This window comes from Stenotrophomonas sp. YJH_SMC_64 (assembly GCF_059371375.1).
Genome location: NZ_JCAFUN010000009.1, coordinates 166225 through 221479, shown reverse-complemented (window position 1 = coordinate 221479; position 55255 = coordinate 166225). Strand labels below are relative to the sequence as shown.

The following is a 55255-nucleotide window of genomic DNA, read 5'->3' as shown; positions in this document are numbered from 1 at the left end:
CAGCAGCAGGCTGGGTGTGTCGATCTTCAACCGGGGCAGCGCGATATCGCCCCCGGGATGGCGGACCTCCATTTCACCCTGGCGCAGGATGTGCAGGAAGGCACGACCAGGCTGCGGCTCGAAGACGTGGCGTCCGCACAGCGGACCACTGTGGAACAGCGCGGCCTGCACCCGGAAGCGTTCCAACAGGGAGGAGAGGCGGTCGGGTGCGGAAGCGTCGGCGGACACGTTCATGGATGAATGGACAACATGTGTGGTTTATTGCGCCTGATTCGTCCGGGGAGTCTACCTAGGATGAGCGGGTCGTCCAATTCCGGGCGCTTTCCCAAGGAGATCCACCATGTCCCGTGTCCCCCTGATCGATGCCGCCAAAACCACCGCCGACCGTCAGGCCCTGCTGGGCCAGGTCCACGCCGCCTTCGGCGCCACCCCGGCCATGTTCCGCGCCGTGGCCAATTCGCCGGCCGCGCTGCAGAGCATGTGGGGTTCGTTCGGCGCGCTGGGCGGCGGTCGCCTGTCGCCGCTGCTGGGCGAGCAGATCGCCGTGGCCATTGCCAACCGCAATGCCTGCGAGTACTGCCTGGCCGCGCACACCGCGCTGGGCCGCAAGGCCGGCGCCAGCGGCGAGCAGATGGCCGCTGCGCAGATCGGCCAGTCCAACGACCCGGCTACCGCCGCTGCACTGGACTTCGTGCTGAAGGTGGTCGAGCAGCGTGCGCAGATTGCCGATGGCGATGTGCAGGCGCTGCGTGCGGCCGGCTTCGATGATGAGCAGATCGTTGAGATCCTCGCCCACGTCGCGCTCAACCTGTTCACCAACTACGTCAACGTAGCATTTGACGTCCCGGTGGACTTCCCGAAGGTCGCGCTGCGCTGAGACCTGGCCTGGCCCGGGTGGCAGCGGTCGCCCGGGCCGGTCTGAATGGAGCCGACCGGGTAGAATCGACTGTCAGTCGACTATCGCGCGCAGCGCGGGGTTTTCGGGGGTCTGAACGAAGATCAGTCGACTGACAGTCGACTCTACAACGCAGCATTCGACGCCCCGGTGGACTTCCCGAAGGTCGCGCTGCGCTGAGATCTGGCCTGGCCCGGGTGGCAGCGGGCCGCGCGGGCAGGTCTGAATGGAGCCGACCGGGTAGAGTCGACTGTCAGTCGACTATCGCGCGCAGCGCGGGGTTTTCGGGGAGGCTGAACGAAGAGCAGTCGACTGACAGTCGACTCTACAACGCAGCGTTTGACGTCCCGGTGGACTTCCCGAAGGTCGCGCTGCGCTGAGACCTGGCCCGGCCCGGGTGGCAGTGGTCGCCCGGGCCGGTCTGAATGGAGCCGACGGGGTAGAGTCGACTGTCAGTCGACTATCGCGCGCAGCGCGGGGTTTTCGGAGGTCTGAACGAAGAGCAGTCGACTGACAGTCGACTCTACAACGCAGCGTTACGTGCCGGTGGACTTCCCGAAGGTCGCGCTGCGCTGAGATTCGGTTCGGCCCGGGTGGCAGCGGGCCGCCCGGGCCGGTCTGAATGGAGCCGACCGGGTAGAGTCGACTGTCAGTCGACTATCGCGCGCAGCGCGGGGTTTTCGGGGGGCTGAACGAAGAGCAGTCGACTGACAGTCGACTCTACCCAGTCGATGCTACTTGTCGTTTGCCTGCAGCCGCTCGGGATGGGTATACACATTGAACCCGCTCTCCCGTGCGAACCCGACCAGGCACAGGCCGGCGCTGCGGGCCAGGTCGATCGCCAGCGCGGTCGGCGCCGAAACCGCCGCCAGCACGCTGGCGCCGGCGCGCACCGCCTTGCTGACCATTTCGTAGCTGGCCCGGCTGGAAATCACCAGCAGACCACCCTCGATCGTGTGTTCATTGTGATGCAGGGCGCCGATCAGCTTGTCCAGTGCGTTGTGGCGACCCACGTCCTCGCGTACCCAACCGATGCGCCCACTGGCGTCGGCCCAGGCCGCGGCGTGGACCGAACCGCTTGCCGCATTCATCGGCTGGTGCTGCGCCAAGGTCGCCACCGCCCGCTGCAGGGCGGTGGCGGAATAGCTGCGGCGTTCGCGGATCTGCGGCAGCGGTCGCAGCACTTCTTCCAGCTGGCGCGTGCCGCACAGGCCGCAGCCACCACGGCCGGGCAGCAGGCGCCCATTGGCGGGGTCCAGGCCGGCACCGGGTGCCTCCTCGGCCACGGTCATCTGCAGTTCGATGCCTTCCAGCTGTGGGCGGATGTCGATCGACAGCAGCTGCGAGGGCGTAGCAATCAGTCCCTCGCTGAGCGAGAACCCAAGCGCAAAGTCCTCCAGGTCGCAGGGCGTGGCCATCATCACCGCGAAGGCGGCTTCGTTGTAACGCAGCGCCACCGGCACTTCCTCGGCCACCACGTCGACCAGGGGCTGTCGCCCCTCGCTGCGCCAGCGCTGCAACGGGCGCTGGGCCGTGCCGGCAGGCGGGGTGTGCGGTGGGGTCGAATCAGGCATGCAGCGCGTCCGGACAAGGGAGATACGCAGGTGGTGGACCACCCACGCCATCGAGAATAGCGCAGTGGCCATGCGCTGACGCAGGTGTAACCGTTGTCATGGCAGGCTGCGCTGAAAACAGCGCGCACCCACTGGCGAAGCCGTGCAGGCCGTGTTTGACTGTGGGGCTGGCTGTGCGTCCGAAAGCGCCGCCGGACCGCGTTGTGCCCATTGTTGCTGCGTTCCTCCCGTCAGGTTCCCGAACATGTCCGAGCAGAAGCCGCCGCGTTACAAGCCCTACAACCAGCCCGCCGGTGGCTGGGGTGCCGCCGGAGCCACCGCCAAGGTGCTGCTGCAGCAGAGTGTGATCGGCAAGGGGTCGAAGGCGTTGCTGGCGATGAACCAGCCCGGTGGCTTCAAGTGCCCCAGCTGCGCGTTCCCCGATGCCGACGAACGCAAGAAGCTGGAGTTCTGCGAGAACGGCGCGAAGGCACTGGCCTGGGAAGCCACCCAGTTCCGTGCCGGTCGTGAGCTGTTCGCCCGGCATACCGTTACCGAGCTGATGGCGCAGACCGACTACTGGCTGGAGATGCAGGGCCGGTTGACCGAGCCGATGCGCTACGACGCGGCCACCGATCACTACGTGCCGTGCAGCTGGGACGACGCCTTTGCACTGATCGGCCGCCACCTGCAGGCGCTGGACAGCCCGCACCAGGCCGAGTTCTATACCTCCGGACGCACGCCCAACGAAGCGGCGTTCCTGTATTCGATCTTCGTGCGCGAGTTCGGCACCAATAATTTTCCGGACTGCTCGAACATGTGCCACGAGCCGACCAGCCGCGGCCTGCCGCCGGCCATCGGGGTAGGCAAGGGCACCATCGTGCTGCAGGATTTCGAGCACGCCGAGGCGATCTTCGTGATCGGCCAGAACACCGGCACCAATTCACCGCGGATGATGAGCAACCTGGTCGAGGCGCGCAAACGCGGCATTCCGATCGTGGCGGTCAACCCGATGCCCGAGCGCGCGCTGATCCGCTTCGCCGAGCCGCAGGACATGGTGCAGATGGCCACGTTCGGTTCGACCGAGATCACCAGCGAGTTCGTGCACATCCGCATCGGCGGCGACCTGGCCCTGATCAAGGGCATGATGAAGGTGATGTTCGAGCGCGAGGCGCAGGGTGAGCGTGTGCTCGACCATGCATTCCTCGCCGAACACACGGTGGGCCTGGAGGCGCTGCGCGAAGACGTGATGGCGCAGGACTGGGACGAGATCGTGCAGGTGTCCGGCATTTCGCAGGCGCAGATCCGTCGCTGTGCGGAGATCTACATCCGCTCCAATGCCACCGTGATCTGCTACGGCATGGGGCTGACCCAGCACCAGTACGGCTCGCGCCTGCTGCAGCAGGTCGCCAACCTGCTGTTGCTGCGTGGCAACTTCGGCAAGCCCGGTGCTGGCATCGGGCCGATCCGGGGCCATTCCAATGTGCAGGGCGACCGCACCGTCGGCATCGACGAGAAGCCCAAGCCGGCCTATCTGGACCGCGTGCAGCAGGTGTTCGGTTTCGACCCGCCGCGCGAGCATGGGCACCATGTGGTCGAATCCATCGAGGCGATGCTGGACGGCAGCGCCAAAGTGTTCGTCGGCCTGGGTGGCAACTTCATCCATGCGGTGCCCGATACGCCGCGCGCGTACGAGGCAATGCGTGGCCTGGACCTGACCGTGGGGATCGCCACCAAGCTCAACCGTGGGCACCTGGTTCATGGCCGCGATGCGCTGATCCTGCCGGTGGTGGCGCGCTCGGAGCGCATCGTTACACCGGCCGGTGAGCAGTTCGTCACCATCGAGGACGCGATGTCCAATGTGACCGCCTCGCGCGGCGTGCTCGAACCGGTCAGCGCCGATGTGTTGCCCGAGGTCGAAATCGTCTGCCGCATGGCGCTGGCCACACTGCCCGACAGCAGGGTTGACTGGGCCGGCTGCATGCACGACTACGCACCCATCCGCGAGCTGATTGCTGCGGTGTATCCGGAGATCTACACCGGCTTCAACGAGCGCATCCGGCAGCCACACGGTTTCCATCTGGACATTCCGCCGCGCCGCCGGGTGTGGCCCACGCCGAATGGCAAGGCCAACATCCTGGTGATGCCCGGCCTGGACGTGGACGACCCCGTACATGACCCGGACATGCTGCGGTTGGCCACGGTGCGCTCGCACGATCAGTACAACACCACCATCTACAGCTACAACGACCGCTACCGCGGCGTGTACAACGATCGCATGGTGCTGTTCATGAACATCGAGGACCGGCTGGCGCGCGGGCTGGACAAGGAGGCGCGGGTCAGCCTGGAGACGATCAGCGGTGATGGCGTGCAGCGGCGCATCGAGGGCCTGACCGTACTGGACTACCCGATGCCGCGCGGCGCGCTGGCCGGCTACTACCCCGAACTGAACCCGTTGTTGCCGCTGGACTACTACGACCGCCTCAGCGGCACGCCGGCGGCCAAGTCGATCCCGGTGCGGATGCGGGCGATGGCGGCGGTCGCCTAGCAGTGGATGAATCCAGTCCTATGGGCCTTCGGCATGTGGGTTGGGTTCATCCAGAGCAAAGGAACAACGGAAATAGTTGGCCGTATCCCGCCAAGCGCCAACGATCGGTTCCTGGATCTGCGCCAGCAGTTCACGGGCCTTGACGGGATCATTGGCCTGGCAGGCGAAGTACGCGAATGATTGCAGGTTCCATGGCGAGGGATAACGTGACAGCACGTCTTCGAAGCCGCGTTTCATGGTCGGCCAGTTCACTTTCGACGCGGTGAACAAACGGTCCTCGTACTCTCGCTGCGAGGCGACCCAGTAGATACGGGCGTACAGCATGTATTGGTCCTGCGGTGGGGCCGCAGCCATGACCCTGCGTGCATAGGCTTCCAGGCCAGCCGGATCGCCGCCCCACTTCGGAGCGAAATAGCGCACGGCAGCAAAGTAGAGCGGGAAGTAGCCCGGATAGCGCGCGATGCCTTCGTCATGCAATGCGAAGAAGCGGTCTGCATCCCAACTCTGTTCGATCGCCCGGTGTTCCATCGACTCGTACCAGTACGGGTCCGTGCTGGCGATGTCCTTGTATTTCAGCAGGTAGTCAACGGCCTGCTGCTGCAGCGCCTTGAACGGTGCCCAGTCCTCTTCCTTCACCGTATTTGCATAGCCGGGGCCGCGGATGCTCCAGCCTTGGCGGCTGAGCATCTCAGCCATGGCCAGGCGCGCCGACGGCGACCTGGGGTAGCGCGAGATCCACGCCTGCACGAGCTTCTCGCGACCCTGCCAGTAGGCCGGGTCACGGTTGCTCATGCTGAAGGCATAGCCGATGCCTACGTAGTACGCCGAAAGCTTCCAGACACCACTGCTGAAGTAGCGATCCGTATCCCGGTAACGACTGGCGAGTTGCTCCAGTCTGGCGAAATCCTGCTTCTCCAGCAGTTGCTGTGCCTGCCGGGAGACTTCAGCGCGTTCGCTTGCTTCATCTTCGCTTGGTTCTTCGGCGTGGGTGATGGTCGCGGACGACAACAGCAGCACCACAAGCAGTGTTCGCATGAATCCATTCATGAGGGAAACTCCGTGTCGGGGACAGGGGCAGGGGCGTGGCAATGCAGGGTGGCACGATTGCCATCTCGCCATAGCAAGGGGCGTCGCGCAAGTCGACCGCGTGGTTGTCAAGCTGTCAGGGTCGTTGCCAGCCCACTGAGGGCGCCTGCATCGGCTATCATCGGCGGGTGAACCTGCCTGGCCTGCTGCTGCGTTGGATGCTGCTTGTCGCCCTGATGCTGAATGCACCGGCGCTGGCGCTTGCCTCGTCTTCGTACGGCGGATCGGCCAATCAGGATCACTGCGCTGCACCGCACGCGGCCGCGATGGCGGCAGCCGGCTGCTGCGATGATACGGCCCCGGCGGCCTGCCAGAGCGGTGAGTGTGAATGCCCGCCGGCCTGTCTTGGCATGCTGGCCACGTTGAGCGGAACGCCAGCCTCGCCGTGGCGCGAGGCGCCTGTAGCCGCCCGTTCCCAGCAACGCGCATCGCCGCCGATGCCGGACCCGTTGCGTCCCCCCATCGTGTGATTTCCTGCAGGCGCTCAAGCGCCTGCCATGGCTGCTCGACTTTTTCTCGACTCTGCCCGCGCCTTCGATGCGCGGGCGGCGGGCTACGTTGCCCGCCTCTGCAAAGGAATCACTCAATGAACCGTACTCTCTCCCTCGGCCTGCTGCTGGGCACCGTGCTGGCCACGACCGCCTGCGCTCGTGCCGCCGAAGAATCCTCCGCGGCACCGGTCGCCAGCGAAGCACCGGCACCGGCCCAGGCCAGCCCGGCCAAGATCGATCCAGCCTTGCCGGTCGCCATCGTGCACAAGACCGCCAGCTGCGGTTGCTGCGGCATCTGGGTCGACCACCTGAAGGCCGCCGGCTTCCAGGTCGATGTGCGCGACGCCGACGACATGAACCCGATCAAGGTCCGCCTGGGTGTGCCGGTCGGCAAGGCGTCCTGCCATACCGCCGAGATCGGCGGTTACGTGGTCGAGGGTCACATCCCGGCCGAGGACATCAAGCGCCTGCTGGCCGAACGCCCGGCCGCGCGCGGGCTGGTGCTGCCCGGGATGCCGGCCGGTTCGCCGGGCATGGAAATGCCGGACGGCTACGTGCAGCCGTACACCGTCGAGCTGGTGCGCAACGATGGCATCACCGAACCGTTTGCCCAGCACCGGCAAGGTGGCTGACAGCCAGTGGTGGTGCCGGTCGGTCTGACCGGCACCTTTCCTCGCGGCCGACTTGCTCTTTGCAGAGTCGAGCCGTGCTCGACTGCTCTGCGGCTCCGTCGAGCAAGCTCGACGCTTCGGAATCAGCGGGTCCCGGCCGTTTCCCTGGCCAACTGCGCGTCGAACTTCTTCTCGGCCGCATCCGCGTAGGCGTTGCAGGTCAGTGCCTCGGCGCTGGCCTTGCTGCCGGCGGCATAGTTCCAGTTGCTGGCGCCCGGATGCGGGGTGAGCAGCAGATCGCAGGGCAGCGCCCGTACCGTTGCGAAGCTGCGCTTGTAGTCCTCGATCAAGCGCGGATAACGGGGATTGCCCTTCAGCTGGTAACCCGGTGCACTCAGGCTGTCGGCGTAGGCGATGCGCACCGGCTTCCCATCGCGGGTGTCGGTCCAAGTCCAGGCGGTGCTGCCCGGGGTGTGCCCCGGCATGAAGTGCGCGGTGAATGCGATGCCGCCCACCGTGACCACTTCGCCATCCATGATGATGCGGTCGGCGCTGGCCGGCGGATAGGTGATGCCGTCGCCAAAGTGCAGGTCGTTGCTGCCGCCGCGCGCCAGCAGCACCGCCGTTTCTGCATTGGCCGCCACATGCGCGCCGGTGCGACGCTTGAGCTCGGCGACCGGGCCGGCGTGGTCGGCATGCGCATGGCTGAGCAGGATCAATCGCAGGTCCTGCGGGGCCACGCCGCGCAGCTTCATGTTGTCCAGCAGGTGACCGGCCATCTGTGGCATGCCGCCATCCAGCAGTACTGCGCCCTCGGCGGTCTGCACCAGCAGCGCGGTCAGGTCCTCGGTGCCGATCTGCCAGGTGTGGTCGGCAACCTGCAGCGGCGCCATCGGCTGCAGCCAGGACGCATCCACGGTATAGGCCCGCAGTTGTGGCAGCGGTGCCTCGGCGGCGCTGGCGTGGACGGCCGGAAGAGCGACGGCCAGGGCGAAGGCGAGCAGGGTAAAACGCATGATCCACGTCCGCTTGAAGGAGGCCCAGAAACTAGCATGGGCCTCCTTCATCGCGTCTCGCATAGATTTCATGGCTCCCATAAGGACGCCATGGATCAGTACCGGTACTGCCATCCCAGCGTCAGCACCCGGCCGCGGCCGGAGAAATAGCTCGGGTTCGACGGCGTGGTCTGCGAGTAGTAGCTGATGTACTGCCTGTCCGCCAGGTTCTGCACGCCCAGCGTGAAGGCATGCTTGTCCAGCGTATAGCGCGCGACCAGATCCACGGTGGTGTAACCCTTGAACTCGGCCACCCGCGCGCCACGCAGGTCGAAGTCGCGGTCGAAGGCGTGACTGGCCTGCAGGCGGGTGCTCAGCTGCGGCGTCCAGCTCTGTTCCCAGAACGCAGTCAGCCGGTTCGGCGCGATGTTCACACCAGCCAGGTCGCTGTCGAGGCGACCGTCGACGTCGGCGTCGTAGCGGCCGTTGGCGCGTGCGTAGCCAAGGCCGAGGCGGCTGTCGCCCAGCCGCAGGCGCAGGTTGCTTTCAAAGCCTTCCACGCGGGTGGCCTGGCGCTGTACCGCATAGGCATCGATGCCCGGATCGTAGATCAGTACCGAGCCGAGCCTGGATTCGGAGGTGTAGTAGGCAATGTCACCGCTGAAGCGGCCATCGTCGTACTCCAGGCCGATCTCGCGGTTGTCCGACACCACCGGTGACAGGTCGATGAGGCTGTCCACGCGCTGGCCGTCGCGGTTGATCGCGCGCAGCACGCGGCCGACGTCGGCCACGGTGTAGCCTTCCGAGTACGAGGCGTAGGCGTTGAGGCGATCGTTGATGTACCAGACCGCGCCGAAGTTGGGCAGGGTCTCGCTCATGGTCGGCTTGCCGCCGGCCACCTTGCGTGCGCCGTAGCGGGGCAGGGTGGTGTAGTCACCCACTTCCAGCTCGCCCTTTTCGTAACGCAGGCCGCCGGACAGCATCAGGTGATCGGTCGGCCACCAGTGCAGCTGCAGCAGCGGTGACAGGCTCTGGTAGGTGGTCTGCGGCACCCAGTTCATGCCACTGGCCAGCAGCACCTGGTGGGTGCGGTCGCGCAGGCCGTCCAGGCCCAGGGTCACGTCCAGCGAGGTGTCGGCGATGCGGCTCCAGCTCTGGGTCAGCTTGAAGCCGCGCTTGTCCGATTCGTTCTGGGTCTGGTCCCAGGCGGCATTGGCGCCGGTGTTGCCCCAAGGATCCCATTGGCTGGCACCGTAGCGGCCTTCGAAATCGACCGCGAAGGCCTGCGCCTGGAAACGGCCGCCGAGCAGGTCGGCGGCGCTGTAGTCCACCGTCAGCGAACGCGAGCGGTTCATCGGCGGATCGAGCGGCGTATCGCCGGGAACCGAAATGGTCGGGCGACCGGTCCGGTAGTCACCGTTGATGGCCAGGTAGTTGTCCAGCCCGCGCAGTTCATAGCGGTTGGCCATGACCTGCAGGCGGTGGCCGTCGGCAATGTTCCAGCCCAGCTTGGCGAATACGTTCGATGAGGTCGAGTCCATCAGCTCGCCCTGCGCGTTGGTGCCGATCGATCGGCCCTCGCCGTCGTGGTACAGGCCCTGCTTCTCATGGGCCAGGCCGGCGACCAGGTCGAACTGCTCGCCGCGCACGCCCACCAGGGCCGAGCCGCGCTGGCCATTGTCGTCGTGGCGGCTGGGCAGGGCAGCGCTGTAGCTGACATTGGTGTCGAGCAGGAACGCACCCGGCTCACTGGGCGCACTGCGGGTGATGATGTTGACGATGCCGCCGGTACCGCCGATGCCCTGCAGCGCGTTGGCACCGTGGATGACCTCGATGCGTTCGATCATCGCCGGGTCGATGGTGTGCGAATCACGCGAGCCATCGCGCAGCGGCGTGGACTGCGGCACGCCGTCGACCATGTACAGGATGCCGCGGCCGCGCATGGTTTCGCCGTAGTTGGACATCTTCTCGCGCGCCGGGGCAAACGCCGGGATCTGCGACGACAGCACCCGCGACACATCCGAGCCCAATGCCAGCTGCTGGGCGATGTCCTCGCGGGTCAGCACCGTGATGGTATTGGGCATGGCGGTCTCGCCCTGCGGCATGCGCGCGGTCGAGGCCGAGACCGTGACGCGGGCCAGCGACGTCGTCGAGGCGGATGACGGCGCCGATGATGCGGCCCGGGCCGGGATGCGCGGCTTCGCCGGCGCTGGCGCGGCACTCACCACGAACACCCCTGGCGAACGTTCCTGCATCGCCAGGCCTTGGCCTGCCAGCAGCCGCTGCAGGGCCTCACGCGGGGTGTAGCGGCCATCAACAGCCGGGGCGCTGCGGCCGCTCACGCTGTCGGCGGCGAACAACAGCTGGATGCCACTCTGCCGCGCCAACGCAGTGAGCGAGGCCTGCAACGGGCCGGCCGGCAGGTGCAGCTCGACGGGCGCGGATGCAGCGGTCTGCGCCGTGGCGGGCAGGGCCGCACAGAGGCAGGCAGCGAGCAGGGTAGGGGCCAGCCGGCGCAGGGCGGCAGGCGGAACAGGGCGGGTCATGCGGGGGTCCTTCGGAAGGGTTCAAGCACTTGCCGGATGGGACGACGCGCAACCCACCCTCGGTGTGACATTCAATCGCGGGCGCGCAGATGCAGGCTGCCATCGGAAGCGGTGTGCACCTGTACCGGCAGGATCTCGGGCAGCAGCGCGAGTACGGTTTGGGCGCGGTCGGCATCGAAGACGCCTGACACCTGCAGCGGTCCCAGTACCGGGTCGTCCAGCACGATGGGACGGTCGTGATAGCGCTGCAGGATGCGCAGCACCTCGGCCAACGGCATGCGGTCGAACTGCAGCCGTCCACGGGTCCAGTCGGCTCGATCCGGGTCCACCGCTTCCGGCGGAGACAACGATCCTGGCTGGGCCAGCACACGCTGCCCCGGCTTCAGGCGCTGCTCTGCGCCCCCGCCATCCACACGCACGCCCACCTCGCCGCGCCACAGGGTTACCTCGCTGAGGCTACCCTGCCGGTCAACGTCGAACACCGTGCCATAGTTGCGCACATGCACCGCCCCGGCCTCGACCTCGAACGGGCGCCAGGTCGAGTGCTGCACCTGGAAACGGGCCTGGCCCTGCACCAGCACCACCTGCCGCGAGCGGATGTGCCTGCGAACCTGCAGATGGGTACCGGCGTCGAGCAGCAGATGGCTGCCATCGGGCAGGCGGATGCCGCGGCGTTCGCCCACCGCGCTCCGATAGTCGTGCACCTGCCATGCCGGGTCGGCAATGAACACGCCCGTGGCCGTGATCAGCAGCAGCAGCAGGACGATCTTCGACGCACGCCCACCGCGACGACGCTGCAGCGCATCCGCGCTGGGCATGGGGAAGCGTTCCTTCAGGGCATCGCGATGCTGGTCCAGCACCTGGTCGGTGGTTGCGGGTTGGACCGGCGGTTGCGGTGTGGACGGCGGCGGTTGTGGGCTCATCGCAGGCCAGCCGACCGTCGGCAATCGGCCATGGCCAGGCGCAGGTGGCGCTCCACCGCCTTCTGGCCGATACCCATGCGGCGGGCAACCTCAGCCTGTGGCAGTTCGTGGATCTTGTGCAGGATGAAGACCTGCTGGCGGCGGCAGGGCATGCGTTCGATGGTGGCGCCCAGTCGTTGCAGTGCCTGCTGTCCCTGCGCCTGCTGCTCAGGCCCGGGGCGCGGGCAGGCGTCATCGGGCAGCTCGGCACGCGCCTCCACCCAGTGCCGGCGCAGATCCTCGGCGCGGCAGCGATCCACCGCCGTATCGTGCGCGATCCGCCGCAGCAGCGCGATGGGCTGCCGTGCATCGTAGGCGGCCGGGCGTTCCAGCAGACGCACGCAGACATCGTGCACCACCTCACGGGCCAACCCCGGCGAGCGGAAACGGCGGCGCAGATACTCCACCAGTTCCTCGTAATGGCGCACCAGCGAGGAGACCAGCGGCAGCGCGGGAGGGGGTAGGGAGGGCAGCTGGGACATCCGGACCGGAAGCAAGGGCAAGGGGCGCGCGCGGGGGAGGGCATCCCTGCGCGATGACGCAATACTAATGGGAACCGTTCGCGTTTGCCATGTGGGGCGCGGGTCGGGGATTGTTCGTCGGAACTGGAAGGTGAAACCACGATCATCGTCTGGAGCGCAGAATCGGCCGCGGCTAGCCTGCAAGCAGGCTCAAGGAGATGGACCATGCACGTGCTTCTGGTGATGGTGGGTGTGGTGTTGTTGTTGGGGGTATTCCTGCTCTTCGGGCGGCTGTGGAGCGTAGGCCAGTCACAGCTGCCCACGGCCCTGCTCGCGTTCATCGCCACCTGGCTGCTGGTGACGCTTGCCAACATGTGGGTGGGCGTGAGCAAGGTCGGCTACGCCGTGCGGGAGGAACTGCCGATCCTGCTGCTGGTGTTCGCGGTGCCGGCCCTGCTGGCTGGACTGCTGTACTGGCGCCTGGCGCGCTGAAGGACGGCCATGAGCACACGACTGAGACTGCCTGCCCTGCGCCAGCGCGATGGGCACCACGCCCGCGTGACCTACGAAGAGCTGTTCTTTGATCTGGTCTACGTCTTTGCGGTTACCCAGCTCAGCCACCATCTGCTGCATCACCTGGACCTGGTCGGGGTGATGCAGACGCTGGTGCTGTGGTTCGCGGTCTGGTTGGGCTGGCAGTACGCCTGCTGGGTCAGCAACTGGTTCGATCCCGAGGCGCCACGCATCCGCAGCCTGCTGTTCGTCACCATGTTGCTGGCGCTGCTGATGTCCTCGTCCATTCCCGAGGCCTTCGCTGAACGCGCCTGGGTCTTCGCGGGGGCGTACGCCACCATGCAGGTCGGGCGCACGGCGTTCGTGCTGCTGGAGGTCGGTCGCAGCCATCCGTTGGCGCCCAATTTCCGACGCATGCTGGCGTGGGTGAGCGTGTCGGCCTGCTTCTGGCTGGCGGGCGCCGCCGCCGAGGGCAATCTGCGCCTGGCGTTGTGGGCGGTGGCGGTGGCCTGCGAATACATCTCGCCGATGTTCGGTTTCGCGTTTCCGGGCCTGGGCCGGTCGCACACCCGCGAGTGGACCATCGAAGGCGGGCACCTGGCCGAGCGTTGCCAGCTGTTCGTCATCGTCGCACTCGGCGAGACGCTGCTGGCTACCGGTGGCGTGCTCAGCGAGGTCGAGCAGTGGAGTGCTGCGGTGGTGTCTGCGGTGCTCGCCACCTTCGCCGGCACCATCGCCATGTGGTGGCTGTATTTCGGCATCTCCAGCCGCGACGCCACCGCGGCGATCACCCATTCCGAGGACCCCGGGCGGATGGGCGCCAATTTCCACTACGTGCATGCGCTGCTGATCGCCGGCATCATCGCCACCGCGGTGGGCAACGACCTGGTGATGGATCACCCGGAAGCGGCGGTGACCCCGGTCTACGCCACGGTGCTGGTAGCGGGGCCGTTGATCTATCTGCTGGGCAGCGCCTTGTACAAGCGCATTGTGTACGGGCGCGCCCCGTATTCGCATCTGATCGGTGCCGTGGCGCTGGTCGTGTTGGGCGTGGTCTTGCCGCACACCCATCTGCTGGCCGCTGGCTGGTTGACCAGTGCGGTGCTGCTGGCCGTGGGGTTGATGGATACGCGGTTGAAGCGTCGCCTGAAGCGGGCGTGATCCGCACGCGTCGCTGCCGTGCTTGCGCGGGCGGGCAATGGGAGTAGCGTGGGCAGTGGGTGCTCTGGGAACCGGGAGTGGCGCAGCATGCAGAACGTTCCGCAGTGGCTGGTCTGGGCCGGCCTGTCAGCCTGTTTCGCCGCGCTGACCGCGCTGTTCGCCAAGGTGGGCGTCAAGGGCGTCGACTCGGATCTGGCCATGGCCATCCGCACCCTGGTGGTGGCGGCGGTGATCCTGCCGCTGGTGGTGGTCACCGGCAAGTGGTCCAATCCGTTGCTGCTGCCCGGGCGCACGCAGCTGTTCCTGGTGCTGTCGGCGCTGGCCACGGGTGCGTCGTGGCTGTTCTACTTCCGCGCGCTGCAGAGTGGTGAGCTGGCCAAGGTGGCAGTGGTCGACAAATTCAGCGTGGGGCTGGTGATCGTGCTCGCCTATCTGTTGCTGGGTGAACGTCCGACCCTGCGGGAATGGAGCGGCATCGGCCTGGTGCTGGCCGGGGTGATCGTACTGGCGACGAAGAAGTAGCAGCGTTCAAACCCATCGACGAGGGAGAGCAGGATGCAGGGCGAAGCGCGCGGTACCTTTGAAGTGAACCTGCTGCCGATCAGTGGCAACGACGGCCCGATCGGGGTGATGTCGATCGACAAGGTCTTCCATGGTGACCTGCAGGGCAGCAGTGTCGGCCAGATGCTGGCCTTCCGCAGCCCGGTGCAGGGCTCGGCCGGCTACGTGGCGATGGAGCGGGTGACGGCCACGCTGGCCGGGCGCCACGGTGGGTTCACCCTGCAGCACAACGGCTTGATGACCCGTGGCACGCCGCAGCTGAGCGTGGTGGTGGTACCCGATTCCGGCAGCGACGGGCTGCTCGGCCTGGCCGGCACGCTGGAGATCACCATCAGCGAGGGCCGCCATGACTACCGGTTGCTCTACAGCCTTCCGGAAGAACCCTAGCGGAGTTCCGCTGCCATCGTCGCGAGCCGGGCGACGGTGTTGAGGTTGCGCGCCGTGCCCTGTGCCGCGCCGGGAATGCGCAGGCGCGAGTCGGCCATGCCGGCGCCGTAGTGGATGAAGATCTCGCGCGTGCCGAGTGCGAGCTGTTCGTCGCGCCGGCCGGTCACGCCGTCCAGCGGGTCGGCGGGCAGGCTGCCGTCGAGGAACAGGGCGACCACACGGTTGCCGGCCGCCTGCGCAAACGGATTGCGTGCCACCACGCCGGCAATCTCGTTGGCCGAGCGCACCAGCACGCCCACCGGCTTGCCGGCATAGGCCTGGAGCCGCTGGCCGAGGGCCTGGCGCACGCCTGTTTCGTCGAGCGAGCTGCGCAACACCACGTTGCCGCTGGCGATGTACGTGCGGACATCGGCGAAGCCTGCGTCCTCACACATCGCCACCAGTTCGCGCATCGGCAGCTTGCCGGTGCCGCCGACGTTGACCGCGCGCAGCAACGCGACGTACGCGTTCATGCCGTGCCCGTCTGCAGGCGGTCATACATCCGCACCAGATCGACCAGGGTGCGCGCGCCCATCTTGCGCATCACCTGCGCGCGGCGCACCTTCACCGTGATCTCGCTGACGCCGAGGTCGCCGGCGATCTGCTTGTTGAGGCGGCCGCGTACCACGCCGTCAACCACCTCGCGCTCGCCGGCGTTGAGGGTGTCCCAGCGCAGTTGCAGCGCGCCGAGTGCCTCGCCGTCGCGGCGGCGCTGGCGGTCGATCTCGATGCCCTTGTGGATGGCATCGAGCAGCTCCTGGTCACGGAAGGGCTTGGTCAGGAACTCGATGGCACCGTCCTTGATCGCGTTGACGCCCATGGCGATGTCGCCGTGGCCGGTGATGAACACCACCGGCAGCTGCAGGCCGTGGCTGCCCATCGTGCGATGGAATTCGAGGCCGCTCTGGCCGGGCATGCGCACGTCCAGCACCAGGCACGCCGGCGCGTCCTCCAGGTCGTGTTCGAGGAAGGCCTGGGTGGAGGCGAAGGCCCGCACCTGCAGGCCCATCGAGGCCAGCAGATCTTCCAGTGCGGCGCGCACCGACGGGTCGTCGTCGATCACGTAGACGATCGGCGCTGGATCGATGGCTGGGGCAGCGGGCTTACGCATGTTGAACGTCCAAGGCGATGGGCAGGTCGAACACGAAGCAGGCACCGCCGCCTGCTGGTCGTTCGGCGCGGATCTGGCCGTCGTTGGCCTCGATCATCGAACGGCTCAGGCTGAGGCCCAGGCCGAGCCCATGTGATTTGGTGGTCCAGAATGCATCGAATACTCGCTCGGGATGATCGGCGGGCAGGCCGACACCACGGTCGCGCACGCTGAGACTGACCCGCTGACCGTCACGCCGGGTCAGCAGCGACAGTCGCCGGTCCGCAGCAGGGACTGGCTCCATCGCGTCCACCGCATTGAGGATCAGGTTGCCGATCACCTGCTGCACCTGCACGCGGTCGGCGTGTACCGGCGGCAGATCGGCGTCCAGCAGCAGCGCCACGGCCACGCCATGCTGGTCCAGCTCGCTGCGCGACAGCGCCAGCATTTCCTCCACCGCCTGGTTCAGGTCGAAGGCGCGTCGTTCCGGTGCCGCGCCCTGGGTCAGGCCGCGGATGCGGGCGATCACGTCACCGGCGCGGTGCGCGTCTGCCAGGATGCGGGCTACGGTCTGCCGGGCCTTGTCCACGTTCGGTGGGTCCTGTGCCAGCCAGCGCTGGCAGGCTTCGGCGCTGCTGGCGATGGCGGCCAGTGGCTGGTTGACTTCATGGGCGATGGAGGTGGTGAGCTCGCCCACGGTGGAGGCGCGTGCCACCCGCAGCAGGCGGCCCTGCGCTTCCTGCACGGCGGCCTTGGCCGCTTCCATGTTCAGAGCGAGATAGGTGGTGATGCCGATCACCAGCATGCCGATCACCGAATTGACCAGGCCGATGCGGTAGGTGCCGAAGCGGGTCAGGAAGAAGCTCAGCCCGGTGAGTGCGATGCAGGCGACGGCCAGGGTGATGAGCCCGCGCGCACCCAGCACGCGCGACGCCGCGAGGATGACCGCTGCGTAGAAGCAGGCAGCGGCAACCGCGTAATCGGTGACGGTGTCGATCAGGAAGATCGCCGCCATCACGACGATCAGGGCCAGCAGCACCAGCGGGCGGCGGGGCGACAGCGATGGCATCGGGGAAGCTCCCTGGCGTGGGGGAAAAGGATAGCAAAGCCGGCATTGGTGGATGCCGACCTGGGCCGGCGTGCTCTCGTGCGGTGGGTGCCGACCGTTGGTCGGCACAAACCAGAGCGATGCCTGGTAGTGCCGGCCGCTGGCCGGCAACTGCACGGTGCTTCGGAGATCACGAGGTTGCCGGCCAGCGGCCGGACTACCGCAGGGATGGACACGGTCTCTGAAGGTTCTGTGCCGACCAACGGTCGGCACCCACCAAAGCGATGCACGGTGCGTCCGGGGATCATGGGGTTGCCGGCCAGCGGCCGGCACTACTCCTCCAGGCTGGCGTTCCAGAACCCCTGCAGCACGCCGGGCGTGGTCGCCAGCGTCGCCAGTACCGCATCCAGTTCGCCGGCATCCACCGTGGTGGCATACAGCACCGCTTCGATCTCCACGTCGCGCTCGCCGAACGGGCGCTGGTCCACCGCGCGCACCGGGTAATGCGCCTGCTCAAGCAGCAGCAACAGCTGGTCCAGCACCTCGGCCTGCTGCTCGCGCTGGCAGACCACGCTGATCGCATAGGTCGCCTCGCTGAACGCTTCCGGCAGCGGCTGCCGCTGGATGCGGTTCACCACCGGCCGCAGCAGGGTATTGGCGGCCAGCACGAACACCGCTGCCAACACCGCCTCCGGCAGCAGCTTGATGCCGGCACAGGCGCCCACCGCCGCCGATCCCCACAGGGTGGCGGCGGTGTTCAGGCCGGACACCTGGGCGCCGTCCTTCATGATCGCGCCAGCACCGAGAAAGCCGACGCCGGAGATCACATACGCAACCACATGCAGCGGTGACGGCGGGCCGCCGTACAGGTCATGGAAGCGCACCGCCAGATCGACGAACACCGCCGCTCCCACCGCCACCAGCGTGTTGGTGCGCAGGCCGGCGGTGCGTTGGCGCAGCTGCCGTTCCAGGCCGATGGCCGTACCCAGCACGAACGCCACCGACAGGCTGATCAACGAACTCAGGGTTGCGCCGGCGTTGAACGCCGGCAGGTTCGGATTGATGTCCATTGTGTTTCTTCCTGGACAAAGCGGCGGGCGCTTACTGCCAGCCGTAACGACGGATGTAGAACCGCTTCAGCGCGGTGGTCAGCACCGCATAGCCGAACAGGATCGCCACCAGGAACGGCCAGTAGCCGGCCGGCAGCGCCTGCAGCTTGAAGTAGCCGGCCAGCGGGCTCATCGGCAGGGCCACGCCGATGGCCATGATCAGGCCGGTCATCAGCAGCAGTGGCGGCGCGGCGATGCTCTGCAGGAACGGCACCTTCGGCGTACGGATCATGTGCACAATCAGGGTCTGGGTCAGCAGTCCGACCACGAACCAGCCGGACTGGAACAGGCCTTGGTCGGCCGGCGTGCGTGCATCGAACACGTACCACATCAGCGCGAAACAGGTCAGGTCGAAGATCGAGCTGATCGGCCCGAAGAACACCATGAAGCGGCCGATGTCGGCCGGGTTCCATTTCAGTGGCTTGCGCACCAGCTCCTCGTCTACGTTGTCGAACGGGATGGCGATCTGCGAGATGTCGTACAGCAGATTCTGCACCAGCAGCTGCAGCGGCAGCATCGGCAGGAACGGCAGGAAGGCCGAGGCCACCAGCACCGAGAACACATTGCCGAAGTTGGAGCTGGCGGTCATGCGGATGTACTTCAGCATGTTGTTGAACGTGCGCCGGCCCTGGATGACACCTTCCTCCAGCACCATCAGGTTCTTTTCCAGCAGGATGATGTCGGCGGCCTCCTTGGCGATGTCCACCGCACTGTCCACGCTGATGCCGATATCGGCTGCGCGCAGCGCCGGCGCATCGTTGATGCCGTCACCGAGGAAGCCGACCACCTTGCCCTGCGCGCGCAGCTCGCGCACCAGTCGCTCCTTGTGCAGCGGCGTCAGCCGGGCAAACACGCGATGGTGCTGCAGCGCCCGCGACAGCGCGCCGTCGTCCATGCGCTCGATCTGCGGGCCGGTCAGGATGGTGTCCGCGTCCAGCCCCACCTGTGCGCAGACACGGGCGGTCACCAGTTCGTTGTCGCCAGTGAAGACCTTGACCTCGACACCGTGTGCGGTCAGCGCCTGCAGCGCCTGCGCAGCGGACTCCTTCGGCGGGTCCAGGAAGGCCACGTAGCCGACCAGGGTCAGCCCGCACTCGTCCGCTTGCGAGTAGGCGCTCTGACTGGCCGCGGTCTCCTTCATCGCCACCGCCACCACGCGCAGGCCCTGCTCGTTCAGTTCCTCGGTGGTCTGCCGCACGCGGGCCAGGCGGTGCTCGTCCAGTGGCATGTCCTGGCCGTTCTCGCGAACGGTGCTGCACACCGCCAGCATCTCTTCCACCGCGCCCTTGCAGATCAGCTCATGGTGGTCCTCGCGCTCGGACACCACCACCGACATGCGGCGGCGCTCGAAATCGAACGGGATCTCATCCACCTTGTGGTAGTCCTGCGACAGCCGCAGCGAACTCTGCAGCTCCACGTGCTCCAGCACCGCGCGATCCAGGAGGTTGATCAGCCCGGTCTGGAAGTGGCTGTTGAGGTAAGCGAACTTCAGCACGTCTTCCGAATCGTGGCCGAACACATCGGTGTGACGCTCCAGTGCGATCCTATCCTGGGTGAGGGTGCCGGTCTTGTCGGTGCACAGCACTTCCATGGCGCCGAAGTTCTGGATCGCATCGAGGCGCTTGACGATCACCTTGCGCCGCGACAGCAGCACCGCGCCCTTGGCCAGGGTGGAGGTGACGATCATCGGCAGCATCTCCGGGGTCAGGCCCACCGCCACCGACAATGCGAACAGGAACGCCTCGGTCCAGTCGCCCTTGGTCCAGCCGTTGATCAGCAGCACGAACGGGACCATCACCAGCGCGAAGCGGATCAGCAGCCAGCTGACACTGTTGACGCCGGCCTGGAACGCGGTCGGCGCACGGTCGGTGGCGGTGCTGCGCTGCGCCAGCGTGCCGAAGTAGCTGCGGTTGCCGGTGGCCAGCACAACAGCCGTGGCCGTGCCGGACACCACATTGGTGCCCATGAACAGCAGGTTGTGCTGCTCCAGCAGGCCGGCCAGGCCGTCGCCCGGGTGCGCGAACTTCTCTACCGGCAGCGATTCGCCGGTCATCGCGGCCTGGGCGACGAACAGGTCCTTGGCGGTCAGCACGCGGCAATCGGCCGGAATCATGTCACCGGCCGACAGCACGATGTGGTCACCGGGCACCAGCTCACGGATCGGCAGGTCCAGCAGGCGAGCCGGGCGACGGCTGTGCAGGTGAGCGCCGAAGTACTGGTCGGCCACATCGGCGGCCTCGGTGCCCGGATTGCGGCGCAGCACGCGCGCGGTGTTGCCGACCAGTGCCTTCAGCCGCTCAGCCGCACGGTTCGAACGCCCCTCCTGCACGAAGCGGATCAGCGTGGACAGCAATACCATCGCACCGATCACCACGGTGGCCTTGATGTCCTCGGTCAGCCAGGACACCGCCGCCAGCACGGTCAGCAGCAGGTTGAACGGATTGCGGTAGCACTGCCACAGGTGCCGCCACCACGGCAGCGGCTTTTCGTGATCCACCTCGTTGGGGCCGAGCGTGGCCAGTCGTTCCTCGGCCTCATGCGGGCTGAGGCCATCGGCATGCGACTCCAGTGTGGTCAGCAGTTCGGCTTCCTCCTGCTGGGCGAGGGTAACCAGGCCGGTGGTGAGCGCGAACGGCGCGGCCTCGGCGCTGCCCGGGCCGAAGCCGGATTCGGGCATCGCGCGGCGGCGGAACAGGTTGCCTGCGCGACGGCTGCGCAGGAAGGCATTGAACCAGGCGTTGAGCAGGCTCATGGGACTCTCCTCGAATGTCAGAGCCGGCCGCGGCCGGAACACGAACGGAACGGTTGGAACAGGTCAGGCGTGGCGCATCGCCAGCACCGCCGGCGACCACGGCTGCATGTGCAGGCGCTGGCTGCCGCCGATGCACAGCGGCTTCATGGCATCGCGCAGCGGGTAGGGCAGATGGCGCAGCACGGTGATCCGCTCGCTGATTGGCAGCAGCGACAGCGCATCGGCCACCACGCGCGGCGAACCGAGCGACAGCGAACGGGCGAACATGACCGGGCCGTGTTGCAACAGTTGGCTGCGCAGGCCGGCAACATCGCGCTCGCCGATCAGGCGGCGCAGGGTGATGTAGAGGATCTTGTAGGACATGGGGGCGATCTCCAGGCAAGCGGCGCCTGGCGGTCCCCCGTCACTCAGGCAGGCAGGGACCGGCGGGCAGGCGCCAGGAACAGGCGGATTGCGGGCATCGGGGGCGCGGTGCGCCCGGCAGGTTCGGGGTCCATCTGCGTCTCCAGGAGGGGAGGGTGCCGGCCAGGATTGCCCTGGCCAATGGCGCTATTGTCCGCCCCTGAATGGGGCTGGCCTAGAGGCTCGTGGGTTAGCTGGGCTATACCTTGGTATAGCCGGGTGGTGTGACTGGCACCTGATACCCGGCCCCGTAGAGTCGACTGTGAATCGACTATCGCGCGCAGCGCGGGCCTCGAAGCAGTGTCGCCAACTGCAGTCGACTCACAGTCGACGCTACTACCTCGCACGGTGGGATGCCGGCCAGCGGCCGGCACTACCCACCTGTTCAGAAGCGGTCGGCAAAGGCATCTGTCGCGCGCACGAGCGCATCGACCGTGGCCGGCTCGTTGGCGCTGTGGCCGGAGGTCACCATCTCCAGGCGCGCTTCCGGCCACGCCTTGGCCAGGTCCCACGCGCTGCGCGGCGGACAGATGATGTCGTAGCGTCCCTGCACGATCACGCCGGGCAGGTGGCGGATGCGATCAATGTTGCGCAGCAGCTGGTCCGGTTCCAGGAAGATGCCGTTGCGGAAGTAGTGCGCTTCGATGCGGGCCTTGGCCAGCGTATCCAGCGGATCATCGGTGGATTGCGCATCCACGTCGTGCTGCAGGGTGGCGGCGTTGTCTTCCCAGCCCAGCCAGGCCTGCGCGGCTTCGACGCGGGTTGCCTCATCCGGGCCATCCATGCGCGTCCAGTAGGCCGCAATCATGTCGCCACGTTCGGCGTGCGGAATATAGGCCTGATAGCGGTCCCAGCGCTCCGGGAAGATCCAGCGCGCACCCCCATCGGCCTCGGCGAACCAGCGGTTCTCCATTTCGCGGCCGAGGAACACGCCACGCACGATCAGGCCGGTGGCGCGCTCGGGATGCGCCTGCGCGTAGGCCAGTGACAGGGTCGAACCCCAGGAGCCGCCATAGACCAGCCAGCGTTCGATGCCCAGATGCTCACGCACCTTCTCGATATCGGCCACCAGGTCCTGCGTAGTGTTGTCGCGCAGCTCGCCGAACGGCGTGGAACGGCCGCTGCCGCGCTGGTCGATCAACATGATGCGGTAGCGCGTCGGGTCGAAGAAGCGGCGATGGGTCGGCGAGATACCGGCGCCCGGGCCGCCGTGCAGGTACACCACCGGAATGCCCTCGGGCGTGCCGCACTCTTCTACATGTAGCGTGTGCAGATCGCTCACCTTCAGGGTGAACTCGCGGTAGGGTTCGATGGCGGGGTACAGGGTGCGCATGGCGGGCATCTCACAAGCAGGGTGGCCAGCATAGCGCCGCCACCTGCGGCTTGCAGCGGTGGCCTCCTGCGCGGCGCTGGAAATGCGCTGGCCGATGCGCATAAGCTTCCGCGATGCAAGCGACCACGACCGGGACGTCCACGTTCAACCTCACCCTCGGCAGCGGCGCGCGCGAGCTGCTGAAGTGGATCGCGCTGCTGGCCATGACCGGCGACCACGTGGCCAAGGTGGTCTTCGGGGGCTACGTGCCGGTGGTCAGCGAACTGGGGCGTATCGCCTTCCCGCTGTTCGCGCTGGTGATGGCCTGCAACCTGGCCCAGCCGGGCGCCGACCTGCGCAAATCGATCCGCCGGCTGGCACTATGGGGGCTGATTGCGCAGCCATTGCACGCATTGGCGTTCGGTTCCTGGCTGCCGCTCAACATCCTGCTCACCTTCACCTTGGCAGTGGTGGCCGTGCATGCGTTTGCGAACAATCGGCCTGTGCTGCTGTTGCTGGCTGCCGGCGTGCTGCCGATGTTCGTGGACTACCAGTGGGCCGGTGTTGGCGCCGTGCTGCTGGCCTGGGTCGCGTTCCGGCATCGGGCGTGGTGGCTGTTGCTGGTTGGGCTTGCAGCGGTGTGCGGGGTCAACCACAACGGCTGGGCACTGCTGGCTGTTCCGGTGGTCGTGCTGGCGACGCGGGTGCCGTGGCGACTGCCGCGCTGGCGCTGGGTGTTCTATGGGTACTACGTGGGGCATCTGGCGGTGCTGGCGGTGGTGGCGCGCGTGCTTTCGTGATCAGTGCGTGCGTGGTCGTGCCTTGTGTCGGTAGATCCACGCCAGGCGTGGATGCGTTTGGCGGATCACCATGGAACCCAGCCAGGCATGGCCTGGCTCTACAGTTTCCGGCAGATCCACGCTATGCGTGGATCCCGTTGACAGTTTGTCGCCCGGCTCAGAAGTCCATCGTCGCAGAGAGCAACACCGTCCTCGGTGCACCCAGCGCCAGGCTTGAAAGCAACGGCATGCCCCAGTACGCCTTGTTGGTCACGTTGTTCACGCTGGCGCGCAGCGCAAGCGGTCGACCCGCCACACTGGTGCTGTAGCGCGCCCCGACATCGAACAACGTACGCCCCGGCACCGACAGGCTATTGTCGGCACTGATGTACTGCTTCGACATCGCCGTGGCATTGCCGGTCAAGGTCAGGCCCTGCAAGGTCGGCACATCCCATTCCACGCCCAGCTTGGCCTGCCGTTGCGCTACGGCCGTGGCGATGCGGCCTTCATTCACGCCACCGGCCGTGCGGGTCAGCTTCGGCTGCACGTACGCCACGCCACCGAGCAGGCGCACGCCATCCAGCGGGGCGCCGAAGAAGCCCCATTCCACGCCGCGATTACGTTGCTCGCCGCCAAACGAGAAGATATTCGTGACCGGGTCGGTGTAGCTGCTCGGTCGCTTGATCTCGTACACGCTGAAGGTGTGCGCGAAGCTGCCCAGGTCCAGCTTCAGGCCCAGCTCTTTCTGCTTGGTGCGGAACGGTGCGAACACATCGCCGGCATTGGCAGCGGTCATCGGCGCGGTGGCGCCCTGGCTGAGGCCTTCAATGTAGTTGGTGTAGAGGGAGACCGTGTCGGTGGTCTTCACCAGCAGCGCCGCTGCCGGCGTGGTGGCGCTCTCGTCGTAGCGCGAGGTGCGCGCACCGGTAGCGACGCTGAAGGTCTCGCTGACCACCTGCTGGCGACGCACGCCCAGCGTCAACTGCACGCGGTCATCGCCGAAGGACAGGGTGTCGGCGAAGCCGAGGCTGTCCAGCGTCAGCTCGGTATGCGAGATGTGCGGTGCCATGAACGGTGCCGCAGGGCCCCACACCGGGTTGTACAGATTGGTGGTCCAGTCCCAGCCCGGCACGCTGCGGCGGCCGTAGTCGTTCTGGGTGTGCTGGTAGTGGGTCACGTTGGCGGCCCACTGGTGGCCGACGCTGCCGGTGCGGAACGAGCCGCGCAGGCCGGCATCTCCGGATTGCTTCCTGATGTCGAAGGCGAGCTGGCCGATCACCGTGGTGAAGTCGCCGGCCGGATTGAGGATCTGCGCGCTGATCGAACCGTTGTAGCGGTAGTCGGTCTTGCTGGTGCCGTAGGCGAGGTAGGCCATCAGGCTATCGTTGATATCCAGCTCGCCGCGCAGCATCGCGCCCTTGTCCTGGCTGTCCACGTAGGCCCAGTCCGGGTTGATCAGCGTATCGCCACGCGGTGGCCGCGGAATGGCCACGCCCGGTGCCAGGCCGACGCCACGGGCCGGGCCGTCAACACGGTCATCGGCACTGTACAGATCGGCCGACAGCCGCGCACGTTCGCCGCGCCAGTCCAGTGCCAGCGACCCGAGCTGTACCTTCTTGCGCTGCTTGCCCACCGCGCCTTCGCCATCACGGTACGCACCGTTGAAGCGGATGCCGAACTGCTTGTCGGCGCCGAGGCGACGGCCGACATCCACGTGGGTGCCGGACTGCGCATCGGAGGCGAAATTGGCACTGACCCGCAGCAATGGCTGCTCGCCCGCACGCTTGGGGACCAGGTTGACGCTGCCACCGACCGAACCGCCCGGCGGCATGCCGTTGAGCAGCGCAGACGGTCCCTTCAGCACTTCGATGCGCTCGAACATTTCCGGCGAGGTGCGGTAGTACGGCGCCATGCCGCTGAGGCCATTGAAGGTGGTGTCGCTGGTGTTGGAGGCAAAGCCTCGGATCGCGTAGTTCTCGCTCCACGCACCGGTGACGCCGTTGCTGAACACCGTGGGGTCGGTGGCGGCAATGACGTCGGTCAGGTCCTTGGCCTGGCGGTCGCGGATGAACGACTCTGTGTAGCTGACCGTATTGAACGGCGTGTCCATGAAATCCTTGTCGCCGAGCAGGCCGACGCGGCTGCCGGCGGCCACTTGCCCGCCCGCATAGTCCGCAGTGACCCGGCGCTGTTCCTGCACCTGCACCGAGGGCAGGGTGGACGGTGCGGTGTCGGCCAGCGCGGCAAACGAGGCCAGCAGCCCCAGCGCGAGGGCGGACATCGGGTAGCGCAGGGGCATGCCCGGCGGATGCGTAAGGCCGGAGGATGCGGCGGCAGCACCATGTTGTGCAGAAGTGAAGTTGTAAACGGTCATGCCAGAGTCCTGTGAATCGCAGGCGCGAGCGCGCCTGGCGCGCTGCCGACGGCAAGCACGGGGAGAGGGCGCAGCGCAGGGTTGTTGGCTGGGTGGGGACCTGGCGGGAGGTGAGCCATGGGCTCGATCACGGGCAGCGTGCTGGACGCCTTCCGAATTAGTTGAGTAAGTTAAACTAAATCAATCGAAGCGGACAAGAGGGTCCCTTTACTGGCACCCTCAGCAGGGTATGGACGCGCACCGTAAGAGCAGGCACCGTATGAGCACGCACCCCGATCCAACGGCGCCGAGCCGTGGCCGCCCGCCCACCATCACCCCGGAGCGCCTGGCCGACATCGGCATCCGTCTGGGCCTGCCCAACCTGACCATGGCCAACGTGGCCGCCGAACTGGCGGTGACCCAGGCGGCGCTGTACAAGCGCGTGGCCAACCTGGAGGCGTTGAAGCGCCTGGTGGCGGAGGCGGTGTTCCAGCGCTGGCAGATTCCGCGCGCGTCGGTCGACGCACCGGGTGGGCTGGAGGCCTATCTGATGGGGTTCGTGGAGTCGCTGTGCGAAGTGGTGAAGGCGCATCCCGGGCTACCGCCCTACCTGCTTCGGCGCACGGTGGCGACCGCGCCGATGCTGGAAAAGATCGCATCGCACCAGGCGCACGTGGCCGAGGTGTTCGGACTGCCGGTGGACAAGGCGCGCTGGCTGCTGGCCACGATCGCCTTCTACTGCATCGCTGGCGCCGACACGATCTATGCGATTGCGGACGACGAGGAGGGGCAGGTGATCACCGAGTTCAAGCAGGGCATGCGGGCGTTGGTGATCGGTTCGCTGGAGGTATCGCGGCTTCGGTAGATCCACGCCATGCGTGGGTGCCGTTGCACGGTTCGCCACGGCCCCATCTACGGATGGCGTGGATCTACAATGCGGCCATGCCTGCCACGCCTACTCTCGATGACCTTCGCCGCTACGCGGTGGCGCGCACCCTGTTCAAGCCGACCACGCTGCTGACCGCGATCCGGCGGCTGGGCTTCGTGCAGGCCGACCCGATCCGCGCACCCGCACGCGCGCAGGACCTGACTCTGCGCCACCGCGTGAAGGATTACCGCGCAGGCGATCTTGAGCGGCGCTACACGCGTCTGCCGGTGGAAGAGGATTGCCTGGTGAACTACGGGTTCCTGCCGCGCGAGCATCTGGCACTGATGCACCCGCGTGTCTCCAAACGCGAGTGGGACGCCGAGACCCATCGCCGTGCGGCCGACGTGCTGGCCTTCGTGCGCGAGCGTGGCAGCGTGCACCCACGCGAGGTCGACCAGGCGTTCGCGCATGGGCGGGTGACCAACTACTGGGGCGGCACCAGCAATGCCAGTACCCATCTGCTGGACGGCATGCACTACCGCGGCCTGCTGCGCGTGCAACGGCGCGATAGCGGTACGCGCATCTACGCGGTGGCCGATCATGCCGAGCCCGATTCCAGCGAACAGGCGCAGATCGAACGTGCTGCCGCCCTGATCGATCTGGTGGTGCGCAAGTACGCACCGCTGCCTTCGGCCAGCCTGACCTATCTGGTGCGCCTGCTGGGCTATGGCGCTCCGCACCTGGCCGAGCAGACCCGCAAGGCATTGGCACTGGCCAAGCAGCAGCTGGCCAGCTGCACGTTGGAGGGCACCACCTGGTACTGGCCGGCGGACGAAAATCCGCGCTCGCGCCGCCATGCGCCGGACGAACAGGTGCGCCTGCTGGCGCCGTTCGATCCGGTGGTGTGGGACCGCCGCCGTTTCGAGTTGCTGTGGGATTGGGTGTACAAGTTCGAGGCGTACACGCCTGCACCGAAGCGCCAGTATGGCTACTACGCACTGCCGGTGTTGTGGCACGACCAGGTGGTGGGCTGGGCCAACCTGAGCATGCGCGAAGGTGAGTTGGTGTCGAACGTGGGCTATGCCGGCAAGTCGCTGGCCCGCGACAAGGTATTTCGTGGTGCGCTGGACGACGAGCTGCAGCGCATGGCGGGGTTCCTGTAGCACCAAGCGGCGCATGGGTACCCATCGCGCCCGGTAGTCGCCAACCTTGGTTGGCGCGGGCTTTCATCGGTGCCCACCAAGGTGGGGATCTACCGGTCAAGCGGCGTCCTTGTGGTCCGCATCGTCCATGCCGGGGCTGACTCGCCGGCCGATGTCCTTCAGCCGCGCGAGCTGATCCACCATCGATGGTGCATCGTCCAGGCTGCCGGCGAAAGGAGGGCGGCACCACCGACCAGCGGTTCAATTGCGAGCAGCATGACCGCAGCGCCAAACATGGATACCAGTGCGGTGGCGATGATCGGCACGTGCTTTTCGAAGAAGTCGACGAACTCGCGGGCCAGAACGACGCGGGCCGCCGAAGTGGAGGTGGCCTGGCCCAGGCGGCGCTGCGCCTGCACCACGCTCACTGCCAGATCGGCATAGATGCGGGTGAACGTCCGGGTATCGACCGCGCGGCGGGCGGCACCGACCAACCAGAACAGCAGCACCACGCCGGCGTAGGAGATGGCATGGCCGATGTTGCCGCTGATGATCGCGTCTACCGCGAAGCCGGCGAACAGCGGATAGGCCAGCAGCAGTGCGTTCTCCAGTGCGACCAGCGAGAACGTGCCGGTGAGCTGCCAGGGGTAGGTGCGCAGGATGGCCTTCAGGGTGGCGGCCGCATTCTGCTGGCCGATGCTGCCGGCGGCGGCCGCTGGATCATGGGGGTGTTTCATGGGATCCCTGGGTGGGTCGGGGGTAGAGTCGACTGTTGGTCGACTGCTCTTTGCGAACTGTTGGAAGAACCCGCGCTTTCGCGCGCAAGTCGCCTGACAGTCGACTCTACCCAGGCAGTTCCGGCATTTCGGGCATTCCAGGGCAACAATGGCCCTCAACGACGCGCGTGCACCGGCCAGCGGATCTCGAACGCGCTACCACCGCGTTCGGTCGCCCTGCATCGCGCCGTTCCGTGATGGGCCACGGCAATCGCGCGCACCACCGCCAGGCCAAGCCCGGAACCACCACTTTGTCGCGAGCGCGACACATCGGTGCGCTGGAAGGCTTCGAAAATGCTGTCGCGAAGGTCGTCCGGCACACCGGGGCCACCATCCTCAACGGTCACGGTGCAATGGCCTTCGGCCAGCGTGACACGGACCCGCAGTGGGCAGGGGATGGCATGGCGCCGCGCATTCTCCAGCAGTGCCAGCACCGCCTGGCGGATGCGTGCCGGATCGCAGTCGGCAAGCGACGGCCGTGCGTCCAAGGTCATCGAGAAACCACTTTCGGTCAACGCCTCGGACATCGCTTCGACCACCGCCGCTACCTGCACGCTGACATCGCTGCGCTGCAGGCGCAGATCCAGGTGACCGCTTTCGGCAAGGCTGACCACGCGCAGGTCTTCGATGATGCGGGTCAGGCCCTCCAGCTGGGTGAGCATGCTGTTGAACTGCTCCGGCCCGGGCTCGAACACGCCTTCGGCGATGCCCTGCAGGCGGCCGCGCAGGATGGTCATCGGCGTGCGCAGTTCGTGTGCGATCGCTGCATTCCAGAACACGCGGTTCTCGGACATCCGGCTGAGCCGCTCGGCCATTGAGTTGAAGTCGCTGACCAGTGTGGCGGCCTCGGTCATCGAGGTGTCGCCGCCGCGCGCACGCGCCTCAAGATCACCGCTGGCGACGCGACGCAGGCTTTCGGCCACTGAGTTGAGCGGGGTGATGATGCGCCGGGTCAGGCGCGAGGCGATCAACGTGGCCAGTGCCACCACCACAGTGGCGGTAAGGCCGATCCACAGCCACTCCAGCCCTGACGGCATGATGGTTTCCGGCTCGTCATACCAGCGTGGATAGAACACCTCCATCAGGTAATAGAACAGGTAGAAACCACTGATCGACAGTACGGTTGAACACAGCGACGCGACCGTGATGGACAGCGTGATCTGGCGCCCGATGCTCTTGCCTTTGGGGTTCATCGGTTCAGTCCAGGAAGCGGTAGCCGACACCGCGGATGGTGGCGGGAATGCCGATGACGCCGACGTCCTCCAGCTTGCGGCGCAGCTTGCTGACGTGGCTGTCCACGGTGCGCTCCTGCGCATCGCCTTCCGGCAGGCAGGTCTGGAGAAGATCCAGCCGGCTGTGCACCATGCGCGGTGCGCGCGCCATGTGCACCAGCAAACGGAACTCGGTGAGTGTGAAATTCAAAGCGTGCACATGGTCATCGGTGCGCACGGTGACCTCATGGCTGCGCAGGTCGATCTCGAACGGGCCCTGCCGGATCAGCCCGTTGGGTTCTTCTGCCATGGGCTTCGCGCTACGGCGCAGCACCGCCTGGATGCGGGCGACGATCTCGGCCGGATTGAAGGGCTTGGCCACATAGTCGTCGGCGCCGACGCGCAGGCCGGTGAGCTTGTCCACGTCCTGGTCCAGTGCGGTGAGCATGATCACCGGGGTGTTGCCGCGCCGGCGCAGCTCACTCAGGACCTGCCAGCCATCCAACTTCGGCATCTGCACGTCCAGCAGCACCAGGTCGGGGCGCAGCTGGCGGTGGCTGGCGAGGGCGGCTTCGCCATCGGCGGCGCGGGCGCTGCGCAACCCGGAGCGGGCCAGGTAGGCGCCGAGAATGTCAGCAATTTCGCCTTCATCCTCGGCAATCAGCACCAGGGGCGCCTGGTGCGTGCGTGCATCGGTCTTCATTGAACGCTGCAGTTTCAAGTGCGAGATGGGGAGTGCCGGCGGCGGTGTCATCGTGGCCGTTCCAGGGTCTGTGCTTCTTCGTGGGCGGCCCAGGCGAGGGTGGCCAGCACCAGCGTGTGCTGCAGGGCGGGCGCCAGCGTTGCGGTCCCGCGCAGGTGCTGTGCGAGCAGGGCCGATACGGCCGCAGGCAGCTTGCTCCACCGTGATTGCATGCCCGTTGCGTCCACCCGGTCCTGCAAGCGGCGGGCCATGCGGACCAGGGCCCACAGGCGCCGGGCAAGCAACGCAGCCACCAGGACCGCCGCTATCCCTGCAGGCATGAGACTCAGGCCAGCGCTGGAGGCGGACCAGGCCGCGAAGCCGATCAGCACCAGCGACGCCAGGGTGCCCGTGCGCGCCGAATGGGCGGGGCCTTCGCTGCGGAAGCACACCAGCGCGGCGGCACCGGCGCCCGCCAGCAGGGGCGGCGCCGGGTTCGCGCTGGCAAGCATCCAGGCGCTGGTCGACGCCATTACCAGTGCAAGCAGCCACGGCGAAGGCGCGCACCAGGCGAGGTAGGCGCGGCGGACATCGATGGGAGGCAGGTCAGGAAACGGGAGGGACACGGCGGGAACGCAGTCGGCGAGGCCGACAAGGCTAGGGGCCGTTGATGGAGACTTGGTCGAGATTGTGTCGAGATTTCATGGACGCGATCCGTGCCGTTCAGGAGCGGACGCCGTGCCTGAACGGATGTGCGGCCTCCATGCAATCTCCACAGTGGCTCCAAGAAACATCCACCACCACCTCCCAGACTGCGGGTTCTGCGGTCACATCCGGTGGCTGCGTGCATGCGAGCCTTACGATGGACAACCGCAGGACCTGGATCATTGCCGCAATCGTTGCGCTTCTTGCAGGCGGCACCGGCTGGTGGCTGTTCGCCGAAAGTGATGATGCCGCGCTGATCACGGCCCCGGCAAGGGTGGCGGACCTGGAAAGGACCGTGCAGGCCGTTGGCCGGGTCAACCCCAAGGAACTGGTGGCGGTGGGTGCGCAGGTATCGGGCCAGGTCAAGCGCCTGCATGTGGTGTTGGGCCAGCGTGTGCACGCTGGTGATCTGATTGCCGAAGTGGATTCGCAGCCGCAGCGCATCGCCCTGCGCAGCGCCGAAGCGGCTGCCAATGCGCTGCGTGCCCAGCATGCCGCCAGCCTGGCGCGCTACGCCCAGGCCATCCGCGTGCATGAGCGCCAGTCGCAGCTGGTGGCGTCTCGGCTGGTCTCGCAGGAAGGTTTCGAGTCCGCGCGGGTGGCGCGCGAAGCGGCGCGCTCTGACGTCGCAGCGCTGCAGGCCCAGATCGAGCAGGCGCTGACCCAGGTGGAAACGGCGCGGATCAACCTGGGCTACACCCGCATCGTCTCACCTTCCGATGGCTACATCGTGGCCATCGTCACCAAGGCCGGGCAGACGCTGAACTCGATGCAGACCACGCCGACCATCGTAATGCTGGCACAGATGGACACGATGACGGTTCGCACCGAGATCGCGGAGGCCGACGTGGAGCTGATCGCGCCTGGCCAACCCCTGTGGTTCTCTACGCTGGGGCCGGGCGGACGCCGCTACGAATCGCATCTGCAGCAGCTTGAACCTGCGCCATCGTCGATTGCCGATGTGGCCACCGGCAACACGGGTGGATCGGCGCAGACGCCGAAGGCGGTGTACTACGCCGGGCTGTTTGACGTACCCAATCCAGGCCTGAAACTGAAGCCGTCGATGACGGTGAAGGTGACGATCCAGCTGGCGCGCGCCGCCAACGCGCTGCAGGTGCCGTTGACAGCAGTGTCCGAGAGCGATGACAAGGCGGGCAACCGCGCGACTGTACAGGTGATCGACGCCAAGGGCCGTGCCCGCGAGCGCGCGGTGACGACCGGCCTGCGCACAGCTACTGCGGTGCAGATCCTGTCCGGCCTCAAGGCAGGCGAGAACGTGGTGGTCGGGCAGGCGCCCAGTGGCGCGGAAGCCGAGCCCACCAGCCTGCTGGGGATGTGAGCATGGCCGACGCGCTGCTGGAACTGCATGGCGTATCGCGCGCCTACCGCTCGGCCGCCGGCGAGGTGGTGGTGTTGAAGGACGTGTCGCTGCGCATCGCGGCGGGCGAGTTCATCGCCATCATCGGCCCGTCCGGTTCGGGAAAATCCACGCTGATGAACATCCTGGGCTGCCTGGACCGGCCAACCGAAGGCAGCTACCGCGTGCACGGCGCCGCAACCGAGCAGATGTCGCCCGATGAACTGGCGCACCTGCGTCGCGAGCATTTCGGTTTCATCTTCCAGCGCTACAACCTGATGGAGAACCTGAGCGCCGCGGAGAATGTGGCACTGCCGGCAGTCTATGCCGGGGTGGAGGCCGATGCGCGCACCACGCGTGCCCGCCTGCTGCTGGAAACGCTTGGCCTGGGCGAGCGGACCGCGAACCGGCCCAGCCAGCTGTCCGGCGGCCAGCAGCAGCGCGTTTCCATTGCGCGTTCGCTGATGAACGGCGGCGCCATCGTGCTGGCCGACGAGCCGACCGGCGCGCTGGATCATGCCAGCGGCAGGCAGGTGATGGCCGAACTCAAGCGCCTGCATGCGCAGGGCCATACCGTGATCCTGGTGACCCATGATGCGGCGACTGCCGCGCACGCTTCACGCGTGATCGAGATCGCAGACGGCCGGGTCGTATCCGACTGTGGTACGGGTGATCCCGCGGTTGCACGCCAAGCCGTCGCGCCCGCGCGCGGCACGGAACCGGGCGCCGAGCGCCGCGCGCGCCTGGATGCGACCAGGGAAGCGGCACGGATGGCGGTACGTTCGATGCTGGCCCATCGCCTGCGCACCTTGCTGACCATGCTGGGCATCATCATCGGCGTGGCTGCGGTGGTGACCGTGGTTGCGTTGGGCAAGGGCGCACGGGCGCAGGTCGAGTCACAGATCAACGAACTGGGTGCCAGTACGCTGGAGATCTTCCCGGGTGCGGATTTCGGCGACCCGCGCTCGGCCGAGATTGAAACGCTGGTCGTGGACGATGCCGATCACCTGGCCGCATTGAGTTACGTAGACAGCGTAAGCCCCAACCTGAGCAGCTCGGTGGCCGCTCTGCAGGGCAACCGGCGCGCCAACACACAGGTGCTTGGCGTGGGCGCTGATCTACCCCGCGTGCGCGGGCTGCGCCTGAAGGCGGGCCGGTTCTTCACCGATGCCGAGGTGGAGGCGCATCGCGCGGTGGCCGTGCTCGACCAGAAGGCGGCCAAGGCATTGTTCAACGGCAATCCGATCGGCGGCACGGTGCTGCTGGGCGGCATGCCGGTGGACGTGATCGGGGTGGTGGGTGCCAGTGCATTCGCAGGCGGCGCGACGCCCACGGTCTACGTGCCTTACACCTCGGCGGCCTCGCGCCTGCTTGGCAGCCAGCGGCTGGAGAGCATCACCGTACGCGTGCGCGATGACGTATCAACCCGTGCAGCTGAGGCCTCGCTGGGTGCGGAACTGCAGCGGCTGCATGGGCGCCGCGATTTCTTCATCTACAACTCGGACCAGATCCGCAAGGCGGTGATGAAGTGCAGCCAGACCATGGCGGCGCTGGTCTCGGCGATTGCGGCGGTGGCGCTGGTGGTCGGTGGCGTGGGCGTGATGAACATCATGCTGGTGTCGGTGAAGGAGCGCGTGCGCGAGATCGGTGTGCGGCTGGCGGTGGGGGCTCGGCAGGGCGACATCCTGCGCCAGTTCCTGATCGAGGCCGTATTGATCTGCCTGTTCGGTGGCGTGCTGGGCGTGTTGTCCGCGTTGGGTGTGGGAGCCTTGTCCAGTCTGCTGTCACTGGGCGTGCCGTTCCTGTTCACGCCTGGGCCGGTGCTCGCCGCGCTGGCATGTTCGTCTGCAATCGGGCTGGGTTTCGGCTACTTCCCGGCCCGCAATGCCGCACAGCTGGACCCGATCCAGGCACTGGCGGCGGAGTAGCGTCGTCCGCGGTGGCACCGTAGAGCCGGGCCCGCGCTCGGCTGCTCTCCATTCAGACCGCGATGCGCCCTGCGCCGCGCGCAGCAAGCCGAGCATGGGCTCGGCGCTACAGCGACTCAGCGCGCCTTGCCTTTGATCGGCACGCTTGCTCGCAGCTGCGCATAGCCGCTGTCGCCCCAGTGCCGGGTGATGCGCTGGAAGAACAACGAGTTGGGCACGCGCAGCAGGCAACCGCGCGCGCCTTCGCCACGATCACTCAGCGTGGTGTAGATCAGGTTGATGTCCACCACCTGGCCGCACAGGCCCGGCTTGTCCACGCTTTCCAGCACTTCGATGGTGTCATTGATGCGGAACGGGCGCGTGGCGACGATCAGGAACGAACAGAACAGGTTGGACAACACGCTCCACGCGGCAAAGAACGCCACCGCGCCGACCGCCATGAACCCGGTCAGCGCGGTCCACAGCACCGAGCGCGAAACGCCCAGTCGCTCCAGTATCAGCAGCGCGGCCGCCAGATACAGCAGCAGGGCACCGCCGCGGCGCAGGCCCACATGAAGCTCTGGAGCCAGCCTGCCGCGTTGCCGGGCCTGCACCAGCAGCCACGCCAGCGCACGCACCATCACCCATGCGACGCCGAGAATGGCCAGCACCTCCGCCACCGGCACAACCACGGTCAGCCAGTCCTCGATCCAGGCAGGCAATCCGGTCATGGAGGCTACAGCGTCGCCGCGCCGCCAGAAATGGTCAGCAGTGCACCAGAGGTATAACTGGCACTGTCCGAAGCCAGCATCACATAGGCCGATGCCAGTTCGGCTGGCTGCCCGGGGCGGCCGAACGGCGTCTGCGAGCCGAACTGCTCGACCTCCTCGGCGGCCATGCCTGCCGGAATGAACGGCGTCCAGATCGGGCCGGGCAGCACCGCATTGACGCGGATCTGATGCTCGGCCAGCAGGCCCGCCAGCCCCAGCGTCAGGTTGGCCACCGCGCCCTTGGTCGCGGAGTACGGAAGGATGTTCGGGGTCGGCCGCTTGGAATTGACCGATGCGGTGTTGATGATCGCGCCGCCACCGCGCAGGTGCGGGACGCACAACCGGGTCAGATTGAACACGGCATGGACATTGGTATCGAACGTCCGCTTCCAGTCATCCAGGGTGATGTCGTCGAAGTGCTCGTAGTAGCGCTGGTAGGCCGCGTTGTTGACCAGGATGTCGAGGCCGTCCAGTTCGCTGGCCACGCGGTCCACGAGCGAGCGCGCCTGTGCCGGGTCGCTGATGTCACACGGCACCAGCACGGCCTTGCGCCCGGCCTGTTCGATCTGCTGCTGCACATGGCGGGCATCGTCCTGCTCACCATCGAGGAACGCGATGGCAACGTCGGCGCCTTCGCGCGCAAAGGCGATGGCCACGGCTGCGCCGATGCCGCTGTCACCGCCGGTGATCAGTGCCTTCTTGCCCTGCAGCAAGCCATGGCCGCGATAGCTGTTCTCGCCGTGGTCCGGCCGCGGCTGCATCTGCGCGGTCTTGCCGGTGAAGGATTGCTGTTGGGCGGGGAAGGGCGGGCGTGGGTAGTCGGGCAGGGCCATCGTCACTCTCCGTAAGGAAACCGGCGCCAGTCTCCCCCTATACGGGTAAACGGCCGGAGGGCGCGGTGTCGTTGCAGCGTGGACGCCTGCGCGGAGGACTTCACAACGGATGGGCGATCGTGGTCATGATGCTGTTGGCCGGTTGCCGTGAATCCAGCCGCGTGTGCTGCACGATGATCGGCTGGTCGGATTCAACGAGGGTGGCAAAGCCGGTGCCGCGCGGCACCGGCGCCGGATCCTGCAGGTCGTTGAAGCGCAGGTGACAGGTGCGTCGCGCCGGCACGGTGACCCGGTAGGGGCCCACCGGATCACGGTCTTCGAAGTAGAGGGTGAGCGTGACATGCGCGGGCTCGTCGCCGGCATTGAGTACGCAGCAGGTTTCGTGACTCTGCATCTCCGGTGACGGGCCGTTGCTCCAGGCTGGAATGTAGCCCTCGGCGATAGCCCAGCGTCGATGCCCGATGCAGGAAGCGTTCGTTTCCATGACGCGGTTTTAGCTGGAGGGGTGTTGCCATCGTGTCCAGTCCCCGCACGGAATCCGTGATGACCATCGGCTACCACGCATCGCATGAGCAGTTCCCGCCCGCCACCTTGCTGGGCCTGGCGCTGCGCGCCGAACAGGCGGGATTCGAGGCCGTGATGTGCTCGGACCATTTCCATCCATGGACGACTGCGCAAGGGCAGTCCGGCCACAGCTGGGTGTGGGCCGGTGCGCTGGCGGTGCAGAGCGCGTTGACCCTGGGCATGGTGACCTGCCCGATGCTGCGCCAGCACCCGGCATTGGTGGCACAGGCAGCGGCGACGCTGGAGCAGCTGGCGCCGGGCCGGATCTGGCTGGCGCTGGGTACCGGCGAGGCCCTGAACGAGCGCATCACCGGCCAGGCGTGGCCAGCCAAGCGCGAGCGGCAGAAGGCACTGCGCGATGCGGCCGAGGTCATGCGGCGGCTGTGGGGTGGCGAGCAGGTCGACCACGACGGTGGCTTCCAGGTGCGCCAGGCACGGCTCTACAGTCGCCCGGCGCTTCCCCTGCCGCTGCTGGGTGCAGCGGTCACGGAGGAGACTGCACGTTGGATGGGGGGCTGGGCCGATGGTCTGATCACCATCAGCCAACCGCTGGCGCAGCTACAGCGTGTGGTGGCAGCGTTCGAGGCAGGCGGTGGCAGGGGCAAGCCGATGTACCTGCAGGCCAAGCTCTCCTACGCGCGCGCCGAACAGGCGGCGCTGGAAGGTGCGATGGAGCAGTGGAGTGCCAACGTGCTGTCGCCGGAACTGGCCGAAGGCCTGGACCAGCCCGAACAGTTCGAAGCACAGGCCCGATCGGTCAGCGCCGAGGTGGTGCGCCAGCACGTGCATGTCTCGGCAGACCTGGGCCAGCATCGGGCCTGGCTGCAGGAGCTGCAGGGACTGGGGTTCGATCGCATCTACCTGCACAACGTGAACCGCGAGCAGGAACGCTTCATCGACGACTTCGCCGAACACGTGCTGCCCGCGCTGCGCACTCAGGCACCTTCGGCAGCCAGCCACGTATAGCCGTGACCCTGCAGGTAACAGCGGCGACCCTGCAGTTTGGCGCCGTGGCCCACCAGCGTGTTCAGCGGGCCGCGCAGGGGTACGTTCACCTCGACCGGCTCGTCGCCGAAGTTGATCAGTGCCAGTGCCTGATGAGGTGCCTCACCGTAGCGGAGCATCAGCAGCGCAGGTGAGGGTTGGTCGAGCGTGTGAGGACCCTGCTGCAGCACGGAATGTCCATTGCGCTGCTGCAGCAGCTCGCGCACCCGCAGCAGCAGTGAACCTGGCGTCGCGCGTTGCGCCTCGACGTTGACCGTGCGGTAACCGTAGGGGCCGTCTGCCGGTGGCGCGCGCCAGGCATGCCGCGGTTCGTCGGTGAACCCAGCCCCTGGGCCGTTATGCCAGTGCATCGGCATGCGCACGGCATTGCGTTCGGGCAATTCCAGGCAATCACCGAGGCCGATCTCTTCGCCATAGCGGATCACCGGCACCTGGCCCAGCGAGAGCAGCGCCGCCCAGGCCATGGCCTGCCATGCGATGTCGCCCTCCAGCATCGGTGCCAGCCGGCGGCGGATGCCACGGCCATAGATGCGCATGCCACGCTCAGGGGCGAAGCGTTCCATCACCGCTTCGCGCTCATCCGGCTCCAACTGCTCAAGGTCCAGTTCATCATTGTTGCGCAGCCAGGCAATGCGTGTGTCCGGCGGCGCGTGCGGGCCGTACTCGGCCATGACCCGCGCCACTTCGCTGGCATCGCCGCGTGCCAGTGCCAGGAAGAAATGATTGTTGAGGTGGAAATCCAGCAGGTGCGAAAGCCGCCGCCCGTGGCACAGGAAGTCACCGTAGTGGGACGCGCGGACATCCGCTTCGCCGATCAGTGGCAGCCCTGGTTGCTGCGCGTCTGCCGTGGCGCGCATCGCCTCCAGCAGCCACAGCCCGTCGTCGCGCGGGTCGGCGTGGCGGGCGCGCTCGACCATGTACGGAACGGCGTCCACGCGGAAGCCGGCCACGCCGCGCTGCAGCCAGAACGTCATTACCCGCAGCAGTTCCTCGCGTACCGGCGCATGGGCCAGGTCGAGGTCTGGCTCGTGCCGGTAGAACATGTGCCGGTTGAACGCGCCGGCCGTGGCATCCCATGTCCAGACAGAGGCCTCGATCGGCGGGAACATCGGCTGCAGGCCGTCGTCAGGCATGTGGTCGCTCCACAGGTACCAGCGGCGCCAGGCCGGGTCGCCCTGCTGTGCGGCGACGAACCACGGGTGCGCGCTGGCGGTGTGCTGCATCACCAGTTCGACGATGATGCCGATGCCGCGCGCGTCGGCCGCATCGACCAGGCGCTGGAAGGCGGTCTCGTCGCCCAGGCGTGGATCGATGCGGTAGTGATCGGTGACATCGTAGCCGCCATCACGGCCGGCGTTGCAGTAGAACGGCAGCAGCCACACATGGCTGATGCCGAGCCACTGCAGGTAGTCCAGCTTTTCGGTGATGCCATCCAGGGTGCCCCAGCCGCGGCCTTGGCTGTCGCGGAACAGATACGGGTCGACCTGGTAGATCGCGCGCAGCGGACGCACCGCCATGGGGCTTCTCCGGCACTGTTCACGGGTGACCAGCCTGCTGTGCGCCGTGGCAGCGGTTCGTGAACCGAATGGCACCGCATCATGACGTGGCATCCACGGCCCGTGCATGCCCGGGCGCGCAGAGTGAATGCTCGTCCCGCTGCGCCGAGGAGCCTTTATCCATGCCCCGCCGCAAAACGCTTCGTATTGCGACGTTCAACGTCAACGGCATCGGCACGCGCCTGCCGCAGCTGCTGGACTGGCTGCACAGGGAATCGCCGGACGTGGTTGCCCTGCAGGAGCTGAAGGCCACCGACGCAGCGTCTCCCGCTGCGGCATTGGAAGAGGCCGGCTACGGTGCGCTCTGGCAGGGTGAGGCGCGCTGGAACGGCGTGGCGCTGCTGGCCCGGGGGACCATGCCGGTCGAGAGCCGCCGCCGATTGCCGGGCGAACCCAAGGATGCGCAGAGTCGCTACCTGGAGGCGGCGGTGCACGGCGTCATCGTGGGTGCCCTCTACCTGCCCAACGGCAACCCGCAGCCCGGGCCCAAGTTCGACTACAAGCTGCGCTGGATGGAACGCCTGATCCGGCATGCACGCAGCCTGGTCGAGCTGCCGCACCCGGCGCTGCTGCTGGGTGATTTCAACGTGATTCCCACAGACGCCGATGTCTATGATCCCAAGGCCTGGCGGCGCGATGCGCTGTTCCAGCCCGAGGTTCGCGATGCCTTCGAGCGGCTGCTCGCGCAGGGCTGGACCGATGCGCTGCGGAAGGTGCACGGCGGCGCCACGATCTACACCTTCTGGGACTATTTCCGCCAGCACGCCGAGCGCGACCGTGGGCTGCGCATCGATCATCTGCTGTTGAATCCCGTACTGACGGAACGACTGAAGGATGCGGGCGTCGACCGTTGGGTGCGGCTGCAGGAAAAGGCCAGCGACCACGCACCGGCTTGGGTGACGGTGCGTGCGTGATCAACGCGCGGCAGGGTCTTCGCGTCGCTCCCGACGCACGCGCGCGCGGGTTCGGTACAGGCGGCTGTCCGCCTTCTGGATGGTGTCGGCCACGGGCTCACCGGCCGTGTTGATGGCCGCGCCCATCGAGAACGCGCTGGGCGAAAGCGCGGCGTGGTCCTGGTACCAGTGCTCGAGTTCGCTTAGGCGGCCATTCGCTGGCGCGACCAGCACTACCATGAACTGGTCGCCACCCAGCCGTACCACGGTCTCGTCCTTGCCCAGCGGCGAGCGCAGGAAGGTGGCGAACTCGACCAGCACGGCATCGCCACGGCGGTGGCCCTGGGTGTCGTTGATGTGCTTGAAATGGTCCAGATCGAACATCACGCAGGCCCAGCGCTCGTCAATCAGTTCATCCAGCCGGTGCAGGTAACGCCGGTTGTAGCACTGCGTGAGCGGATCCTTGAAGGACATGTCGCGCAGCTGCTGCTCCTGCATCCTCAGCGCGGTGACGTCCTGTGCATGCCCCAGCACGTAGGGCGGGCTGGCTTCGTTGTCGAGCACGTTGTGGTACGCCCAGTAGTGGCGCGTACCATCGGCGGCAATCAGCTCGATCACGCCAGCGTCGGTGTGGTTTGCCTGGATCCGGGCGAGGTAGGCCCTGAAGCCTTCGCGTTTTTCCGGCGGCATCAAGTCACACAGGCTGCGCCCGATCATCTGGCTTTCCTCGAAGCCCAGTGACTGCACCGCCGCCGGATTCACCGAGGTCAATGTGCCGTCCAGCGTGTGGGTGCAGATCAGGCCCAGACTGTAGTGGAACAGCCGACGGTAGCGGGTTTCGCTCGCTTCCAGTGCGTCGAGCGCGGCTCGTTCGTCCGTGATGTCCTGGATCGCCCCGACCAGGCGCGGATGGCCGTCGACCTGTTGCCGGCTACCGACCACCCGGGTCCAGATCGCGCGCCCGTCGGCCGTGGTCATCGGCAGCTGTACTTCCCACGATGTCCCCTCGTCGATGCAGCGCTGTACCGCCGCCTGGATGATATTGCGGCTGTCCTCGCGATAGAACGAGAGTGCGGTCTCCAACGTGGGCGTGAAGTTGCTGCGTACGCCATGCAACTGCTTGGTTTCCCGAGTCCAGCGCACCTCGTTGGTCAGCAGGTCCATCTCCCAGCCGCCTACCCGTGCGGCACGGTTGGTACGCTCCAGGAAGTCCTCACTGCGTTTCAGCTCGCGATGCAGCGCCTTGGCCTGGCCAACCTGCGCCATGAGGGTGCTGCGCTGTTCCAGCACCTGGGTGGTGACCCGAGCCAGATGCACCATCAGTTCGCGCTGGGAGGGTGACAGCACACCGGGCATCGGGTCGAGCAGGCACAGCGTGCCGATGCGTGCGCCGTGCGTCGATCCCAGGGGAATGCCGGCGTAGTGGCGGATGCGTGGCCCACCGGTGACCAGCGGATTGGTGGAAAAGCGTGGGTCCTGGCGCGCATCGGGTATCTCGAACAGCTCGTCCTGGCGTATGGCATGGGTGCAGAAGGAGATCTCGCGGGCGGTCTCGCTGACGCCCTCCAGACCGATGTTGGCCTTGAACCATTGGCGGTCTTCGGCCACCACGGTGATCAGGCCCATGGTCAGGCCGGTCGCGGCGCGGGCCGCGGCGACGATGGCATCGAATACCGGCTCCGGTGGCGTATCCAACAGGTGCAGTCGTTCGATTTCGAGCAGTCGTTCGGCTTCGTCCATGGCGCTTTTCAGGGCTGGGTGGCGAGGGCGGTTGCGGCGGCTGTCTGGCGCTACGCTAGTGCGCGCGCCGTTATGTATCGCCACGGCGGGGTGATGCCGATGTGAGGTGGGCGCGCCGGCTCAGTGCCGTTGGAGCGAGGCCTGCAAGGCGGTGGCCAGTGCAGCGTCTCCGGAGACCAGGTCCTGCCAGCGCAGTGTGATGCCCTTGCGCCGCCCCTTCTCAACCAGCTTGAGGCCCTCAGGGGCCACGGTGAGAGTGTAGGGTTGGCCGTCGATGCGCAGTTCGCGGCGCAGTGGTTTGTCGAGCGGGGTCATCATCGTTTCCTCGCTGGGGCGGAAGCGCGACGTGGCTGGATCGATACGTGACGGTGATCACGGATGTGCCAACGCCAGGGGAAATCAACAGCGCGGGTGATGCCGATGCGGGGCCCGACCACTGGATCCTCCGGCGGCGGCACGCCGTCGCTGGCGATGACAATGCCGTGGTTGCCGGTCACCAGATCAGCGCCGTCGAAGCTGCGGTCCAGCCCGAAGGCCTGCGAGAGCTTGCCGGGCCCGCTGGCCAGATCGTGGTCGCGGCGCGCGGCGGGACGCAGTTCGCGCATGCGCTCCAGGCCCACCAGCGGCTCGATGGCCCGCAGCAGCACCGCCACGCCTTCACCCACTTCGCCGCAGACAACGTTGCTGCCCCAGTGCATGCCGTAAGTGAAGTAGACATACAGGTGGCCGGCCTCGCCGAACATGCTGGCCGTGCGCGGGGTCTGCCCGCGATAGGAGTGTGCGGCCGGATCGACACTGCCCGCGTAGGCTTCGACTTCAACGATGCGACCGGCCCGGCCATCGTCACGGACGAGGAGTTTGTTGAGCAGCTCGGGCGCAACCTCGACGGGCGGGCGCCGATAGAAGCTGCGGGGGAGGATCTGAAGAGAGGCGGGCAACCAATCCGGCACGGTAGAGGCAGGCTCGGGAAAACGGTGATGGCACTGTGGCACCAGACAGGTGAAACGGGCGCAGACGCAGTGTCATTCCTGCGCAGGCGGAACGGCCAGTGCCGCGCGGCGGGAGGCGTAGACCTCGGGTGTCTGCGGCTTGATGAACAGTGCCACCAGTTCCGGATACTCGCGCTTCACGGCTGATTCGATGCGGGTGATGCACGCCTCGATCTGCGGTGTCTTCCGGTCATCCTCGAACTCGGCGCTGAGCATGGCCACGACCTGTTCGGGGCCCATCTGCATGGTGGTCACGCCATTTGCGCGGCGCAGGTCCGGATCGGTTTCCGCCACCGCCATGATCCGCTCGGCCACCGCCGGATGGGCCGGCTCACCCACCAGCAGTCCCTTGGTTTCGCGTGCGAGAAGAAAGGCGGTGGCGGCAAGCACGCCGGCGATGCACAGCGACGCCACACCATCAAGCACCGGCATGTCCAGGACCTGGGCGGCCACGAGCCCGATCAGTGCGAAACCCAGGCCCAGCAGGGCCGCGCTATCCTCCAGCAGCACGGTGAAGGTGGACGGGTCCTTGCTGCGACGGAAGGCTTCGAAGTAGCCCAGTTTGCCCTTGGTACGCCGGAACTCGCGCAGCGCCACCCACCAGGAGGCCCCCTCGAACAGGATGGAGATGCCCAGCACGCTGTAGCTCAACGCGTGGTTGGTGGCCGGCTCCGGCCGGCGGATGTGCTGGATGCCCTCGTAGGCCGAAACACCGGCGCCGGCGGCGAACACCAGCAGGGCGACGATGAAGCTCCAGAAGTACAGCTCGCGGCCGTAGCCGAACGGATGCACGGGGTCTGGCGCCTTGCCGGCGCGGCGCAGGCCGTACAAGAGCAGGAGTTCATTCAATGTGTCGACCAGCGAATGCACGCCCTCACTGAGCATGGCCGAGCTGCCGGAGATGCCGGCAGCAATGAACTTGGCGATGGCGATGGCCAGGTTGCCCGCGAGGGCGGCGTAGATGACCAGACGGGAACCGGTGGGAGCGGACATTTCGGCGGCGGGGTGAGGCGGATTCCTGATCTTCCTGATCAGCGCGTGCCTACTGTGTGCACGGTGCGATCAGCGCCCCTTGGGATTGAGGTACAAACGCGCCCCATCCGATTCACGGTAGCCCGTCCAGCGCCCACCGCCTGACGCGCGGAAGCGCCCGAACACGGTGTTGCTGGTGTCGGTGAGCAGCAGCTGATTGCCCGACAGTACCCAACGGTTGGCCGAGAAGAAGCCATCCGGGCAGCCGGCGGGCACGTAGGCACTGTAGCCGCCGAACCACTCGATGTTCTTCAGCTCGATGGAGCAGGTGTTGCCGTTCTCCTGGCCCAGCGTCCAGCTGCCGAACAGATCGCTGTCGCGCACATCGCGGCCGCCACGGTGGCGGTCGTGGCCCCAGTCGTCGTTGTCGTCGTGGAAACCGAAGCCCACGTCGATCTCTTTGCTTTCGCTGCGTGACTCGGACTGCGAGCTGCCGCTGGTGATGGTCTGGGTGGTCACCGCGCCACTGCTCTGGGTCTGGGTGCTGCTGGATTGCGTGGTCTGGTCGGTGTGGGTGGTCTGTTCGCCGAAGCCGAACGAGGCGTCCTGGGCAAGGGCGGGCAGGGCCAGGAAGTACAGCGCCGACAGGCAGCTACGGGCAAGCAGGGCAGCCATCGCAGGATCCTCGGGAGGGTGGATCGCGCGAGTATCGAACCGGTGGGGTGGGAGACGGTGTGAGGGCGCGCCCTGAGGCAAGCCAGCCAAGAACAGGTGCTGTCCGCCGAAGGGTAGTGCCGGCCGCTGGCCGGCTCCCCTTTTGACGCCCAGAGACCGAAGGAATGCCGGCCAGCGGCCGGGCACTTCCAGCAGCCAGGCATCGCCTGGCGCTACGGGTCGGGCTTCACCCTCACCACCCGTTTCCGGTACTCGTACACGTTGTCACCGCGGATGCGCTTTTCCTCGGTGCCGGTGACCCGGCCCACCTGCTGGTCCGAACCGGTCACGGGCTGTGCCTCGATTTCGGTCTCGTGCTCGAAGGAATGCGATTTGTCGGTGTTGCGGTAATAGCGGTACAGCGCCCAGTACAGCGCGGTTGCGCCGGCTGGACCTGCCGCCAACAGCCAGAGGCCACTGTCGTCGCTCATGTCGATGCCACCAGGAAGGCAATTGCGAGGGCTTCAATGACGGTGCCGGTGGCCAGTGCCGCCAGCAGCATCTTCCATTGCTGCACGGGCACGCTGCCCATGGTTTCGCCGGTACGGCCGTTCACTGCGATGTAGTGCAGCATGCCGCCGTTCTTTCCGGGCTGGTGGTAGGAGTACAACCACACCGGCAGGTACATCGACACCCAGCGGGTGCCATGCACCTCCAGCTGTTCCTGCTCCCAGCGCACGCCACGGTTGTAGCGCTTCACCGAACCTTCCACCTGCGCGCGGGCAATCGACAGCAGCTGGTCTTCCAGTCGCGGCCGCAGTTTCTCCACGTCCAGGTTGCGCTTCTCCGAAGTGAAGCCGGCCAGATAGGACGCGTTCCACTTCACCGCGTTCTTGGTATCGAACGGCAGGATGGTGTTGATGATGTTGTTGGTGTTGGCGCGGGTGTCCAGATTGCCGCGCTCGGCCGAGGATTCCAGCGGCAGGTCATCAACGGTGAAATCGACCTGGCGCTCCACCTGGTAGACATCGGCGTCGTAGAGGGTGCGCTTGTTCTTCTCGCTGCCCACCGTGTACTCGCGCGTCTTGATCTCGCCCTTGCCGGCCACGGCCGCGCTTACATTGCTGTCGACGATCATGTAGGGCAGGAACACGCCCACCACGTTTTCCGGGGTGAACTCGTCCTTGAAGGCCTTCAGCGCAAACATGCGGCGCTTGTCGACGAACTGGCGGATGCGCGCGACCGCGTCGTCCTTCTTGATATGGAAGGGCAGCACCGCATCAGGCACCGCGCCATTGCTGATCTGTTCGTTGACGCCGAACACGTGGCGGCACCAGTGGCAGCGCGCCGTCATCGTGCTTTCGGTATTGACCGTGACTTCGGCGCCGCAGCCGGTGCACTTGAACGTCATCAACGCCGAGGTGTCGGCATCGATGTCGCGTGCGCCGGACGCGATGACGGTGCCGCGCAGCTGGTCGATGGCTTCGCCCAGCCCGAATTCCTCCTCGACCCGCGCGCCATGCCATTCGTGACGGCAGTACAGGCAGACGAGGATGTCGGTGCCGGCCTTGGGCCGGATGTCGGTGGCGCCGCACTTCGGGCAGCGGTTGAGGCCGTCCTTCAGCTCGCTGGCCGAGGTATCGATGGCCACGGGATCGGGCGCTTCCACTTCATCGCGGATCGCCTGCGGCAGCTTCGAGGTGTCCAGCGGGAAGCTGCCGGGCAGGGGAGGGACGTCCTGCGGCGAACCGGGCCCATCCAACGACGCCGCCGGCAGGGGCGGCGGCGTCGCGGGCGCGGATCCGGGCAGCGGCGGTGGGCCGTTTCGGGGATCGGACATGTCGGTTGTGCGTCCTGCTGTTACAGGCCCAGTGCCTTGGCCTTGAGCGCGTCGTAATCGCTCTGGGTGATCAAGCCCAGGTCCAGCATTTCCTTGGCCTTCTTCAGCTTGGCGACCGGATCGTCGGCAGCCGGGGTGGCCGGCTGCTGCATGCCGCCGACACCGAACATGCCCGAGGCCATGCCGACACCGACCAGGCCCGCCGCACCGCCGTTCTCGCCGGCCGACTGGATACCCTGGGCGACGCTGGCCTGCAGGTTGGAATTGCCGCGCGAACCGGACAGCGCATCGGCGCGCTGCACGGTCTTCAGCAGTTCGCGGGTGTTGGCGTCGTACTCGATCGAGACGATGGCGGTCTTGACGATGGCCAGGCCGCGGTCGGACTTCCACTGGTAACCCTGCTCGACGGCGGCCGACAGGCTCTGCGCGAAGCCCAGCGAGTCCTGCTGCAGCTTGGTGATGCGGTTGCCCTTGCCCGGATCGTTGGTATACAGGCTGAAGGCCGGGGCCAGCGAACCGACCACTTCATTGAACAGCTGGCTGGCAGCGGCGTTGTCCAGATCGGTGAAGTCGAACACCTGGCCCGGCCGCAGGTAGCTGGCCGGTACGAAATTCTTCACGAACAGGATCGGGTCGACGATCTTCAGCGTGTACGAGCCGCGGGTGATCGCACCGACCTGGGTATTGAGGAAACCGTCGTCCCAGTAGATTTCCGACTGGGTGCCGAAGCGGTTGTCCGGCAGTTCCTTCAGCGAGACGAAGTAGGCCGCCTGCTGCGCGCCCGGCTGGCCGCCGAACTTGAAGCGTTCCCAGCTCTGCTTGATGAAGGTGCTGACCAGGCCGTCGCCGGCGAAGATCGACTGCGAGTTCAGGTCGTCCGAACGCCATTCGTAGCCACCCGGTTCGGCGACGAATGCGGTGATCGCGCCGTCCTGGAACAGCAGCAGGCCGTAGCCTTCGGGCACGATGATTTTCGAGCCGTTGGTGATGATGTTGGACGAGCCGCTGGTGTTGGAGCCGCGGCCGGCATTGGTGCCCTGCGGCACCGCCGCGAACAGGGCGGCCGTGGACGGCAGGCCCGCCGGCACGGTGTAGAAGTCCTTCCACTGGTCGGCCAGCACACCGCCAACCGCACCCTTCACCGCCTGTACCAGACCCATGTCCAACTCCCTGTGATTCGAGGGCAGGCACCATGCCTGCCGAGCTGGACTGAATATAGCAGTGGCCGGGGGCGGCTGTGGTGCCGGCAGGTGAATGGGCGCCACGGGGCCCCGGTAATAGTCCGGACGTTGATTCCGCCGCCGACTCCGGGCCTAATCGGAGGAGGGGCAATGACGTCCCAGCCGACGCTGTGTCGGGCCTGGCCAAGGAGGGTGCAGAGCATGCCGCGCTACAAATCCGATGAACGCAGTGCACAGTACTACGCACTCTTCGAGCCGACTGACATTCTGGAAAATGGGCGCTGGAACCTCGACGCTCCGGTTCTGATTGATGCGATGCCCGTCGCATCGGCCGAGTCATTTGCCACGATGGACGAGGCGCCGGATAACGTCGACTTTCTTCTGCTGAGCGTCGACGCGCGTGAGGTTGAAGACTACGAGCTGAGCGATGAAGAGTATGCGCGTGGCGAAGACGCTTGGTGCCTAATCACTCTTTCCAACCGCAACTTCGCCGGCGCCATCTCTGTGCGGACACTTCCAATTGGTGATGACTCTGGTGAGGGAAGTAGGCCTGAAAGACTCTACATGTCCGTGCAGAAGGACGAGACAGGACGCGCGGCGACCTCGAGCAATAACCTGCGCTCCTTTCTGAGTGAGGCTGCCGAGACGTCGCAGGTCGAGGCAGCGCTTCGTAGCGTCGATGTGTCGCTGCATGGCGTTGCGGTCTACGACGTCGGGCAGGCCAACTTCAATGCCCTTGTGGATCAATACGAACATCCTCGTCTTTTCTTTGATTTTGGCCGGCCCATATACATAAAAGGCTTCAGCTCTCCAGCATTGGATAACTTCAATCCTCTGGTCTTCAGCAAGTCGTGGAAATCCAACGAGCCAGTGGTCCTGTCTCATTTGGATCAGGATCATTGGCACTTCGCATTCAAGTCTGGTGTGGCTCGCTGGGACAAGAGCAAGGGTGCCTGGATAGTGAATCCTGTATACCGTCGTACGGCTCGGGAAAGGCCATGGGTTGTCCGCTTGCCGCCATCGACGGTGGCCCTGGGTGCAAGTCACCTCCACCTTCTTTTGTCTCTCAAAGGCAGGAAACTGGCTGGAGGGGCGAGCGCGCTTCACATCTGGAACAGTAATTGGCCGGATATCAGTGTTGGCTCTGTGGTGATCCATCGATGCAATCCGGGCCCGAATACGCCCAACACGCCTGCATATCTGAAGAACAACACTTCCCTGGCGCTAAGAGTGGAATCCGATCATGCGCGCGTTCTGCTGACCGGTGACGCTGACTATCCATCCATTCCGTCATCTGCCAAGCAGGATCTCACCGGAATGGTAGCTCCTCACCACGGCGGTGAGGTTACTGCGAACAGCACGCCAGCAGGGGTCGGCCCAGGTCGAATGGTATTTTCAACATTCAATGGTGCGTATCCCGGCAATCCATCCTCCCAATCATCGTCAGAAGCTCAATTGGCTGGCTGGATCGTGACACAGACCAATTGGCGCTCCTATTGCAGCAGATGCCAGAAGCAGCACGGGCATAAGTACATACCTTTGCTCGCAGCTCCACCTCGATGCGGCTGTACCCACGTGGAACATGCGCAGATATGCCTGCCCACAGGTCCGTGACACTTCAAGTGCGCCCTTACAACATGTACGGAATCTTGAACGCCAACGTGAAGTCCGGCGCATCCGGGGTCAGCCCGATGCCCAGTAGCGTCACCAGCGTGGTGTGCTGGTTCAACGCATAGGTCACGCCCAGATTCAGGGATGCCGCATTGGCGTCACTGCCGATCACCTTCATCCACTTGCCGCCCTGGAAGCGGGTGGAGGCGCGGGCGCTGATGCGGTCACTGAAGGACAGGCTCAGGCTGGTCCGCTCGTTGAATGCGAAGGCCACGCCTGCGCCGAAGTACACCGAGCCACCCAGCTTCACGTCGCCCGGATTGACCGTGTCCGGATTGCTGTCGATGTCGTTGAATCCGCGCGGGATGGAGTGCACATAGCCGATGTTGGCGAACAGGATGGCCGGGTCGGCGGTCTTCACCATCGACAGGCCGAGGTTGGCCTGCCATACGCCGTTGCCGGTGGGCTGCTCGCGCGGCACGGCGAAGCGGATGTAGTCATCGTCATCGCGCTCGATCACCTTCCAGTCCAGTCCGTAGGGCGCGCGCCCGGTGGGGGCGGTGACGCCGGCCGTGAGCACGGTTTCCGGGCGCCAGCCGCGTTCGCCGAACAGCCGGTAGTTCGCGCTCAGGCCAATGTCGCCCAGGCCGTTGCCGTTGGTCTGCTCCTGCGCGATGGCGGCTGCTGCACCGCCGGCGCCGCCTTTCTGGTACACGGTGCGCCGCGCCAGGTAGGGCACATCCAGGTTGAGCGTCAGGTTCGGGCTGACGCCCCAGCGGGCCGCCACGTTGTAGGTCAGTGAGTCGGACTCCACGTTCTCGATGGCGATATTGCCGAGGAAGATCGCGTCCAACGCGAGGAAGCCGTTGAGGGTGAGCTGCTTGCGGTCGTAGCGTGCGTAGGTGAGGCTGTTCTCGATGGTGAAGCGGCGCGAGAACAGGGCCGATTGCTGCTGCTTCACATCGTCCACGCTGCGCCGCGACTCCTGCCTGGCCTGTTGTGCTTCTGCGGCGGTACTGGCGTAACCCTCGCTGCTCGGTGGAACCGCGGCGGCCGCTGCCTGCGCCAATGGCGCGGCCGGTGGGGTCGAGGCTGGGCCAACCCGCCCGCCCAGGCGCGCCTGCATGGCCTGCACCTGCATGTCCAGCTCGCGCAACCGCCGCACTTCCTGTGCGTAGTTGGCCTTCAGCTGTTCCAGCTGGTTGGCCAGGGCCTGCACGTCAGCGCCATCGTCCGGCGTCGTCGGTGCGGCGAGGGCGGTGCCCGCCAGCGCCGCCAGCGCCAACGGAGTGATCCTCATCAGGGTGTGCATGATCGTGTCCTGCGTTGTGGAGCGTTTCCCCCAATGCCAGGCGCTGCTACTGGCCCGGCCCCATGCCGCGGTTCAACGCAATCGCCTGGGCCACGTTCTGGCTCAACGGCAGATTGCCGCCCACGGCGTTGCGCACCAGCTCCAGCCGCAACTGGTTGCTGGCGATCTGGCCGTCACCGGCGAGGGCGATGCCCTGGCCGACGCTGCCATTGCGGATCCACTGCTGTACCAGTCCCTGGCCGTCCACCTGCAGCAGCAGGCGTGCCTGGTTGCCTTCCAGCACCGCCGTCGCGCTGGCGCCGCCCTGCTGCGCACTGACATTGCCTGCGCCATCAGAAAGAGCCGCCGGCACGCCACCCTCGCGAACCGTCAGCGTGGTGACGTTGCGCGCGAGATTGCCATCGCCGGCCACCTGCACGCTTTGCACCAGGCCGCTGGCGTTGGCCAGGCCGCTGCTGTCGATGCTGCGTCCGTGGGTATCGGGCAGCGGCGCATCGGCTGCCGTGACATGCACGCTGGGCTGGAAGCTGAGTTTCGGCGCGCCACCGCCACGGAAGTCCATGCCCAGGGTCAGGCCGCCCTGCAGGGTCGTGCCGTTGCTGGCCTGCCACTGCGACACCATGGTGACCCCGAACCAGGCGACGTTGTTGCCGCCCACGGTGTAGCGCCCCCGCATCAGGCCCAGCTCCGGATCGGGGATTTCCGTGAGGCCACGCCCGGTCCTGCCGTCGGCGGCCTGCAGGGGCAGGGCAGGGGCCATCAGCAGCAGAGCCATCCATACGTGTTGGCGGAACATGGTCATACCTCCTCAGAACAGGTCGGCGTGGCTGAAGCCGAAGTCGACCAGTTCGGCATCGGTGATCGGCCCTTGCCGCGCGAAGAGCGCGCGGGCACTGGGCCGTTCGCTGGGTTGCAGAAGAGCGGTGTTGCGATCGAAGTCGCTGCCGATCACCACGAAGACCGCGCGCGATGGCCAGGCGGCCAGGAACTCCGGCAGCGCCAGGCTGCGGTTGCCGAGGATCGGGTCAGCCACTTCCACGATGCCGTTGCGCACCTGCTTGAGCACCACGAAATGGCGGAAACCGCGCACGTCCATCAGCACCAGTCCCGGCACGCGAAGGGTGCGCAGTCGTGTTTCATCGATGCGGTAGCCCCGGCCACGCATGCCCAGCGATTCCACGTAGCGCTTGATGTCGAGCAGGGAGAAGCCGCGTTCGGCCACCAGCGCTGGATCGGACACCCCCATCATCCCTTCAATCACCGTCGCCTCGTCGGTCTGCAGGTGGTAGGCGTGGCGAAGGATGGTCGCCAGCGCCGCAGCCCCGCAGCTGTAGTCGGTGTGCTGGCGTACCACGTTGCGGTAGCGCCGCTCCTGCATGCTCTCCACCTTCTGCTGCAGCAGCGCTCCATTGGGCAGTACGCCACTGAAGCGCACGTCGCCCGCCCACGCAGGAACAGTGGCCAGCAGCAACAGGCAGGCCAGCAGGCACATCGAAAGACGGCAACGGATCATCACGGTCTCCGGCAGCAGGGGGGAGCCCCTGCCCCAAGGGGGAGGAGGGACAGGGGCTCCCGGGAACCCGGCCATTGGCGGACGGCCGGGGTGTTGCGCTTACTCGCCGCTGCCACCACCGCCGCCGGTGCTGGGCTGGGCGACTGCCAGGGCCAGGCTGTTGGCCTGCAGGTTGCCGGTGCCTGCAGCCACGTTCACGCCGATGTTGCCGGAGGCGCCGGAGAAGGCGCTGCCGGACAATGCCGAGGTGTTGGTGGCGTTGACGTTCACCCAGCGCGTGGTGCTGACCGTGCCGCTGAGGCTGGCATACAGGTCGGCCACGCCCAGTTCGACGAACTGGCTGGTGCCACTCTCACGCGTATCGAAGCCCAGGCCGCCCACCCCCGGCCGGTTGGGGTTCATCGTGGCGTTCTGGATCTGGTTGTCCAGGTCGATGTGGCCGGTGCTGTTGCCACCCGGGTGTGGCAGCTCGCCACTCCACGTATCCAGGTAGTAGTTGGCCATCTGGTAGGCGTTGCCGGTACCGCGGTAGGTGCCCGCGCCATAGGCCAGGGTCAGGCCGCTGACGCCGCCATGCATGCCGACCTGCACGGTATCGGTGTAGGACTGCACGAAGCCGGCGTTGCTGACCGTGTTGCCGGTGGAGACCTGGTTGGAGCTGATGCTCGACTGGGCCACTGCCGTGGTCGCGACCGAGGCCGCGAGCGCGTTCTTCTGCTCGTTGTTGTTGCCCGAGGCGATGTTCACGCCGATGTTGCCGGAGGCGCCGCCGAAAGCGTTGCCGCCAAGACCTGCGGCGTTGGTGACGCCGGAGTTCATGGTCGCGTTGCCGAAGCCGGCCTGGTTGACGAACACCTCGGCGTCAGCCATGCCGAAGCTGAAGGACGCATCGGCAGCTGACAGCGACGCGGCATTGTCCTGGGCATTGTTGTCGCCGGAGACCACGTTGAAGCCGAGATTGCCCGATGCGCCGGCACCCACGCTGTCACCGATGGACGCACTGTTGGTGACCAGGCTGTTGCTGGTGGCGTTGTTGCTGATCGACTGGCGGTTGTCGATCACGGCAATGGCCGCCGAGTCGAGGTCGATGTCGCCGGTGATGTTCGGATCGCCGGAGAAATTGATGTCGGTGCTCAGCCGCAGGTCCTTCTCCAGGTTCACGTCGACGCCGTGGTTGTTCTTCTCCTTGCGTTCGTCGGCCTGGATGTTGCTGTGCTTCTGCACATTGACGTTGACGGTGCGGTTGCGCACGTCGTTGTCGGTGTGGTTGTGCGTATCGTTGCGGGTTTCGCTGACGGTGTGGTTGTGGTTGATGTTCGCGTTGGCGTTCTGGTTGTCCCAGCCATTGGCCGCAGCGGCGGTCGAGGCAGTGGCAATCGCCATGGCGAGCATGGTCTGTTTGACGGTCGCTTTCATGGTGCCCTCTCTCTCATCAGGTGGTGCATCGGTTGGGTGGTTGTCACGGGCGGTCCTGCACGACCAGGCCCAGCACGTTGGCCGTATCGTTGCCGTTGCCCGCGATCTGATTGAGTTGCAGGACCCCGTCGAATCCCCGCAGCGCGGTGCTGGCTACACCGGCGCTGCGGGTGCCCGTCGCGACGCCGCGACCGGTGTCGTCCCGCCCCCCTGCCAACGCGGAACCCTCGGCGGCCAAGGCCGTATCGTCGGTTTCGCGTATGCCCTGTCGGGCCAGCGTCGCGCTGACGACGTTGAGCGTCGTGTTGGCGATGCCGCTGGCCTGGTTGATGGATGCGATGCCACTGGCACCGGCCAGTGCATCACCGCCAATGTATGCAGTGGCCTGCAGCGGCCCGGACAGCACGCGGTTGCCCTGCTGCAGTTGCCGCGCATTGATCGCCACGTCGGCGCGATCGCCCTTGGCGATACCCCGCAGGTTGGCCTGCACGTTGAGGTCGCCGGCGGCCTGGTTCACGGCGATGGCGCCATTCGCCCCGGCCAGCGCGCGGCCGTCGATCCGGGCCACGTCGAGATAGGCGAGCATGCCGCTGTAGTCATCGGCCCGGGTCGCCGAGGGCGCGGCAGCGAGCAGCAGAAGCACGCCGTGCAGGGGCTTCATTTTCCACCTGCCGGGGCCGTGCCCTGCAGCGGGAACTGGGCCAGTGCGCCGCGCACGGTATCGGCGATACCGCGGGTGCTGCCGCCGACCGCACCGAGCGGCCCACTCATGGCGCCCCCCAGGCTGCTGCCGACCATGCCGTCGCCACTGCGGCCCAGCGTGCCGCCCAAGGCCTGCTGGGTGACCCGTTCAACGGTGGTTCCGCCCGGCGCCGCGATGGACGCGGCCTGGCCGGCGCCCATGCCGGCATAGTCCTCATCGCTCAACTCGTCCATGCCGGTCGTCGTGCCGCCGACCCCCAATGCGGCGGCGATCTCGCGCTGTGGCTTCGGGTCGGCTATCAGCGCCATGCCCGGTGGTGCCATGCGATAGGCCGGCCGCGCGGAGACGTCCCGCAACAGGACGATTTCGCCCGGTTGTGCCTTCACGCCCTGGCGGGCGCCCGATGCGGACGCGTCGGCGCCAACCGACAGCAGGGCTGTTGCCAGTGCTGCGGCCAGGCCGCGAATCAGGGTGGTGCCGTCCATGCCGATCTCCCGCGATGGGTGCGGCGGAACCACGCATCAACCGTGCCAACTTCGAAGTGTCCACCCGCCAACGCCGTGATCGTGCAGCACCTGACCGGGCTGCTGCCATGCTGTTACAGGCACGTCGCGGAATTGTCGGGATTTCGAAGCCCCAGGCACCGCAGGGCAAGGGCGGCGGGCGACTGTCGCATCGGTGTTACAGGTGGCGTCGCCGTCTGCAACGGTGCAGCTTCAGCCTCGAATTTCTTGACGCACTGCTCATTGCGCCGCCGTTTAGGGAAGCGCTAGGATCCGCCCAACAAAGGCCATCCCGGTGGCCGTAGAGGTCCCGGCGGGGGGCGGCACGCCGGTGATTGCCTGACAGTCCGCCGACGGTGTCCGGATGCTGGGGGAAGCATGGCAGCGGTCCCGGAGGCTTCTACGTCGCGTTGCGTGCTCTGGTTTGGCGAGCCGTTGGCGAACGAGCGCAGTGCGCTGGCGGCAGCGGGCTGGTATGTGCGCAGCATCCATCCCGATCCCGCCATGGCGATTGGCCTGCGTGGGCGCGATCGTTTGCTCGCCGTGCTCGATCTGCGCCATCTCGATGCGGTCGCGCTGCAGCTGCTGGCGCCGTGGATCGAGCAGCACCAGCATCTGCCCTGGTTGGCGGTACTGCCACCGGGTGCCGGACCCACATCGCCTGCTTGGCTGCCGTTGCTGCAGCGATGCTGCGCGCGCTTCACGCTGCCGTTCGGCCTGCAGGACCTGGTCTGCGCAATGCGCCAGCAGTTCGACGCGGATGATCCGCCTGTCGACGCAACCTGCGGTGGGCACGGACCGCACGCGCTGATTGGCGAAAGCGCCGCGTTGCATGCGGTGCGCACGGTGCTGCACAAGTTTGCGCCGGTGGAGCTGCCGGTGCTGGTCACCGGTGAAA

Annotated in this window: 53 protein-coding genes (2 of these 53 running past the window's edge); 16 read left to right on the top strand and 37 right to left on the bottom strand. The window is 66.6% G+C overall.

Annotated elements, in window-relative coordinates:
• Positions 1 to 234, bottom strand: partial view of an AraC family transcriptional regulator gene (locus tag AC5P9L_RS11940; protein ID WP_099527438.1) — the beginning only. Its footprint begins 663 nt before the window's first position; the window shows 234 of its 897 coding nt (coding positions 1-234); the start codon lies at positions 232 to 234; its stop codon lies off the left edge, out of view.
• 106 nt (positions 235 to 340) lie between these two features.
• Between AC5P9L_RS11940 and AC5P9L_RS11935 the strand changes: the two genes are divergently transcribed.
• Positions 341 to 877 (top strand): carboxymuconolactone decarboxylase family protein, encoded by a 537-nt coding sequence (locus AC5P9L_RS11935; protein ID WP_099527439.1) that lies wholly within the window; start codon positions 341 to 343, stop codon positions 875 to 877.
• A 752-nt stretch (positions 878 to 1629) separates the two neighbouring features.
• Here AC5P9L_RS11935 and fdhD read toward each other — a convergent pair.
• Positions 1630 to 2469, bottom strand: a complete 840-nt coding sequence (gene fdhD, locus AC5P9L_RS11930; RefSeq protein WP_099527440.1) for a formate dehydrogenase accessory sulfurtransferase FdhD — start codon at positions 2467 to 2469, stop codon at positions 1630 to 1632.
• Between the two features lie 244 nt (positions 2470 to 2713).
• Here fdhD and AC5P9L_RS11925 point away from each other — a divergent pair, with 244 nt between their 5' ends.
• The gene (locus tag AC5P9L_RS11925; RefSeq protein ID WP_227415494.1) at positions 2714 to 4996 is read left to right on the top strand and encodes an FdhF/YdeP family oxidoreductase; all 2283 of its coding nucleotides are present in this window, start codon (positions 2714 to 2716) and stop codon (positions 4994 to 4996) included.
• An 18-nt stretch (positions 4997 to 5014) separates the two neighbouring features.
• Here the strand turns inward: AC5P9L_RS11925 and AC5P9L_RS11920 are convergent, their stop codons facing one another.
• Positions 5015 to 6031, bottom strand: coding sequence for a DUF4034 domain-containing protein (locus tag AC5P9L_RS11920; protein ID WP_227415495.1), 1017 nt, complete (start codon positions 6029 to 6031; stop codon positions 5015 to 5017).
• A 637-nt stretch (positions 6032 to 6668) separates the two neighbouring features.
• On the opposite strand from AC5P9L_RS11920, the gene AC5P9L_RS11915 reads away from it, so the two are divergent.
• Entirely contained in the window at positions 6669 to 7205 is a 537-nt protein-coding gene (locus tag AC5P9L_RS11915) for a DUF411 domain-containing protein (RefSeq protein WP_227415496.1), read from the top strand.
• Between the two features lie 122 nt (positions 7206 to 7327).
• On the opposite strand, the gene blaL1 is transcribed toward AC5P9L_RS11915, so the two are convergent.
• The 4 genes from blaL1 to AC5P9L_RS11895 form a co-directional block, all read right to left on the bottom strand.
• Positions 7328 to 8200 carry a L1 family subclass B3 metallo-beta-lactamase gene (gene blaL1 / locus AC5P9L_RS11910; RefSeq protein WP_043033597.1) on the bottom strand — a complete coding sequence of 291 codons (873 nt, stop codon included), beginning with the start codon at positions 8198 to 8200 and terminating at the stop codon, positions 7328 to 7330.
• 95 nt (positions 8201 to 8295) lie between these two features.
• On the bottom strand, positions 8296 to 10725 hold the full coding sequence (locus AC5P9L_RS11905; RefSeq protein ID WP_227415497.1) for a TonB-dependent receptor: 2430 nt from the start codon (positions 10723 to 10725) through the stop codon (positions 8296 to 8298).
• A gap of 71 nt (positions 10726 to 10796) precedes the next feature.
• A complete protein-coding gene (locus AC5P9L_RS11900) occupies positions 10797 to 11648 on the bottom strand; it encodes a FecR family protein (protein WP_227415498.1) in 852 nt (283 codons plus the stop codon).
• The gene (locus AC5P9L_RS11895; RefSeq protein WP_165710488.1) at positions 11645 to 12169 is read right to left on the bottom strand and encodes an RNA polymerase sigma factor; all 525 of its coding nucleotides are present in this window, start codon (positions 12167 to 12169) and stop codon (positions 11645 to 11647) included. The genes AC5P9L_RS11900 and AC5P9L_RS11895 overlap by 4 nt, the downstream gene beginning before the upstream one ends.
• A 204-nt stretch (positions 12170 to 12373) precedes the next feature.
• Between AC5P9L_RS11895 and AC5P9L_RS11890 the strand changes: the two genes are divergently transcribed.
• From AC5P9L_RS11890 to AC5P9L_RS11875, 4 genes are all read left to right on the top strand, one after another.
• A complete protein-coding gene (locus AC5P9L_RS11890) occupies positions 12374 to 12640 on the top strand; it encodes a hypothetical protein (RefSeq protein WP_227415499.1) in 267 nt (88 codons plus the stop codon).
• A 9-nt stretch (positions 12641 to 12649) separates the two neighbouring features.
• A complete protein-coding gene (locus AC5P9L_RS11885; RefSeq protein ID WP_164172816.1) occupies positions 12650 to 13822 on the top strand; it encodes a low temperature requirement protein A in 1173 nt (390 codons plus the stop codon).
• 87 nt (positions 13823 to 13909) lie between these two features.
• Positions 13910 to 14344 carry an EamA family transporter gene (locus AC5P9L_RS11880; RefSeq protein WP_012480385.1) on the top strand — a complete coding sequence of 145 codons (435 nt, stop codon included), beginning with the start codon at positions 13910 to 13912 and terminating at the stop codon, positions 14342 to 14344.
• A 33-nt stretch (positions 14345 to 14377) separates the two neighbouring features.
• Positions 14378 to 14770 (top strand): DUF3224 domain-containing protein, encoded by a 393-nt coding sequence (locus tag AC5P9L_RS11875; RefSeq protein WP_005409813.1) that lies wholly within the window; start codon positions 14378 to 14380, stop codon positions 14768 to 14770.
• On the opposite strand, the gene AC5P9L_RS11870 is transcribed toward AC5P9L_RS11875, so the two are convergent.
• The 7 genes from AC5P9L_RS11870 to pip form a co-directional block, all read right to left on the bottom strand.
• Positions 14767 to 15282 carry a DUF1697 domain-containing protein gene (locus tag AC5P9L_RS11870; RefSeq protein WP_111687320.1) on the bottom strand — a complete coding sequence of 172 codons (516 nt, stop codon included), beginning with the start codon at positions 15280 to 15282 and terminating at the stop codon, positions 14767 to 14769. The genes AC5P9L_RS11875 and AC5P9L_RS11870 overlap by 4 nt on opposite strands.
• Positions 15279 to 15920 (bottom strand): response regulator transcription factor, encoded by a 642-nt coding sequence (locus AC5P9L_RS11865; RefSeq protein WP_150359874.1) that lies wholly within the window; start codon positions 15918 to 15920, stop codon positions 15279 to 15281. The genes AC5P9L_RS11870 and AC5P9L_RS11865 overlap by 4 nt, the downstream gene beginning before the upstream one ends.
• Positions 15913 to 16968, bottom strand: coding sequence for a sensor histidine kinase (locus AC5P9L_RS11860; RefSeq protein WP_227415501.1), 1056 nt, complete (start codon positions 16966 to 16968; stop codon positions 15913 to 15915). Before AC5P9L_RS11860 ends, AC5P9L_RS11865 begins: the two co-directional genes overlap by 8 nt.
• A gap of 311 nt (positions 16969 to 17279) precedes the next feature.
• Positions 17280 to 18017 (bottom strand): MgtC/SapB family protein, encoded by a 738-nt coding sequence (locus tag AC5P9L_RS11855; RefSeq protein WP_059034537.1) that lies wholly within the window; start codon positions 18015 to 18017, stop codon positions 17280 to 17282.
• A gap of 31 nt (positions 18018 to 18048) precedes the next feature.
• Positions 18049 to 20808, bottom strand: coding sequence for a magnesium-translocating P-type ATPase (mgtA, locus tag AC5P9L_RS11850; RefSeq protein WP_062607168.1), 2760 nt, complete (start codon positions 20806 to 20808; stop codon positions 18049 to 18051).
• Positions 20809 to 20871: 63 nt separating this feature from the next.
• Complete coding sequence (locus AC5P9L_RS11845) at positions 20872 to 21171, bottom strand: hypothetical protein (protein WP_005409807.1); 300 nt, start codon at positions 21169 to 21171, stop codon at positions 20872 to 20874.
• 424 nt (positions 21172 to 21595) lie between these two features.
• Positions 21596 to 22543 carry a prolyl aminopeptidase gene (gene pip / locus AC5P9L_RS11840; RefSeq protein ID WP_279915530.1) on the bottom strand — a complete coding sequence of 316 codons (948 nt, stop codon included), beginning with the start codon at positions 22541 to 22543 and terminating at the stop codon, positions 21596 to 21598.
• Positions 22544 to 22656: 113 nt separating this feature from the next.
• Between pip and AC5P9L_RS11835 the strand changes: the two genes are divergently transcribed.
• A complete protein-coding gene (locus AC5P9L_RS11835; RefSeq protein ID WP_062607165.1) occupies positions 22657 to 23322 on the top strand; it encodes a TraX family protein in 666 nt (221 codons plus the stop codon).
• Positions 23323 to 23479: 157 nt separating this feature from the next.
• Here AC5P9L_RS11835 and AC5P9L_RS11830 read toward each other — a convergent pair whose 3' ends face one another.
• A complete protein-coding gene (locus tag AC5P9L_RS11830) occupies positions 23480 to 25675 on the bottom strand; it encodes a TonB-dependent receptor (protein ID WP_062607162.1) in 2196 nt (731 codons plus the stop codon).
• A 259-nt stretch (positions 25676 to 25934) separates the two neighbouring features.
• Here AC5P9L_RS11830 and AC5P9L_RS11825 point away from each other — a divergent pair, with 259 nt between their 5' ends.
• Entirely contained in the window at positions 25935 to 26519 is a 585-nt protein-coding gene (locus AC5P9L_RS11825) for a TetR/AcrR family transcriptional regulator (RefSeq protein WP_043033369.1), read from the top strand.
• Between the two features lie 77 nt (positions 26520 to 26596).
• Positions 26597 to 27685, top strand: a complete 1089-nt coding sequence (locus AC5P9L_RS11820; protein WP_154329457.1) for a DNA glycosylase AlkZ-like family protein — start codon at positions 26597 to 26599, stop codon at positions 27683 to 27685.
• Between the two features lie 158 nt (positions 27686 to 27843).
• Here the strand turns inward: AC5P9L_RS11820 and AC5P9L_RS11815 are convergent, their stop codons facing one another.
• From AC5P9L_RS11815 to AC5P9L_RS11800, 4 genes are all read right to left on the bottom strand, one after another.
• On the bottom strand, positions 27844 to 28401 hold the full coding sequence (locus AC5P9L_RS11815; protein WP_229298673.1) for an ABC transporter six-transmembrane domain-containing protein: 558 nt from the start codon (positions 28399 to 28401) through the stop codon (positions 27844 to 27846).
• Between the two features lie 155 nt (positions 28402 to 28556).
• Positions 28557 to 29633 carry an ATP-binding protein gene (locus AC5P9L_RS11810; RefSeq protein ID WP_062607160.1) on the bottom strand — a complete coding sequence of 359 codons (1077 nt, stop codon included), beginning with the start codon at positions 29631 to 29633 and terminating at the stop codon, positions 28557 to 28559.
• Positions 29634 to 29637: 4 nt separating this feature from the next.
• On the bottom strand, positions 29638 to 30354 hold the full coding sequence (locus AC5P9L_RS11805; protein WP_279915527.1) for a response regulator: 717 nt from the start codon (positions 30352 to 30354) through the stop codon (positions 29638 to 29640).
• Positions 30355 to 30401: 47 nt separating this feature from the next.
• Positions 30402 to 30866 carry a hypothetical protein gene (locus AC5P9L_RS11800; RefSeq protein WP_005413560.1) on the bottom strand — a complete coding sequence of 155 codons (465 nt, stop codon included), beginning with the start codon at positions 30864 to 30866 and terminating at the stop codon, positions 30402 to 30404.
• Positions 30867 to 31195: 329 nt separating this feature from the next.
• Here AC5P9L_RS11800 and AC5P9L_RS11795 point away from each other — a divergent pair, with 329 nt between their 5' ends.
• Positions 31196 to 32377: an efflux RND transporter periplasmic adaptor subunit gene (locus AC5P9L_RS11795; protein WP_279915526.1), complete on the top strand. Its 1182-nt coding sequence runs from the start codon at positions 31196 to 31198 to the stop codon at positions 32375 to 32377.
• Positions 32378 to 32379: 2 nt separating this feature from the next.
• Complete coding sequence (locus tag AC5P9L_RS11790; RefSeq protein ID WP_495230623.1) at positions 32380 to 34323, top strand: MacB family efflux pump subunit; 1944 nt, start codon at positions 32380 to 32382, stop codon at positions 34321 to 34323.
• Positions 34324 to 34439: 116 nt separating this feature from the next.
• On the opposite strand, the gene AC5P9L_RS11785 is transcribed toward AC5P9L_RS11790, so the two are convergent.
• The 3 genes from AC5P9L_RS11785 to AC5P9L_RS11775 form a co-directional block, all read right to left on the bottom strand.
• Complete coding sequence (locus tag AC5P9L_RS11785; protein ID WP_279915524.1) at positions 34440 to 35033, bottom strand: mechanosensitive ion channel domain-containing protein; 594 nt, start codon at positions 35031 to 35033, stop codon at positions 34440 to 34442.
• Positions 35034 to 35038: 5 nt separating this feature from the next.
• On the bottom strand, positions 35039 to 35905 hold the full coding sequence (locus AC5P9L_RS11780) for a glucose 1-dehydrogenase (protein ID WP_279915523.1): 867 nt from the start codon (positions 35903 to 35905) through the stop codon (positions 35039 to 35041).
• Positions 35906 to 36005: 100 nt separating this feature from the next.
• Positions 36006 to 36389 carry a sensory rhodopsin transducer gene (locus AC5P9L_RS11775; protein ID WP_005409793.1) on the bottom strand — a complete coding sequence of 128 codons (384 nt, stop codon included), beginning with the start codon at positions 36387 to 36389 and terminating at the stop codon, positions 36006 to 36008.
• Between the two features lie 59 nt (positions 36390 to 36448).
• Here AC5P9L_RS11775 and AC5P9L_RS11770 point away from each other — a divergent pair, with 59 nt between their 5' ends.
• On the top strand, positions 36449 to 37435 hold the full coding sequence (locus AC5P9L_RS11770) for a TIGR03885 family FMN-dependent LLM class oxidoreductase (protein WP_279915522.1): 987 nt from the start codon (positions 36449 to 36451) through the stop codon (positions 37433 to 37435).
• On the opposite strand, the gene AC5P9L_RS11765 is transcribed toward AC5P9L_RS11770, so the two are convergent.
• Positions 37405 to 38991: an alpha-amylase family protein gene (locus AC5P9L_RS11765; protein ID WP_099474435.1), complete on the bottom strand. Its 1587-nt coding sequence runs from the start codon at positions 38989 to 38991 to the stop codon at positions 37405 to 37407. The two genes, AC5P9L_RS11770 and AC5P9L_RS11765, sit on opposite strands and share 31 nt — an antisense overlap.
• Positions 38992 to 39152: 161 nt before the next feature.
• Between AC5P9L_RS11765 and xth the strand changes: the two genes are divergently transcribed.
• Complete coding sequence (xth, locus tag AC5P9L_RS11760) at positions 39153 to 39944, top strand: exodeoxyribonuclease III (protein WP_279915521.1); 792 nt, start codon at positions 39153 to 39155, stop codon at positions 39942 to 39944.
• Here the strand turns inward: xth and AC5P9L_RS11755 are convergent, their stop codons facing one another.
• The 8 genes from AC5P9L_RS11755 to AC5P9L_RS11720 form a co-directional block, all read right to left on the bottom strand.
• Positions 39945 to 41663, bottom strand: coding sequence for a PAS domain S-box protein (locus tag AC5P9L_RS11755; RefSeq protein WP_279915520.1), 1719 nt, complete (start codon positions 41661 to 41663; stop codon positions 39945 to 39947).
• Between the two features lie 120 nt (positions 41664 to 41783).
• The gene (locus AC5P9L_RS11750; protein WP_049450785.1) at positions 41784 to 41978 is read right to left on the bottom strand and encodes a hypothetical protein; all 195 of its coding nucleotides are present in this window, start codon (positions 41976 to 41978) and stop codon (positions 41784 to 41786) included.
• The gene (locus tag AC5P9L_RS11745) at positions 41978 to 42613 is read right to left on the bottom strand and encodes a DNA-3-methyladenine glycosylase (RefSeq protein ID WP_049450784.1); all 636 of its coding nucleotides are present in this window, start codon (positions 42611 to 42613) and stop codon (positions 41978 to 41980) included. Before AC5P9L_RS11745 ends, AC5P9L_RS11750 begins: the two co-directional genes overlap by 1 nt.
• Positions 42614 to 42685: 72 nt before the next feature.
• Positions 42686 to 43645, bottom strand: coding sequence for a cation diffusion facilitator family transporter (locus AC5P9L_RS11740; protein WP_033834272.1), 960 nt, complete (start codon positions 43643 to 43645; stop codon positions 42686 to 42688).
• 69 nt (positions 43646 to 43714) lie between these two features.
• Positions 43715 to 44299 carry an AprI/Inh family metalloprotease inhibitor gene (locus AC5P9L_RS11735; protein WP_049395967.1) on the bottom strand — a complete coding sequence of 195 codons (585 nt, stop codon included), beginning with the start codon at positions 44297 to 44299 and terminating at the stop codon, positions 43715 to 43717.
• 212 nt (positions 44300 to 44511) lie between these two features.
• Positions 44512 to 44769, bottom strand: coding sequence for a hypothetical protein (locus AC5P9L_RS11730; protein WP_005409784.1), 258 nt, complete (start codon positions 44767 to 44769; stop codon positions 44512 to 44514).
• Entirely contained in the window at positions 44766 to 46118 is a 1353-nt protein-coding gene (locus AC5P9L_RS11725; protein WP_164225216.1) for a TFIIB-type zinc ribbon-containing protein, read from the bottom strand. The genes AC5P9L_RS11730 and AC5P9L_RS11725 overlap by 4 nt, the downstream gene beginning before the upstream one ends.
• A gap of 20 nt (positions 46119 to 46138) precedes the next feature.
• The gene (locus AC5P9L_RS11720) at positions 46139 to 47278 is read right to left on the bottom strand and encodes an SPFH domain-containing protein (RefSeq protein WP_005409782.1); all 1140 of its coding nucleotides are present in this window, start codon (positions 47276 to 47278) and stop codon (positions 46139 to 46141) included.
• 222 nt (positions 47279 to 47500) lie between these two features.
• Here AC5P9L_RS11720 and AC5P9L_RS11715 point away from each other — a divergent pair, with 222 nt between their 5' ends.
• Entirely contained in the window at positions 47501 to 48913 is a 1413-nt protein-coding gene (locus AC5P9L_RS11715) for a ComEC/Rec2 family competence protein (protein WP_279915519.1), read from the top strand.
• 16 nt (positions 48914 to 48929) lie between these two features.
• On the opposite strand, the gene AC5P9L_RS11710 is transcribed toward AC5P9L_RS11715, so the two are convergent.
• From AC5P9L_RS11710 to AC5P9L_RS11685, 6 genes are all read right to left on the bottom strand, one after another.
• Positions 48930 to 50222 (bottom strand): transporter, encoded by a 1293-nt coding sequence (locus AC5P9L_RS11710; protein WP_033834264.1) that lies wholly within the window; start codon positions 50220 to 50222, stop codon positions 48930 to 48932.
• Positions 50223 to 50268: 46 nt separating this feature from the next.
• A complete protein-coding gene (locus AC5P9L_RS11705) occupies positions 50269 to 51018 on the bottom strand; it encodes a hypothetical protein (RefSeq protein WP_099480641.1) in 750 nt (249 codons plus the stop codon).
• A gap of 12 nt (positions 51019 to 51030) precedes the next feature.
• Complete coding sequence (locus tag AC5P9L_RS11700) at positions 51031 to 51735, bottom strand: C39 family peptidase (RefSeq protein WP_012480358.1); 705 nt, start codon at positions 51733 to 51735, stop codon at positions 51031 to 51033.
• A gap of 99 nt (positions 51736 to 51834) precedes the next feature.
• Positions 51835 to 53151 (bottom strand): FapB/FapC family functional amyloid domain-containing protein, encoded by a 1317-nt coding sequence (locus AC5P9L_RS11695; protein WP_005409778.1) that lies wholly within the window; start codon positions 53149 to 53151, stop codon positions 51835 to 51837.
• Between the two features lie 43 nt (positions 53152 to 53194).
• On the bottom strand, positions 53195 to 53812 hold the full coding sequence (locus AC5P9L_RS11690; protein ID WP_012480357.1) for a FapB/FapC family functional amyloid domain-containing protein: 618 nt from the start codon (positions 53810 to 53812) through the stop codon (positions 53195 to 53197).
• On the bottom strand, positions 53809 to 54339 hold the full coding sequence (locus AC5P9L_RS11685; RefSeq protein WP_065183551.1) for a FapA family amyloid fibril periplasmic chaperone: 531 nt from the start codon (positions 54337 to 54339) through the stop codon (positions 53809 to 53811). Before AC5P9L_RS11685 ends, AC5P9L_RS11690 begins: the two co-directional genes overlap by 4 nt.
• A 396-nt stretch (positions 54340 to 54735) precedes the next feature.
• Here AC5P9L_RS11685 and AC5P9L_RS11680 point away from each other — a divergent pair, with 396 nt between their 5' ends.
• Positions 54736 to 55255, top strand: the 5' portion of a protein-coding gene (locus AC5P9L_RS11680) for a sigma-54 dependent transcriptional regulator (RefSeq protein WP_060380358.1). Its footprint extends 836 nt past the window's final position; 520 of the gene's 1356 nt are visible here — the first part of the coding sequence; its start codon is at positions 54736 to 54738; its stop codon lies off the right edge, out of view.

Bases quoted from the DNA above. Each gene is read 5' to 3' on its own strand.
- mgtA (WP_062607168.1), bottom strand. From the start codon at position 20,808: ATGAGCCTGCTCAACGCCTGGTTCAATGCCTTCCTGCGCAGCCGTCGC.
- AC5P9L_RS11780 (WP_279915523.1), bottom strand. From the start codon at position 35,905: ATGGCCCTGCCCGACTACCCACGCCCGCCCTTCCCCGCCCAACAGCAA.
- AC5P9L_RS11725 (WP_164225216.1), bottom strand. From the start codon at position 46,118: ATGTCCGATCCCCGAAACGGCCCACCGCCGCTGCCCGGATCCGCGCCC.
- AC5P9L_RS11905 (WP_227415497.1), bottom strand. From the start codon at position 10,725: ATGACCCGCCCTGTTCCGCCTGCCGCCCTGCGCCGGCTGGCCCCTACC.
- AC5P9L_RS11835 (WP_062607165.1), top strand. From the start codon at position 22,657: ATGCAAGCGACCACGACCGGGACGTCCACGTTCAACCTCACCCTCGGC.
- AC5P9L_RS11735 (WP_049395967.1), bottom strand. From the start codon at position 44,299: ATGGCTGCCCTGCTTGCCCGTAGCTGCCTGTCGGCGCTGTACTTCCTG.
- AC5P9L_RS11935 (WP_099527439.1), top strand. From the start codon at position 341: ATGTCCCGTGTCCCCCTGATCGATGCCGCCAAAACCACCGCCGACCGT.
- AC5P9L_RS11800 (WP_005413560.1), bottom strand. From the start codon at position 30,866: ATGGCGTCGACCAGCGCCTGGATGCTTGCCAGCGCGAACCCGGCGCCG.
- AC5P9L_RS11925 (WP_227415494.1), top strand. From the start codon at position 2,714: ATGTCCGAGCAGAAGCCGCCGCGTTACAAGCCCTACAACCAGCCCGCC.
- AC5P9L_RS11915 (WP_227415496.1), top strand. From the start codon at position 6,669: ATGAACCGTACTCTCTCCCTCGGCCTGCTGCTGGGCACCGTGCTGGCC.
- AC5P9L_RS11805 (WP_279915527.1), bottom strand. From the start codon at position 30,354: ATGAAGACCGATGCACGCACGCACCAGGCGCCCCTGGTGCTGATTGCC.
- AC5P9L_RS11715 (WP_279915519.1), top strand. From the start codon at position 47,501: ATGCCGCGCTACAAATCCGATGAACGCAGTGCACAGTACTACGCACTC.
- AC5P9L_RS11890 (WP_227415499.1), top strand. From the start codon at position 12,374: ATGCACGTGCTTCTGGTGATGGTGGGTGTGGTGTTGTTGTTGGGGGTA.
- AC5P9L_RS11790 (WP_495230623.1), top strand. From the start codon at position 32,380: ATGGCCGACGCGCTGCTGGAACTGCATGGCGTATCGCGCGCCTACCGC.
- AC5P9L_RS11695 (WP_005409778.1), bottom strand. From the start codon at position 53,151: ATGAAAGCGACCGTCAAACAGACCATGCTCGCCATGGCGATTGCCACT.
- AC5P9L_RS11740 (WP_033834272.1), bottom strand. From the start codon at position 43,645: ATGTCCGCTCCCACCGGTTCCCGTCTGGTCATCTACGCCGCCCTCGCG.
- blaL1 (WP_043033597.1), bottom strand. From the start codon at position 8,200: ATGCGTTTTACCCTGCTCGCCTTCGCCCTGGCCGTCGCTCTTCCGGCC.
- AC5P9L_RS11830 (WP_062607162.1), bottom strand. From the start codon at position 25,675: ATGACCGTTTACAACTTCACTTCTGCACAACATGGTGCTGCCGCCGCA.
- AC5P9L_RS11755 (WP_279915520.1), bottom strand. From the start codon at position 41,663: ATGGACGAAGCCGAACGACTGCTCGAAATCGAACGACTGCACCTGTTG.
- AC5P9L_RS11920 (WP_227415495.1), bottom strand. From the start codon at position 6,031: ATGCGAACACTGCTTGTGGTGCTGCTGTTGTCGTCCGCGACCATCACC.
- AC5P9L_RS11810 (WP_062607160.1), bottom strand. From the start codon at position 29,633: ATGAACCCCAAAGGCAAGAGCATCGGGCGCCAGATCACGCTGTCCATC.
- AC5P9L_RS11795 (WP_279915526.1), top strand. From the start codon at position 31,196: ATGGACAACCGCAGGACCTGGATCATTGCCGCAATCGTTGCGCTTCTT.
- AC5P9L_RS11730 (WP_005409784.1), bottom strand. From the start codon at position 44,769: ATGAGCGACGACAGTGGCCTCTGGCTGTTGGCGGCAGGTCCAGCCGGC.
- AC5P9L_RS11870 (WP_111687320.1), bottom strand. From the start codon at position 15,282: ATGAACGCGTACGTCGCGTTGCTGCGCGCGGTCAACGTCGGCGGCACC.
- AC5P9L_RS11860 (WP_227415501.1), bottom strand. From the start codon at position 16,968: ATGCCATCGCTGTCGCCCCGCCGCCCGCTGGTGCTGCTGGCCCTGATC.
- AC5P9L_RS11765 (WP_099474435.1), bottom strand. From the start codon at position 38,991: ATGGCGGTGCGTCCGCTGCGCGCGATCTACCAGGTCGACCCGTATCTG.
- AC5P9L_RS11865 (WP_150359874.1), bottom strand. From the start codon at position 15,920: ATGCGTAAGCCCGCTGCCCCAGCCATCGATCCAGCGCCGATCGTCTAC.
- AC5P9L_RS11775 (WP_005409793.1), bottom strand. From the start codon at position 36,389: ATGGAAACGAACGCTTCCTGCATCGGGCATCGACGCTGGGCTATCGCC.
- AC5P9L_RS11825 (WP_043033369.1), top strand. From the start codon at position 25,935: ATGAGCACGCACCCCGATCCAACGGCGCCGAGCCGTGGCCGCCCGCCC.
- AC5P9L_RS11770 (WP_279915522.1), top strand. From the start codon at position 36,449: ATGACCATCGGCTACCACGCATCGCATGAGCAGTTCCCGCCCGCCACC.
- AC5P9L_RS11710 (WP_033834264.1), bottom strand. From the start codon at position 50,222: ATGCACACCCTGATGAGGATCACTCCGTTGGCGCTGGCGGCGCTGGCG.
- AC5P9L_RS11895 (WP_165710488.1), bottom strand. From the start codon at position 12,169: ATGTCCCAGCTGCCCTCCCTACCCCCTCCCGCGCTGCCGCTGGTCTCC.
- AC5P9L_RS11875 (WP_005409813.1), top strand. From the start codon at position 14,378: ATGCAGGGCGAAGCGCGCGGTACCTTTGAAGTGAACCTGCTGCCGATC.
- AC5P9L_RS11705 (WP_099480641.1), bottom strand. From the start codon at position 51,018: ATGTTCCGCCAACACGTATGGATGGCTCTGCTGCTGATGGCCCCTGCC.
- AC5P9L_RS11900 (WP_227415498.1), bottom strand. From the start codon at position 11,648: ATGAGCCCACAACCGCCGCCGTCCACACCGCAACCGCCGGTCCAACCC.
- AC5P9L_RS11885 (WP_164172816.1), top strand. From the start codon at position 12,650: ATGAGCACACGACTGAGACTGCCTGCCCTGCGCCAGCGCGATGGGCAC.
- AC5P9L_RS11815 (WP_229298673.1), bottom strand. From the start codon at position 28,401: ATGAAACACCCCCATGATCCAGCGGCCGCCGCCGGCAGCATCGGCCAG.
- AC5P9L_RS11690 (WP_012480357.1), bottom strand. From the start codon at position 53,812: ATGAAGCCCCTGCACGGCGTGCTTCTGCTGCTCGCTGCCGCGCCCTCG.
- AC5P9L_RS11820 (WP_154329457.1), top strand. From the start codon at position 26,597: ATGCCTGCCACGCCTACTCTCGATGACCTTCGCCGCTACGCGGTGGCG.
- AC5P9L_RS11855 (WP_059034537.1), bottom strand. From the start codon at position 18,017: ATGGACATCAATCCGAACCTGCCGGCGTTCAACGCCGGCGCAACCCTG.
- AC5P9L_RS11845 (WP_005409807.1), bottom strand. From the start codon at position 21,171: ATGTCCTACAAGATCCTCTACATCACCCTGCGCCGCCTGATCGGCGAG.
- AC5P9L_RS11700 (WP_012480358.1), bottom strand. From the start codon at position 51,735: ATGATCCGTTGCCGTCTTTCGATGTGCCTGCTGGCCTGCCTGTTGCTG.
- AC5P9L_RS11685 (WP_065183551.1), bottom strand. From the start codon at position 54,339: ATGGACGGCACCACCCTGATTCGCGGCCTGGCCGCAGCACTGGCAACA.
- xth (WP_279915521.1), top strand. From the start codon at position 39,153: ATGCCCCGCCGCAAAACGCTTCGTATTGCGACGTTCAACGTCAACGGC.
- pip (WP_279915530.1), bottom strand. From the start codon at position 22,543: ATGCGCACCCTGTACCCCGCCATCGAACCCTACCGCGAGTTCACCCTG.
- AC5P9L_RS11785 (WP_279915524.1), bottom strand. From the start codon at position 35,033: ATGACCGGATTGCCTGCCTGGATCGAGGACTGGCTGACCGTGGTTGTG.
- AC5P9L_RS11720 (WP_005409782.1), bottom strand. From the start codon at position 47,278: ATGGGTCTGGTACAGGCGGTGAAGGGTGCGGTTGGCGGTGTGCTGGCC.
- AC5P9L_RS11880 (WP_012480385.1), top strand. From the start codon at position 13,910: ATGCAGAACGTTCCGCAGTGGCTGGTCTGGGCCGGCCTGTCAGCCTGT.
- fdhD (WP_099527440.1), bottom strand. From the start codon at position 2,469: ATGCCTGATTCGACCCCACCGCACACCCCGCCTGCCGGCACGGCCCAG.
- AC5P9L_RS11750 (WP_049450785.1), bottom strand. From the start codon at position 41,978: ATGACCCCGCTCGACAAACCACTGCGCCGCGAACTGCGCATCGACGGC.